The 57671-nt window shown below is 31.4% G+C and carries 69 protein-coding genes and 2 riboswitches (1 of these 71 running past the window's edge); of the genes, 66 read left to right on the forward strand and 3 right to left on the reverse strand.

Translation table 11 applies throughout. The features are described 5' to 3' along the window. The first annotated feature begins 145 nt into the window (after positions 1 to 145). From GC105_RS16780 to GC105_RS16785, 4 genes are all read left to right on the forward strand, one after another. The gene (locus tag GC105_RS16780; RefSeq protein ID WP_207706927.1) at positions 146 to 382 is read left to right on the forward strand and encodes a hypothetical protein; all 237 of its coding nucleotides are present in this window, start codon (positions 146 to 148) and stop codon (positions 380 to 382) included. A gap of 47 nt (positions 383 to 429) precedes the next feature. Further along, positions 430 to 2151 carry a dihydrolipoyl dehydrogenase gene (gene lpdA / locus GC105_RS02925; RefSeq protein ID WP_152801525.1) on the forward strand — a complete coding sequence of 574 codons (1722 nt, stop codon included), beginning with the start codon at positions 430 to 432 and terminating at the stop codon, positions 2149 to 2151. A gap of 236 nt (positions 2152 to 2387) precedes the next feature. Further along, positions 2388 to 3200, forward strand: coding sequence for a Cof-type HAD-IIB family hydrolase (locus tag GC105_RS02930; protein WP_152801527.1), 813 nt, complete (start codon positions 2388 to 2390; stop codon positions 3198 to 3200). 132 nt (positions 3201 to 3332) lie between these two features. Beyond that, on the forward strand, positions 3333 to 3887 hold the full coding sequence (locus GC105_RS16785) for a hypothetical protein (protein WP_193708263.1): 555 nt from the start codon (positions 3333 to 3335) through the stop codon (positions 3885 to 3887). Positions 3888 to 3991: 104 nt separating this feature from the next. On the opposite strand, the gene GC105_RS02940 is transcribed toward GC105_RS16785, so the two are convergent. Further along, a complete protein-coding gene (locus tag GC105_RS02940; RefSeq protein ID WP_152801529.1) occupies positions 3992 to 4327 on the reverse strand; it encodes a YlbF family regulator in 336 nt (111 codons plus the stop codon). 252 nt (positions 4328 to 4579) lie between these two features. On the opposite strand from GC105_RS02940, the gene GC105_RS02945 reads away from it, so the two are divergent. The 8 genes from GC105_RS02945 to GC105_RS02980 all read left to right on the forward strand — a co-directional run bounded on the left by GC105_RS02945 (position 4580) and on the right by GC105_RS02980 (position 11552). Further along, positions 4580 to 4882: a bh protein gene (locus GC105_RS02945; protein WP_152801531.1), complete on the forward strand. Its 303-nt coding sequence runs from the start codon at positions 4580 to 4582 to the stop codon at positions 4880 to 4882. Between the two features lie 42 nt (positions 4883 to 4924). Further along, entirely contained in the window at positions 4925 to 5398 is a 474-nt protein-coding gene (gene ispF / locus GC105_RS02950) for a 2-C-methyl-D-erythritol 2,4-cyclodiphosphate synthase (protein WP_152801533.1), read from the forward strand. A gap of 42 nt (positions 5399 to 5440) precedes the next feature. Continuing rightward, positions 5441 to 6847, forward strand: coding sequence for a cysteine--tRNA ligase (cysS, locus tag GC105_RS02955; protein ID WP_152801535.1), 1407 nt, complete (start codon positions 5441 to 5443; stop codon positions 6845 to 6847). Then, complete coding sequence (locus GC105_RS02960) at positions 6844 to 7269, forward strand: Mini-ribonuclease 3 (RefSeq protein WP_152801537.1); 426 nt, start codon at positions 6844 to 6846, stop codon at positions 7267 to 7269. Before cysS ends, GC105_RS02960 begins: the two co-directional genes overlap by 4 nt. A 353-nt stretch (positions 7270 to 7622) precedes the next feature. Next, positions 7623 to 8336: a spore cortex-lytic enzyme gene (gene sleB / locus GC105_RS02965; RefSeq protein WP_152801539.1), complete on the forward strand. Its 714-nt coding sequence runs from the start codon at positions 7623 to 7625 to the stop codon at positions 8334 to 8336. A gap of 12 nt (positions 8337 to 8348) precedes the next feature. Then, positions 8349 to 9692, forward strand: a complete 1344-nt coding sequence (ypeB, locus tag GC105_RS02970; RefSeq protein WP_152801541.1) for a germination protein YpeB — start codon at positions 8349 to 8351, stop codon at positions 9690 to 9692. 191 nt (positions 9693 to 9883) lie between these two features. Beyond that, positions 9884 to 10975 carry a redox-regulated ATPase YchF gene (gene ychF, locus GC105_RS02975; protein WP_152801543.1) on the forward strand — a complete coding sequence of 364 codons (1092 nt, stop codon included), beginning with the start codon at positions 9884 to 9886 and terminating at the stop codon, positions 10973 to 10975. Positions 10976 to 10982: 7 nt separating this feature from the next. Continuing rightward, on the forward strand, positions 10983 to 11552 hold the full coding sequence (locus GC105_RS02980; RefSeq protein WP_207706928.1) for a glycerol-3-phosphate responsive antiterminator: 570 nt from the start codon (positions 10983 to 10985) through the stop codon (positions 11550 to 11552). Between the two features lie 9 nt (positions 11553 to 11561). Here GC105_RS02980 and GC105_RS02985 read toward each other — a convergent pair whose 3' ends face one another. Then, the gene (locus tag GC105_RS02985; RefSeq protein ID WP_152801547.1) at positions 11562 to 12680 is read right to left on the reverse strand and encodes an HD-GYP domain-containing protein; all 1119 of its coding nucleotides are present in this window, start codon (positions 12678 to 12680) and stop codon (positions 11562 to 11564) included. Between the two features lie 231 nt (positions 12681 to 12911). On the opposite strand from GC105_RS02985, the gene GC105_RS02990 reads away from it, so the two are divergent. The 27 genes from GC105_RS02990 to GC105_RS03120 all read left to right on the forward strand — a co-directional run bounded on the left by GC105_RS02990 (position 12912) and on the right by GC105_RS03120 (position 35299). After that, complete coding sequence (locus tag GC105_RS02990; RefSeq protein ID WP_152801549.1) at positions 12912 to 13358, forward strand: chemotaxis protein CheW; 447 nt, start codon at positions 12912 to 12914, stop codon at positions 13356 to 13358. Between the two features lie 155 nt (positions 13359 to 13513). Further along, positions 13514 to 14002, forward strand: coding sequence for a chemotaxis protein CheD (locus tag GC105_RS02995; RefSeq protein WP_425481515.1), 489 nt, complete (start codon positions 13514 to 13516; stop codon positions 14000 to 14002). 156 nt (positions 14003 to 14158) lie between these two features. Next, positions 14159 to 15175 carry a protein-glutamate methylesterase/protein-glutamine glutaminase gene (locus GC105_RS03000; protein WP_152801553.1) on the forward strand — a complete coding sequence of 339 codons (1017 nt, stop codon included), beginning with the start codon at positions 14159 to 14161 and terminating at the stop codon, positions 15173 to 15175. A gap of 53 nt (positions 15176 to 15228) precedes the next feature. Next, a complete protein-coding gene (locus GC105_RS03005; RefSeq protein WP_152801555.1) occupies positions 15229 to 16002 on the forward strand; it encodes a CheR family methyltransferase in 774 nt (257 codons plus the stop codon). A 29-nt stretch (positions 16003 to 16031) separates the two neighbouring features. After that, positions 16032 to 18068 carry a chemotaxis protein CheA gene (locus GC105_RS03010; protein WP_152801557.1) on the forward strand — a complete coding sequence of 679 codons (2037 nt, stop codon included), beginning with the start codon at positions 16032 to 16034 and terminating at the stop codon, positions 18066 to 18068. Further along, positions 18061 to 18660, forward strand: a complete 600-nt coding sequence (locus GC105_RS03015; protein ID WP_207706929.1) for a chemotaxis protein CheC — start codon at positions 18061 to 18063, stop codon at positions 18658 to 18660. Before GC105_RS03010 ends, GC105_RS03015 begins: the two co-directional genes overlap by 8 nt. Positions 18661 to 18675: 15 nt before the next feature. After that, a complete protein-coding gene (locus tag GC105_RS03020) occupies positions 18676 to 19035 on the forward strand; it encodes a response regulator (RefSeq protein ID WP_152801560.1) in 360 nt (119 codons plus the stop codon). A gap of 12 nt (positions 19036 to 19047) precedes the next feature. Next, positions 19048 to 19440: a chemotaxis protein CheW gene (locus GC105_RS03025; protein ID WP_152801562.1), complete on the forward strand. Its 393-nt coding sequence runs from the start codon at positions 19048 to 19050 to the stop codon at positions 19438 to 19440. Between the two features lie 15 nt (positions 19441 to 19455). Then, positions 19456 to 20454 carry a flagellar motor switch protein FliM gene (gene fliM / locus GC105_RS03030; RefSeq protein WP_152801564.1) on the forward strand — a complete coding sequence of 333 codons (999 nt, stop codon included), beginning with the start codon at positions 19456 to 19458 and terminating at the stop codon, positions 20452 to 20454. Beyond that, complete coding sequence (fliY, locus tag GC105_RS03035; protein WP_152801566.1) at positions 20451 to 21548, forward strand: flagellar motor switch phosphatase FliY; 1098 nt, start codon at positions 20451 to 20453, stop codon at positions 21546 to 21548. Before fliM ends, fliY begins: the two co-directional genes overlap by 4 nt. Before the next feature lie 181 nt (positions 21549 to 21729). After that, positions 21730 to 22029, forward strand: coding sequence for a flagellar biosynthesis anti-sigma factor FlgM (locus GC105_RS03040; protein WP_152801568.1), 300 nt, complete (start codon positions 21730 to 21732; stop codon positions 22027 to 22029). Then, positions 22010 to 22390, forward strand: a complete 381-nt coding sequence (locus GC105_RS03045; RefSeq protein ID WP_193708264.1) for a hypothetical protein — start codon at positions 22010 to 22012, stop codon at positions 22388 to 22390. Before GC105_RS03040 ends, GC105_RS03045 begins: the two co-directional genes overlap by 20 nt. Positions 22391 to 22430: 40 nt before the next feature. Then, positions 22431 to 23972 (forward strand): flagellar hook-associated protein FlgK, encoded by a 1542-nt coding sequence (flgK, locus tag GC105_RS03050; protein WP_193708265.1) that lies wholly within the window; start codon positions 22431 to 22433, stop codon positions 23970 to 23972. Between the two features lie 4 nt (positions 23973 to 23976). After that, positions 23977 to 24891, forward strand: coding sequence for a flagellar hook-associated protein FlgL (gene flgL, locus GC105_RS03055; protein WP_152801574.1), 915 nt, complete (start codon positions 23977 to 23979; stop codon positions 24889 to 24891). Positions 24892 to 24998: 107 nt separating this feature from the next. Continuing rightward, positions 24999 to 25439, forward strand: a complete 441-nt coding sequence (gene fliW / locus GC105_RS03060; protein WP_152801576.1) for a flagellar assembly protein FliW — start codon at positions 24999 to 25001, stop codon at positions 25437 to 25439. A 1-nt stretch (position 25440) separates the two neighbouring features. Further along, a complete protein-coding gene (csrA, locus tag GC105_RS03065; RefSeq protein ID WP_152801578.1) occupies positions 25441 to 25662 on the forward strand; it encodes a carbon storage regulator CsrA in 222 nt (73 codons plus the stop codon). Positions 25663 to 26060: 398 nt separating this feature from the next. Further along, positions 26061 to 26270 (forward strand): spore coat protein, encoded by a 210-nt coding sequence (locus GC105_RS03070; protein WP_152801580.1) that lies wholly within the window; start codon positions 26061 to 26063, stop codon positions 26268 to 26270. A gap of 32 nt (positions 26271 to 26302) precedes the next feature. Beyond that, positions 26303 to 26665, forward strand: a complete 363-nt coding sequence (locus GC105_RS03075) for a spore coat protein (RefSeq protein ID WP_152801582.1) — start codon at positions 26303 to 26305, stop codon at positions 26663 to 26665. A 39-nt stretch (positions 26666 to 26704) separates the two neighbouring features. After that, on the forward strand, positions 26705 to 27841 hold the full coding sequence (locus GC105_RS03080; protein WP_152801584.1) for a zinc-dependent alcohol dehydrogenase: 1137 nt from the start codon (positions 26705 to 26707) through the stop codon (positions 27839 to 27841). Between the two features lie 26 nt (positions 27842 to 27867). Next, on the forward strand, positions 27868 to 28083 hold the full coding sequence (locus GC105_RS03085; protein WP_246169693.1) for a spore coat protein: 216 nt from the start codon (positions 27868 to 27870) through the stop codon (positions 28081 to 28083). Between the two features lie 13 nt (positions 28084 to 28096). Next, complete coding sequence (locus GC105_RS03090) at positions 28097 to 28402, forward strand: spore coat protein (protein WP_152801586.1); 306 nt, start codon at positions 28097 to 28099, stop codon at positions 28400 to 28402. Positions 28403 to 28899: 497 nt separating this feature from the next. Continuing rightward, positions 28900 to 29418 carry an Rpn family recombination-promoting nuclease/putative transposase gene (locus GC105_RS03095; protein WP_152801587.1) on the forward strand — a complete coding sequence of 173 codons (519 nt, stop codon included), beginning with the start codon at positions 28900 to 28902 and terminating at the stop codon, positions 29416 to 29418. A 408-nt stretch (positions 29419 to 29826) separates the two neighbouring features. After that, the gene (locus tag GC105_RS03100; protein ID WP_152801590.1) at positions 29827 to 30450 is read left to right on the forward strand and encodes a hypothetical protein; all 624 of its coding nucleotides are present in this window, start codon (positions 29827 to 29829) and stop codon (positions 30448 to 30450) included. Next, positions 30440 to 32365: a 6-hydroxymethylpterin diphosphokinase MptE-like protein gene (locus GC105_RS03105; RefSeq protein WP_152801592.1), complete on the forward strand. Its 1926-nt coding sequence runs from the start codon at positions 30440 to 30442 to the stop codon at positions 32363 to 32365. Before GC105_RS03100 ends, GC105_RS03105 begins: the two co-directional genes overlap by 11 nt. Continuing rightward, the gene (locus GC105_RS03110) at positions 32362 to 33246 is read left to right on the forward strand and encodes a class I SAM-dependent methyltransferase (protein WP_152801594.1); all 885 of its coding nucleotides are present in this window, start codon (positions 32362 to 32364) and stop codon (positions 33244 to 33246) included. The genes GC105_RS03105 and GC105_RS03110 overlap by 4 nt, the downstream gene beginning before the upstream one ends. Positions 33247 to 33269: 23 nt before the next feature. Next, positions 33270 to 34139 (forward strand): N-acetylneuraminate synthase family protein, encoded by an 870-nt coding sequence (locus GC105_RS03115; RefSeq protein ID WP_152801596.1) that lies wholly within the window; start codon positions 33270 to 33272, stop codon positions 34137 to 34139. A 5-nt stretch (positions 34140 to 34144) separates the two neighbouring features. Beyond that, positions 34145 to 35299, forward strand: coding sequence for a cytidylyltransferase domain-containing protein (locus tag GC105_RS03120; protein ID WP_343029937.1), 1155 nt, complete (start codon positions 34145 to 34147; stop codon positions 35297 to 35299). A 54-nt stretch (positions 35300 to 35353) separates the two neighbouring features. Here the strand turns inward: GC105_RS03120 and GC105_RS03125 are convergent, their stop codons facing one another. Further along, complete coding sequence (locus tag GC105_RS03125) at positions 35354 to 36490, reverse strand: polysaccharide pyruvyl transferase family protein (RefSeq protein WP_152801598.1); 1137 nt, start codon at positions 36488 to 36490, stop codon at positions 35354 to 35356. A 214-nt stretch (positions 36491 to 36704) separates the two neighbouring features. Between GC105_RS03125 and GC105_RS03130 the strand changes: the two genes are divergently transcribed. The 27 genes from GC105_RS03130 to flhA form a co-directional block, all read left to right on the forward strand. Further along, positions 36705 to 37505 carry a flagellin N-terminal helical domain-containing protein gene (locus tag GC105_RS03130; RefSeq protein ID WP_152801600.1) on the forward strand — a complete coding sequence of 267 codons (801 nt, stop codon included), beginning with the start codon at positions 36705 to 36707 and terminating at the stop codon, positions 37503 to 37505. 71 nt (positions 37506 to 37576) lie between these two features. Further along, complete coding sequence (locus tag GC105_RS03135; protein ID WP_193708266.1) at positions 37577 to 37951, forward strand: flagellar protein FlaG; 375 nt, start codon at positions 37577 to 37579, stop codon at positions 37949 to 37951. 4 nt (positions 37952 to 37955) lie between these two features. Further along, positions 37956 to 39347: a flagellar filament capping protein FliD gene (gene fliD / locus GC105_RS03140; protein ID WP_152801604.1), complete on the forward strand. Its 1392-nt coding sequence runs from the start codon at positions 37956 to 37958 to the stop codon at positions 39345 to 39347. 106 nt (positions 39348 to 39453) lie between these two features. Continuing rightward, positions 39454 to 39816, forward strand: a complete 363-nt coding sequence (gene fliS, locus GC105_RS03145; protein ID WP_152801606.1) for a flagellar export chaperone FliS — start codon at positions 39454 to 39456, stop codon at positions 39814 to 39816. Continuing rightward, entirely contained in the window at positions 39801 to 40181 is a 381-nt protein-coding gene (locus tag GC105_RS03150) for a hypothetical protein (protein WP_152801608.1), read from the forward strand. Before fliS ends, GC105_RS03150 begins: the two co-directional genes overlap by 16 nt. A gap of 280 nt (positions 40182 to 40461) precedes the next feature. Next, positions 40462 to 40542, forward strand: a riboswitch (cyclic di-GMP riboswitch). A 112-nt stretch (positions 40543 to 40654) separates the two neighbouring features. Beyond that, positions 40655 to 40736: riboswitch (cyclic di-GMP riboswitch) on the forward strand. 229 nt (positions 40737 to 40965) lie between these two features. Next, positions 40966 to 41352, forward strand: a complete 387-nt coding sequence (flgB, locus tag GC105_RS03155) for a flagellar basal body rod protein FlgB (protein ID WP_207706930.1) — start codon at positions 40966 to 40968, stop codon at positions 41350 to 41352. 264 nt (positions 41353 to 41616) lie between these two features. After that, the gene (flgC, locus tag GC105_RS03160; RefSeq protein ID WP_343029938.1) at positions 41617 to 42051 is read left to right on the forward strand and encodes a flagellar basal body rod protein FlgC; all 435 of its coding nucleotides are present in this window, start codon (positions 41617 to 41619) and stop codon (positions 42049 to 42051) included. Positions 42052 to 42111: 60 nt separating this feature from the next. After that, on the forward strand, positions 42112 to 42459 hold the full coding sequence (fliE, locus tag GC105_RS03165) for a flagellar hook-basal body complex protein FliE (protein ID WP_152801614.1): 348 nt from the start codon (positions 42112 to 42114) through the stop codon (positions 42457 to 42459). A gap of 29 nt (positions 42460 to 42488) precedes the next feature. Then, entirely contained in the window at positions 42489 to 44036 is a 1548-nt protein-coding gene (fliF, locus tag GC105_RS03170; protein ID WP_152801616.1) for a flagellar basal-body MS-ring/collar protein FliF, read from the forward strand. A 7-nt stretch (positions 44037 to 44043) separates the two neighbouring features. Then, positions 44044 to 45051 carry a flagellar motor switch protein FliG gene (gene fliG / locus GC105_RS03175; protein ID WP_152801618.1) on the forward strand — a complete coding sequence of 336 codons (1008 nt, stop codon included), beginning with the start codon at positions 44044 to 44046 and terminating at the stop codon, positions 45049 to 45051. After that, the gene (locus tag GC105_RS03180) at positions 44996 to 45790 is read left to right on the forward strand and encodes a FliH/SctL family protein (protein WP_152801619.1); all 795 of its coding nucleotides are present in this window, start codon (positions 44996 to 44998) and stop codon (positions 45788 to 45790) included. Before fliG ends, GC105_RS03180 begins: the two co-directional genes overlap by 56 nt. A 5-nt stretch (positions 45791 to 45795) precedes the next feature. Further along, positions 45796 to 47106, forward strand: coding sequence for a flagellar protein export ATPase FliI (fliI, locus tag GC105_RS03185; RefSeq protein WP_152801621.1), 1311 nt, complete (start codon positions 45796 to 45798; stop codon positions 47104 to 47106). Between the two features lie 105 nt (positions 47107 to 47211). Beyond that, positions 47212 to 47646, forward strand: a complete 435-nt coding sequence (fliJ, locus tag GC105_RS03190) for a flagellar export protein FliJ (protein WP_152801623.1) — start codon at positions 47212 to 47214, stop codon at positions 47644 to 47646. 40 nt (positions 47647 to 47686) lie between these two features. Next, positions 47687 to 48931 (forward strand): flagellar hook-length control protein FliK, encoded by a 1245-nt coding sequence (locus GC105_RS03195; RefSeq protein WP_152801625.1) that lies wholly within the window; start codon positions 47687 to 47689, stop codon positions 48929 to 48931. Positions 48932 to 48994: 63 nt separating this feature from the next. After that, positions 48995 to 49414 carry a flagellar hook capping FlgD N-terminal domain-containing protein gene (locus tag GC105_RS03200; RefSeq protein ID WP_152801627.1) on the forward strand — a complete coding sequence of 140 codons (420 nt, stop codon included), beginning with the start codon at positions 48995 to 48997 and terminating at the stop codon, positions 49412 to 49414. Beyond that, entirely contained in the window at positions 49411 to 49782 is a 372-nt protein-coding gene (locus GC105_RS03205; RefSeq protein WP_152801629.1) for a TIGR02530 family flagellar biosynthesis protein, read from the forward strand. The genes GC105_RS03200 and GC105_RS03205 overlap by 4 nt, the downstream gene beginning before the upstream one ends. Before the next feature lie 73 nt (positions 49783 to 49855). Continuing rightward, entirely contained in the window at positions 49856 to 50773 is a 918-nt protein-coding gene (locus tag GC105_RS03210) for a flagellar hook-basal body complex protein (protein WP_152801631.1), read from the forward strand. Positions 50774 to 50833: 60 nt separating this feature from the next. After that, positions 50834 to 51037: a flagellar FlbD family protein gene (locus tag GC105_RS03215; protein WP_152801633.1), complete on the forward strand. Its 204-nt coding sequence runs from the start codon at positions 50834 to 50836 to the stop codon at positions 51035 to 51037. Then, entirely contained in the window at positions 51034 to 51840 is an 807-nt protein-coding gene (locus GC105_RS03220; RefSeq protein ID WP_152801635.1) for a motility protein A, read from the forward strand. The genes GC105_RS03215 and GC105_RS03220 overlap by 4 nt, the downstream gene beginning before the upstream one ends. Next, complete coding sequence (locus GC105_RS03225; protein ID WP_193708267.1) at positions 51833 to 52600, forward strand: flagellar motor protein MotB; 768 nt, start codon at positions 51833 to 51835, stop codon at positions 52598 to 52600. The genes GC105_RS03220 and GC105_RS03225 overlap by 8 nt, the downstream gene beginning before the upstream one ends. After that, positions 52581 to 53036, forward strand: a complete 456-nt coding sequence (locus tag GC105_RS03230; RefSeq protein WP_193708268.1) for a flagellar basal body-associated FliL family protein — start codon at positions 52581 to 52583, stop codon at positions 53034 to 53036. Before GC105_RS03225 ends, GC105_RS03230 begins: the two co-directional genes overlap by 20 nt. 12 nt (positions 53037 to 53048) lie before the next feature. Then, a complete protein-coding gene (locus GC105_RS03235) occupies positions 53049 to 53414 on the forward strand; it encodes a flagellar biosynthetic protein FliO (RefSeq protein WP_152801641.1) in 366 nt (121 codons plus the stop codon). Next, entirely contained in the window at positions 53411 to 54166 is a 756-nt protein-coding gene (gene fliP, locus GC105_RS03240) for a flagellar type III secretion system pore protein FliP (RefSeq protein WP_246169694.1), read from the forward strand. Before GC105_RS03235 ends, fliP begins: the two co-directional genes overlap by 4 nt. Positions 54167 to 54176: 10 nt before the next feature. Continuing rightward, the gene (gene fliQ, locus GC105_RS03245) at positions 54177 to 54443 is read left to right on the forward strand and encodes a flagellar biosynthesis protein FliQ (protein ID WP_152801643.1); all 267 of its coding nucleotides are present in this window, start codon (positions 54177 to 54179) and stop codon (positions 54441 to 54443) included. A gap of 8 nt (positions 54444 to 54451) precedes the next feature. Next, a complete protein-coding gene (gene fliR / locus GC105_RS03250) occupies positions 54452 to 55207 on the forward strand; it encodes a flagellar biosynthetic protein FliR (protein ID WP_152801645.1) in 756 nt (251 codons plus the stop codon). A 98-nt stretch (positions 55208 to 55305) separates the two neighbouring features. Next, positions 55306 to 56376, forward strand: a complete 1071-nt coding sequence (flhB, locus tag GC105_RS03255; protein ID WP_152801646.1) for a flagellar biosynthesis protein FlhB — start codon at positions 55306 to 55308, stop codon at positions 56374 to 56376. 82 nt (positions 56377 to 56458) lie between these two features. Continuing rightward, positions 56459 to 57671, forward strand: the 5' portion of a protein-coding gene (gene flhA / locus GC105_RS03260) for a flagellar biosynthesis protein FlhA (protein ID WP_152801649.1). Its footprint extends 854 nt past the window's final position; 1213 of the gene's 2067 nt are visible here — the first part of the coding sequence; the start codon lies at positions 56459 to 56461; the stop codon falls past the right edge of the window.

Below are 57671 nucleotides of genomic sequence, written 5' to 3' on the forward strand. Positions count from 1 at the left end.
CATGCATGGTGTAGGTTAGCGTATTTTTATAACAAACGCAAACACGCTCTCGCAGACTGTGTGATAGAACTCGAAGATAAACTAAATTTTTGAAACTCGCTACGCTCAAACAGTCAAAAATTCTTAACGTTTATCTTCTCCTTCTTTGAATTTAGCGAAGCTACCGTTTGCTCAGTGTTTTAAAAATACTGTATATATTGTTGTGCTTTGTTCTTTGTTATTTAAAGACAAACAAAGATACAAAGATACAAAGATACAAAGATACAAAGATACAAAGATACAAAGATACAAAGATACAAAGATACAAAGATACAAAGATACAAAGATACAAAGACACAAAGACACAAAGACACAAAGACAAAAGATAAAAGATAAAAGATAAAAGACTAACTAAAAACCCTAGCTTGCTGGGGAAGTGGAGGTGTTTGGATGGCAACTGAAATAATTATGCCTAAGGCTGGTATGGATATGGAAGAGGGTACGGTCATAAAATGGTTGAAACAAGAAGGGGATCAAGTATCTGTTGGAGAGCCGATTTTAGAAATTTTAACTGACAAAGTAAATATGGAGGTTGAAGCTGAGGTTCCTGGAACAATCTTGAAAATAACTGCGTCTGAAGGGGACGTGTTACCTGTATTTACTGTAATTGGTTATATAGGAGATCAAGGTGAAGTAATTAATGATAAGTCACAATCTACTGAAAAAGAATCTGATCCACAAGCAGTGGAATCTAATGAAGATGCAGTGAAAAGGAAAGTAGTTGGCGACAGTAATTATGATGTAGTGGTGCTTGGGGGAGGACCTGGAGGTTATGTAGCTGCAATTAGAGCTGCTAGTTTAGGAGCTAAAGTTGCTCTTATTGAGAAACAATCTCTTGGAGGTACTTGTTTAAATGTAGGATGCATTCCAACTAAGACACTTATTAAGAGTGCAGATATTATTCATAGTATTAAACAAGCAGAGTCAATGGGTGTTATGGTGCAAGAACCTGTAATTGATATGGTCAAAGTAGTGAAAAATAAAGACAATGTTGTAAGTAAATTAGTGGGTGGTATTACTGGGATTTTAAAATCTCATGATATTAAGGTATACAAGGGAATGGGACAAGTAAAAACTGATAAAACTGTTCACATAAAAAGTGGACGTGATGAAGGTCAGGTAGTATCGTTTTCTAAATTAATAATTGCAACTGGTGCTACTCCGTTAGTTCCACCTATTCCAGGATTGGATGATTCAGGAATTCTTACTAGTACAGAAATACTAGACTTAAAAGATGTTCCTAAAGAATTGATTATTATCGGTGGAGGTGTAATTGGGTGCGAGTTTGCTACTATATTTAGTTCATTTGGAAGCAAAGTAACTATAGTTGAAATGCTACCAAGGTTACTTCCTAATATGGATGCTGACATTTCTACATCTCTAAAAAACTCTTTAACTAAATCAGGTGTAGATGTTATGACATCTGTGAAAGTTGAGAAAGTTGAGAGAAATGGAGATGAATATATAGTATCTGTTTCTGGAGAAAAGACTGTTGAACTAAAGGCAAATAAGGTACTGGTTTCTATTGGAAGAAAAGCTTGCCTTGAAGGTTTAGAAGAATTAAATCTCAATATGGATAAAGTAGTTGAAGTGAATGAATATTTAGAGACTTCAGTAAAAGATATATACGCTATTGGCGATGTAACTGGTAAAATACAATTAGCTCATGTTGCATCTGCTCAAGGTATTAAAGCAGCGGAGAATGCTATGGGTAAAGCTAAGAAGATGGATTACAATATAGTACCTAGTTGCATATATACTATTCCAGAAATTAGTGCTATTGGTATGACAGAAGATGAAGCTAGAAATAAATATGGCGACATATTTGTAGGTAAATTTCCAATGATTGCAAGTGGTAAAGCATTAGCGATGGGAGAAACAGAAGGTTTTACAAAAGTAATTGCTGAAAAGAAATATGGAGAGATTTTAGGAGTACACATTATCGGACCAAGTGCTACTGAAATTATTGGAGAAGCAGCTATTATAATGAAGTTAGAAGGAACGTTGGAAGAATTAGTTGATACTATACACGCACACCCAACAGTATCTGAAACAATTATGGAAGCTGCACATGATGCATTGGGTGAAGCTATTCATTTGCCGAAAAAGTAGGGAAAAGGCTATCTCTTAAGTGAACTGACCCTTGCCAAGTAGACAAGAGTCAGTTTAAAGGGATAGCCTTTTTACGAATAAGATTTGTAAAGGCTAAAGCTGACAAGCGGGTACTTTATAGGAATTTTAATTTGTAATCGTTATACTAATGTGGATTTTTTGACAATCAGAGATTAGGGTATATTTGATGTTATAATATAGAGAAAGTAATTAATATATGTAACACAGGAGGTTTTATGGATTATCAATTGATATCTACAGATATGGACGGGACTTTACTAAATAGTGAAAAGTTAATTCCTCAAGAAAATATAGAAGCTTTATATAAACTCCAGGATAAAGGTATTAAAATAATGTTTTCTACTGGAAGAACATTTGAATCTGCTATATCATATGCAGCTTCTATTGATTTAGAACCTTGTATTGCGGGAAGCAATGGTGCAATTGTTTCTTATGAAGATACGATAGAATCATTCAATTTAGATAAAAATAAAATATTTGAATATGCCAATAAATGTCAAGAAATTGATTTAATTTATCAGATTACTACACAGAAATGCAGTTATTTTTACCGGACTTTTGATGTTTTTGATTTATTTTACAAGAGTAATAGCATGGTTAACAACGAGTTTGTATTGGAAAAAGAAATGTTTCATGATATAAGTGAAATTAAAAATTTTGAGGATATGAATAATATAATTAAATTTGATATATTTGATAAAAACAATAGGATTAAAGAAATATATAGAGAATTAGATTATGATATTTTTAATATAGTCATACCAGAAGACTATTATGTTGAACTTACTGGAAAAAAAGTAAATAAGGGAAATGCAGTGAAAAAGGTAGCAGAGTACTTTGGGATACCAAGTAAAAATATTATGAGTATCGGTGATAGTGGGAACGACATTAGCATGTTTGAATATTCAGGATGTAGTGTGTCTATGGGCAATGCTCATGGTGATATTAAAAGAAAATCTGATTTTGTGACAGACACTAATGATAATTTTGGGTTTAAAAAAGCACTTGAAATGTTACATATTATTTAGCTAATTAATAAAAATAAAATCTAGCACATGCCTAGATTTTATTTTCTATGTAAATATATCTATTTCTCAATCACATAAAACTCCATCTTACGTATATTATTATTAAAGGTTTCTAAGATGGAGGTGAAAACTTTGGAAAAAAAAGATATTAACAGTGAGATAGATTATGTACCTACCGTTGTAGATATTGAAGGTCTACAAGGGATTAATTCTATGCAAGGAATGCAAAACCTGATGCAAGATATGGGAGATATTGATCCTATGTACAATAATGGCATGGATATGTATAATGCCAATTATATGCAAGATATGTATAATACAGCCCCAATGCAAGGAATGGGACCAATGCAAGGAATGGGACCAATGCAAGGAATGGGACCAATGCAAGGAATGGATCCAATGCAAGGAATGGATCCAATGCAAGGAATGGGGCCAATGCAGGGAATGGGACCAATGCAAGGAATGGGGCCAATGCAGGGAATGGACTATATGAACGGATATAATTATATGCAAGATGGTAACTGTATGGGAGCTATTAATTGTGTTGCAACTGTGTGTTATATGATGAGTATATTTTTTATGCAAATGTTACAGAGTAATTATGGGATGGGGATGTACCCCGCATCAGGCAAAGGTTGTAATTGTATGGATAATAACACATATGATGGATACCCACCAATGTATTAATTATGATTTATTACTAGAAAATATATAATGATATTAAAAATGTTCGAAGAGAAATATTCACCTTCGAGCATTTTTATGTATTAGGAAGTCCTTAAATTAAATATCTATCCATTTATAGTTTTATTTAATTCCCTATGTAGTGTATCAAACATTAAAAAAGTTCGTTTTTGAAATTCTGTAATAGATGCAAGGTATTCTTTCATTTCGTTTGTAGATAGTAGTGTTTTATATTCTACGGTAAGATTTGATAGTAAAGATTGTTTTTTATTGGGTGGAACTTTCATATTCATTATATTCAATTGTTTTGTTTCATATCTCTTTGCGTGTTGACCTAATTTTGAATGAGAGAAAAGCTTTTCTTTCTTATCTTTCATTATTTTATATTCTTTTGTACTTATCAATTCTTTTCCTAAAGATCTAGCAATATTACTAATACTCATATAAAAACCCTCCAATTAATGCATTTCTCTATATTATTAGAATAGTATGTAAAAAGTGAATATAAAGTACTTTCAGAATGCAAAATACAAAATATGTATTTAAAGAAACAAGTGTACTTTTTATAGATTCGTATAAAAATATTGTCATATGTCGATCTAAAACTACTATTAGTAGCTAAATACCAATCCCACTAGGCTAGGCTATAGAAATATGTTATAATTGGAGCAAAGAAATATAAAAGGAGTTTATGTATGCCAAATTCTAATATGGATGCCTATTTGTTTTGTATTCACTGTGATAAAGAAACCAATCATAAAATACACTATAAAAACAATCAAATAAATCAAATTAAATGTACAAATTGTGGTGTAGAAGTTAAAATAGATCAAGATTATGTGCAAAAGCATTTTAAGGAAGAATTTATTCATAGAGTGTTTACTAAACCCGTTCGGATGACAAAAGAAATGGAGAAAGATTTAACTGGATTTTTAAGAAGTTTGCCATATCGAGTAGTTTCAAAACCCTTTAGAGTGTACAAGGAGTTTAAAGATTAATTATCAAACACACTGAAACTAATGATACATTGGAGAGTAAATATGAAAATAGGGATAGGTTATGATGTGCACGAATTAACTAAAGGTCGCAATTTAATTATTGGTGGGGTAAAAATACCATATGAAAAAGGACTTTTAGGACATTCCGATGCAGATGTCTTGATTCATGCTATTATGGATGCTATAATAGGTGCTTTAGGATTAGGTGATATAGGTAAACATTTTCCTGATACGGATAATAAGTACAAGAATATTGATAGTTTACTCTTATTAGATGAGGTTTATAAAATTTTAAAATCTAAAGGGTATAAAATTCAAAATTTAGATGGAGTAATCATTGCACAGAGGCCAAAGATGGCTCCATATATTGAAGGTATGAAAAAAAATATAGCTAATATACTGAGATCGTCGTTAGAAGATATTAACATAAAAGCAACTACAGAAGAAGGTTTAGGATTTACAGGAAGAGAAGAAGGAATTGCTAGCCAAGTAGTAGTATTGCTAGTAAAAGAGTAAGTGTGTAGCTATGTATAGTCAGAAGGATTTAAGGAGAATAAAATGAGATTATATAATACTTTAAAACAAAGAAAAGAAGAATTTATACCAATAAATGAAAAGCATGTAAAAATGTATGTGTGTGGTCCTACTGTCTACAATTTTTTCCACATCGGTAATGCGCGACCCTTTATTGTATTTGATGTCCTAAGGCGTTATTTTGAATATATAGGATATAAGGTAGAGTATATACAAAATTTCACTGATGTTGATGATAAAATTATTAATAAAGCATTTGAAGAAGGGATATCGCCTACAGAAGTTTCAGAAAAATATATAAAAGAATATTTTGTCGATGCAGATGGACTAGGAGTTAATCGTGCTACTGCTCATCCAAAAGTAAGCGAGAATATTGATGCCATTATTAATATGATAGAAAAACTAATAGAAAATGGATTAGCTTACGATGTTGATGGAAATGTGTACTATCGAGTTGCTAAATTCAAGAGTTATGGTAAGCTGTCAAAACAAGCTACTAAAGATTTAGAAAACGGTGCAAGTGGAAGAATACTGATAAATACAGAAAAAGAAGACCCACTGGATTTCGCCCTTTGGAAAAAAGAAAAATCTGGTGAACTCTCATGGGATAGTCCATGGGGTAAAGGAAGGCCTGGTTGGCATATTGAATGCTCAGCTATGAGTAGAAAATTCTTAGGTGATACTATAGACATACATGGTGGAGGACAAGATTTAATTTTTCCCCATCATGAAAATGAGATAGCCCAATCTGAAGGGACTACGAATAAACCTTTTGCAAATTATTGGATTCACAATGGATATATTAATATAAATAATGAAAAAATGTCTAAATCAAAAGGTAATTTCTTCACAATTCGAGATATTTCCCAGGAAATCGATTTGGAAGTGGTAAGGTTCTTTATATTAAGTGCACAATATAGAAATCCCATAAACTTTAGCAAAGACTTACTAAAACAGGCTAATACAGCATTAAGTAGGTTGTATAATACTAGAGATAATTTGTTGTTTTTATTAGAAAACAATCGAAATGTAGATAATGAAGGAAAAATTGAAGATTGGGTTATAAGCCTTTCAAAGTACAAGAAGTCATTTAAAGAATCTATGGATGACGATCTAAATACTGCGGAAGCATTAGCAGTTTTATTTGAATTATCAAAAGAAATTAATTCAAGTATCGATGAAAGTACTAATAGGAAATCTTTAGAGGAGTGTATAAGTATATTTAATGAACTAACTAATGTTCTTGGAGTTGTTAGTAAAAACAAAGAGAAACTGCTAGATGTGGAAATTGAAGAAATGATTGAGAGAAGACAAATAGCGAGAATAAACAAAGATTTTGCCATGTCTGATTTAATAAGAGATGAACTTAAAGAAAAGGGAATTATATTAGAAGATACTAGAGATGGTGTGAAGTGGAAGCGTGTTCAATGAACAATATTAAAAATAGCTTTTCAAAACAAAGTTCGCCTTTAGAAGTTAAAATGATGAATCCTTTAACTTTAGCATATATAGGTGATGCAGTATATGAAATATACATTAGAAAGTACTTAATTATGAATTATACAAGCAAAGTTAATGAGTTAAATAAAAAATGTGTTAAATTTGTTAGAGCAACTGCTCAGTGTGAAGCTGTTATATCTATTATGGATCAACTAGATGAGGAAGAATTGAAGGTTGTTAAACGTGGTAGAAATGCTAGTCCCAAAACTGTTCCTAAGAATACACAATTAATTGATTATAAGATGTCTTCAGGTTTTGAGGCATTACTTGGGTACTTATATCTTACAGGTAATATAGAAAGACTAGAATATATAATCGAAAAAGCCATATTAAAAACCCTAGATGAAAGCTAGGGTTTTTAATATGGCTTTACTATATATAATTACCACTATAATTTGAGCCATACTGATCTACATTTACAAACTAACTATCATGATAAACTTAGTTAATAAAAAATTACACACTATTAAGTATTTGCGATGTACCCTTATTATACTTAGGAGGGCTATTAGGGTAAAAAAAATAAAAAGAACATAGGGTTCCTTATGAAAGTGTCGAAGGCGCTTTTTTAGGTTCTAATATAATTCAGAAAATTTTGTATAATAAAAGCAATAAAACATAAAATAACCTTAGAAAATTCGAACTATCTTTATAATGATTACCAAATTACATCGGTAGTTCGCAAAATTTGCAGGAGGGTTTTATAATGATAATTAAAAATAAAAAGAGATATATTTTATTTTTAACTATAATGTTTGTAATGATTATGTTTTTGACAACTTTTGAAAATGCAGTTTTTGCTCAAGAAAGGGTTATATATTACGGTAGTGACCCTGATGCGGTTGGGAAAGTCCAAAGAAATCTTAAAGATTGGGGTTATTATGACTATAATATAGATGGTCATTTTGGGTGGAGAACAGAAGAAGCAGTAAAGAGTTTTCAGAGAAAACACGGTTTAACTCCAGATGGAGTTTGTGGATCTAAGACTTTAGAAGCTTTAGGTTTAAGTAATTTAATATCAAGCCCGGCTAAAAAGACTACCAATAGGACACAAACCGCTGGTGGGACTAGGAGTGAGGCATATCTACTAGCTCAATGTATTAATGGTGAAGCGAGAGGAGAGCCTTATGAAGGGCAAGTAGCAGTCGCTGCTGTTATTCTAAACAGAGTGAAAAATGCATCTTTTCCAAATAGTATAAGTGGAGTTATTTATCAGCCTGGAGCATTTGATGCAGTTTCAGATGGTCAAATATATTTAGAACCAAGACAGTCATCTATTAAAGCTGCTAATGATGCAATGGCAGGTTGGGATCCTTCAGGGGGAGCAATTTATTATTATAACCCAGTCACTTCTACAAACCAATGGATATTATCGAGACCTATAATTAATAGGATTGGCAAACACGTGTTTTGCAAGTAAAGGAGGTGTAATATGAGTAAAAATGTGATAATTGGAGTTCTAGTAGTAGCCTTAGCTGTGGCAGGGTTTATAGGATTTCAGCAAAACGAGGATAAAACTGTTTATAGAACTCAATTAGAGAATACCTATCAGTATAATTTTCAAGCACTATTAACTACTGTAAAAAACATTGAAACAAATATGTCAAAAGCTATGATTAGTTCCTCAGATTCCATGTCTATTGAGTTACTCTCAGACGTATGGAGACAATCTGATTTAGCCCAGAATTACTTGAGCAGGTTACCATTAGGTCATAGAGTGCTGAAAGATACAGAGACATTTTTAAATAAATTAAGTAATTTTTCATATGCCATGGCGAAGATTAATATGAATGGTAAAAAGTTGAACGACGATCAACAGGCAGACTTAGAAAGGCTAAAGAATAGCAGTACCTATTTATTACAGCAGTTAAATACAATGAATGAGCAGATACAACAAGGAGAAGTAAAGTTTAGTTCAGATGATATAAATCAAGCACGAGAACAATTAGATGAAGCATCAGATAATTTGGTGACTAAAGGTTTTACTGCCGTCGATAAGGAAATGGTAGATTATCCAAAATTGATTTACGATGGACCATTTTCAGATCATATTGAAGATATTAAGCCAAAAGGTTTAAAAGGGGATAAAGTTACTAAAGAAGATGGCGAAGAAAAAGTAAAAGAGTTTATGGGTGATGAAATTGAGAGTATAGAGAGTTCTGAGAAAAGTGAAGGTGTAATTACTACTTTTATGTACAATTTGAATCTTAAAGACAAAGAGGAAAATGGATATATAGAAATTTCAGAAAATGGTGGAAATGTGCTTAAATTTATGAAAAATAGGCTTCCAGACGAACAAAAAATTTCAATGGAGGAAGCACAAAAGAAAGCAGATGACTATCTAAAAGAGATAGGGTATGTAGATATGGTAAATACCTATCATGAAAAGTATTCAAATACAGGAGTATTTAATTATGCATATTCACAGGATGATGTGGTAGTATATGCAGACCTAATTAAAATTCAAATAGCTTTAGATGATGGAGAGGTCTTAGGACTTGAAGCTCAAGGTTTCCACATGGCACATCATAATCGAAAAATCGAAGAAGCTGAAATCACTTTAGAGGATGCAAAAGAAAACTTGAGTACTAGACTTGAAGTAACTAGTGAAAGACTTGCATTAATTCCTACAGAGTTTGAAACTGAAGTGTTATGTTATGAGTTCAAAGGAACTTATAAAAATGAGATGTATATAATTTATGTTAATGCAAAAACAGGGAAAGAACAACAAATACTAAAAATTATCGAAGGTGACGAGTCTGTGCTAACACTGTAAATCTTTGCTACCAAAGTAAATTCAGCTATTTTGGGTTAAGTATAATAGCAAATTACGCACTGATAATTTGCATATGAGAGTAAAACTCCAGTCAATTAGCTAACCAAACTGTAACATCACAAATAGCTGCTATTCTTTAGCAGCTATTTGTTGTATAATATATTCTATCTATACATGAGAGGAAGTAATAAATGAAGATTGGAATAGTTGGATTACCGAATGTAGGAAAAAGTACTTTGTTTAATGCAATAACAAAAGCAGGAGCTCAATCTGCAAATTACCCGTTTTGTACAATTGAACCTAATGTAGGAGTAGTATCTGTTCCAGATGAACGTTTAGATAAATTAGCTTCACTGTATAATTCCCAAAAAGTTATTCCTACAGCAATAGAATTCTTCGATATTGCCGGATTAGTTAAAGGTGCTAGCAAGGGAGAAGGTCTGGGAAATAAGTTTTTAGCGCATATACGTGAAGTGGACGCAATCGCTCATGTTGTACGCTGTTTTGAAGATACAAATATTATACATGTGGAAGGAAAGATAGGGCCATTACGTGATATTGAAACAATTAATCTAGAGTTGGCATTTGCTGATATTGAAGTGATAGAAAGAAGAATACAAAGGACTTCAAAGAATGCTAGGTCTGGGAGCAAAAATGATACAGCAGAACTAACGATACTTGAAAAAGTTAAAAATATACTAGAAGAAGGAAAGTTTGCTTCACGGGTATATTTTACTGATGAAGAATGGGAATTTATTAAAACACTCCAATTACTAACTACCAAGCCAGTACTTTATATTGCAAATGTAGCAGAAGAAGAACTTGGTGAAGAAGATAATGATCTAGTAGAAGAATTAAAAACACATGCTAATAAAGAAGATGCAGAAGTCATTAAGATATGTGCAAAAATTGAAGAAGAAATTTCACAGTTGGATAATGAAGAGAAAGAAGAGTTTTTAAGTGAATTGGGTCTAAGTGAGTCTGGTTTAGATAAAGTAATAAAGTCAGGTTATATCTTGCTAGGTTTAATTACCTATATAACAGCTGGGCCTAAAGAAGTTAGAGCATGGACGATAACGGAAGGAACAAAGGCGCCACAAGCTGCAGGAAAAATTCATACTGATTTCGAACGTGGTTTTATTAGAGCGGAGATAACTCCTTTTGATAGACTATTAGAAGCAGGTTCGGATGTAAAATCTAAGGAACTTGGATGGACTCGTATAGAAGGTAAAGATTATGTGGTAAAAGATGGTGATGTAATCTTATTTAGATTTAATGTGTGATATAGCTATGGAAAGTATTAGTAATTTACTTAGTAAATCGCCTATCATACCAGCCTGTAGAAGTGATAAACAGTTAGAAGATGCATTATGTAGTGAAGTTAATGTGATTTTTCTATTAGAGTCTAATATTAGCAATTTTAAAGAAAAAATTGAGGCAATTAAAGCTGTTAATAAATATGCATTTGTACATTTTGATCTAATAAATGGTTTGTCACAAGATAATAGTGCACTAGAGTATTTGGTGGATCAATGTCATCCACATGGGATAATAACAACCAGAAAAAACTTAATTATGACAGGAAAAAAATTAGGTTTATACACTATACAGAGAATGTTTTTAATTGACACCACATCTATAACATCTGCAATTTCTATGGCTAAAAATACAAAACCTGATGCAATAGAAATACTGCCAGGTATTGCACCTAAAGTTATTAGAGCCATTAAAAATAAAATAGAGACCCCCATTATAACTGGGGGTCTTATCACAAACTCTGTAGAAATTGTCAACGCATTAAAAGCAGGAGCCGTAGGTGTATCTGTTTCAAGACAAAGTTTATGGAGTAGTGTAGAGTAGCTACTCTACCTAAATTTGTATTATATTTTCGAGTTTCAAATCATCTTCCCGGTATATACCTTCAATAACAACTGTAGTATGTGTCAACAAGTCTACTTCTGTGAAAGTGATTTCACTGCAATGGTGATTTATCACTTTTACTATTGGTCTCAATACACAGTGAGGATTTATTTCTTTAATAACTGCAATCCTCTGATTACTTAAATTTACTAGTGTACCTACTGGATAAGGCACAATTCTTTTAATAAAGGCTCGGACAATATCTAAATCAAAATCAATACCACAAGATCCCATAATAAGTTCTAATGCTTCATTTGGGGACATAGCTTTTCGATAGGATCTATCTGATGTTAGTGCATCATATACATCACATACTGCTATTATTTTAGCAAATATCGAAATTCTTCTACTGTTTAGTCTATTAGGATATCCTGTACCATCAACTTTTTCATGATGTTCTGAAATAATGGATAAAGTAATAGGATCTAAAGAAAGGTGTTGATGTAAGTAATCATGCCCTAGAGTTGGATGATTACGTATTAAATCAAATTCCTGATCTGATAATTTTCCAGGTTTCAATAAAACTGTTTTAGGTATAAAAACTTTGCCAAAATCGTGAAGTAGAGCACCTATTGCTATAGATTGCAATTGCTTTTTTTTATAACCTAGTTCTATTCCAAGTACGATTGCTAATACAGCAGTGTTTACACAATGTTGGTAGGTGTAATCATCCATTGTTTTAATATCTACTAAATTAATAACGACATCTTTGTTTGTAAATATATTATCAACAATTTCATTAGCTAATATTGCTATGTTTGCAAGAGGATCTGATGAATTATTTGTAGGATTTACTTTACTAAGTGATTTTCGGTGCATATCTTTGAAAGAGTTTTTTAAGGTTTGTACCGCTTTTTGCCTAAATTCAGGACTTATTATATCTGTAATAATTTCATCACTGTAAGAATCTTGTATATATAATGAAGAAATGCCATTATTTATAGCTTTTACAATTAATTTATCGTTTAGTGGATATCCAGCTCGTAACAAAGGTATGCCAGTTGTATTGTATATGGTTTTTGCTAAAATAGTTCCATCCTTAATAGAATTAATAGGAACGAGCCTCATGGATTCACAACCTTTCTATCGTATATATGAATTTGCTACAAGCTACATGAAGGTTCTAAACTTGAAAACTATCCATGTTTATATATTAAACGCTTTAGCATTTGATTGCAAACGATAAATTCATATTAGCAATAATATTTAATAATATTAAATATTATGTCGAAATGATATTAATAAATAAACGAATCTACACGATATATATATCATTAATGAGTGTGAGGAGGAATTATTATGGAGCAATTTATCGTATTTGAAAATAATCAGCAGAATTTTGCCCTTGATATTTCAAAGATAGAGAGAATAATTGAGTACAAGCAACCAAAAAAAATACCTGAGTCTTCAGAGTATTTGTTAGGAATAATCGAGTATAATGATAAAATTCTACCTATTATTGATTTAACTAATAGATTATATAATATTCAATCATCTCATCAAGAAGACGCGAAAATTGTTGTAATACTTTGGAAAAGCAAGCAAATAGGATTAGTAGTAGATGCTATTTTAGGTATTCATAGTTTTAGTGAGGAACAATATGAACAAAATAACGATTCGCAGATTTCTAAGGAGTATATACGTGGATTTATTAAGAGTGAAGAAGATATTACAATAGTTCTTGATACTGATCAAATATTCAAAGAAAATCAAGAAAGAGAATTGATGTTAGTAGGAAACAATTAGGAAAAAAGTTGAACATAAATGCTGAATTATAAGAATCGCATGATTCCTTATTGCTGGCGTAATAACATTATTAAAATCATGATTAGGTGTTAAGAATTAGGTACTGTAAAATATAGTTATACATATAAAAGATAAGCGAATAGGAATTGATGGTGATTATGTCGATAGAAATAAAAGTAGGTATCTCAGATTATCAAATATCGGAGGCTCCAGATAAATTAATTACACTAGGATTAGGGTCTTGTGTGGGTATTGCAATTTACGATAGGACTAGCAAAATTGGAGGTCTGAGTCATATAATGCTCCCAGATAGCACTTTTTTTAATAGGGATATAAAACCAGAAAAGTTTGCTGATTTGGCGATACCAAAGATGATTGATGAAATTAATGCAAAAATAAAATGTAGTAAATGCCTCGTCGCTAAGATTGCTGGTGGAGCAAGTATGTTTAACTTTCCAGATAAAAAAATGAACAGCAACATTGGGGAGAGAAATGTCATAGCAGTAGAGAAAATTCTTAAACAACTTCGGATACCTATACTAGCAAGCCATACTGGAGGTAAGATAGGTAGGACAATGATAGTGCATCTAGATACTTTTGATATAAATATTAGAACAGCAAACAAGGACATCCAAATTTTATAATAGATTATTAATACAAGCGAATTACTCATAATAAGGACACAAAATATAACTGTAAAAGTTATTTTATCAGACTAATAACTTAAGAATTATAATCCGACTAAAGATATGAACCCAATGGGTAATGACATAAAAGAATGCTAGAAAAGGAGGAATTGTATGCCCATAAGATTATTGATTGTAGACGACTCAGCTTTTATGAGGAAGATTATAACAGATATTGTCGCAGAGTTTGACGGAGTTGAAGTAATAGGTATTGCTAGAAATGGATTAGACGCTCTTGATATAATCCCTACAGTGATGCCGGATATTATTACTTTAGATGTTGAAATGCCTAGGCTAAATGGAATTGAGACATTAAAAAGAATAAAAGCAAAATATGATATACCTGTAATTATGCTTAGCTCACATACAGGAACAGATATAACGATTGAAGCATTGCAAGTTGGGGCTGTAGATTTCATTGAAAAACCTACAGATCTAAGGGCTAATTTATCAGAACTTAAGACAGAATTAGAGATGAAAATTAAGTCTGTACTTAAAAAGAAAAAAACAGATTCACTACCTGTTCAAAGATTCAATATCCCGGATGTTAAGATAACTAAAGAGATTAAAGCAGTTGTGATTGGTGCGTCTACAGGGGGACCCAAGGCATTAGTCCATTTAATAAGTAAGTTGCCAAGAAAAATGAATATACCAATATTTATCGTCCAACATATGCCAAAAGGTTTTACAACCTCTTTTGCGAATAGATTAGACAGTGAATCAAATGCAAAAGTTGTAGAGGCTAAAGATGGTATGATAATACAGAATGGTACAGTATACTTAGCACCTGGAGATTTCCATATGATTATAGACAGAAATACAATTAGATTAAGTACAAATGAAAAGATTCATGGAGTTCGTCCTGCAGTAGATCATTTGTTCAAAACTGCCTCGGAAGTGTATAAAAGTAAACTTCTAGCTATTATAATGACTGGTATGGGAAAAGATGGTTCAGAGGGAATGAAGGTTATTAAAAATAATGGGGGATATAATCTAGCGCAAAATGAAGCGTCCTGTGTAGTCTATGGGATGCCCGGCAGTGCAGTCGCAAAAGGTGTTGTAGACGAAATATTAAGTTTAGAAGGTTTATCAACTAATCTAAACCGTGTAATTGGTGATTCTGCACAATAAAAAGTGTGGTATAAGTAACAACTTATAACTATTAAACATATGAAGGTGAGAAAATGGAACAAGATTTTGATTTTTTTTATAAATGGGCAAAATCAAAACTTAATATAGAACTAGATGCATATAAAGAAAATCAATTACAGAGAAGGATTACAACGGTAATGAAAAGCTCTGGTGCAACAAATTTAAAAGATTATGCGGAGCTGATTAGCAAGGATCAGCAAATAAAAAGAATATTTCTGGATTATATAACTATTAATGTAACGGAATTTTTTAGAAATAAAGAAATATTTGATGAATTTGAGTTAGTTATAAAAAATGTAATAATACCTAAGTTCAAATCTATCAAGATATGGAGTGCTGCGTGTTCTGTAGGAGCAGAGCCATACTCTTTAGCTATTATGTTGGATAGAAACAATTTTTCCATTAAAGAAAAAATTGTTGCTACAGACATAGATGATACAATACTAAAAAAAGCTCAAAATGGAGTGTTTAGGGAACACGAGATTAAAAATCTTAGTAAAAACGACTTAGATAAATATTTTTCAATTAAAGATGATAGTTATTCAATTAAAGACAGTGTAAAAAGTATGGTGGCATTCAAAAAACACGATTTAATTTTAGATAAATATGAACAAGGATTTCATGCAGTAATATGTAGGAACGTAACTATTTACTTTAAGAATGATGCTAAAAATGAAATTTATAGAAAAATACATGACTCATTAGTTCCAGGTGGCATATTTTTCACAGGTGCAACAGAGAGTATATACAATCCAAAAGAACTCGGATTTAAAAAGTTATCAACTTTTATATATGAAAAAGTATAGCAGTTAATAATACAAGGAGGTGTCAGTTCATGGACGATACTAGTAAATACAGAGATTTATTTTTTGAAGAGACTGATGAATATCTACAAACATTAAATGATTGCTTACTACAGCTAGAGAGAAATCCACAAGAAAAGAGTATATTAGACGAAATATTTCGTGCCGCTCATACGCTAAAAGGTATGGCAGCTACTATGGGATATAAGACTATGACAGAATTAACCCACAGTATGGAGAATGTATTAGAACTTTTTAGAAGTGGAGTTTCTAGTATAAATACTGATATTATTAGTTTAATTTTCAGTTGTTTAGATAAGCTATCTGAGATTGTAGAGGATTTAAGAATTGAAAAAGAAGTTGAATACAATATACAGGATCTTTTGAAAAAATTAGATAATGTGGTTAATGGTAATAGTAATTCAGTAGTGGTAGAAAAAGAAATTACTTTTAGTGTCTCAAATGACGAGATTAGCGATACAGATTCTAGAGTTATACGTAGTGCTAATGAAAAAAGTTATAATGCTTTTAATCTGGCAATTCGGTTATCAAAGACTTGCTTATTAAAAGGTGCAAGATCCTACCTAGTAGTCAACAAATTGGAGCAACAAGGAGATATATTGCAGTCAGATCCTTCGGCTGAAAAATTAGAAGAAGGAGATTTTGACGATGTCTTTAAATTGATTTACTTAACCAAATTACAGGAAGAAGATGTTAAAGAAATCATAGAAGATATTGCAGAAATAGAAGCAGTGATTATCGAAAAAGTTGAACAAGACGAAATTGCTATTACTGAGGCACTAGTAGAAGAGGTAGTTCAAGGAAAAGAAGAGGTCAGCTCACCTTCCGAATTATCGCAAAATAAGGCAAATAAAAAAGAAGGTTCTAAGAAAGAAGAAAAAGGAAATGTTCACCAGATTAATCAATCTATACGAGTGGATTTAACAAGATTAGATAGTTTTATGAATCTAGTCTCTGAGCTTGTTATTTATAGGACACGATTAGAGGATTTAAGTAATCAGTACAAAACCACAGAAATAAATGAACCATTAGAACATGTAGCTAGAATAACATCTGAATTACAAGATTTAGTTTTAAAAATCAGAATGCAACCAGTAAATGTAGTTTTTAATAGATTCCCTAGAATGATTAGAGATTTAAGTCAAGAACTTGATAAAGAAATAGAACTTATCATAGAAGGCGAAGAGACTGAGCTAGATAGAACAGTAGTGTCAGAGCTAGGCGAGCCATTAGTCCATTTAATGAGAAACGCTGCAGACCATGGTATCGAGTCTGCAGGTGAAAGACTTGCTTTTGGAAAATCAAAGGTTGGCAAAATAAAGTTATCTGCTTATCAAGAGGGTAATAAAGTAGTAATTAATGTTAGTGACGATGGAAAAGGAATTAACCCTGAAGTTATTAGAGAAAGTGCTAATAGAAAAGGCATAAATACTCGTGGCCTAGGAGAAAGAGATTTAGTACAATTAATATTTAATCAAGGCTTTTCTACAGTGAAAAATGTAACTAATGTTTCAGGTAGAGGCGTTGGAATGGATGTAGTTAAACAAAAGATATCAAGTCTAGGCGGAAGTATTGAAGTAAATAGTGAAGTAGATAAAGGGACAACATTTGTAATAAAGTTACCTCTTACCCTATCAATTATTCAAGCTTTAATGGTAACTGTTGGTCAAGAAACTTTCGCATTACCATTAGGAATTATTGAAAAAGTCGTAAAAGTGCAACAAGAAGAAATCATAAAATCTCATAGTAATGAAGTGTACATGTATAGAGAAAAAGCAATACCTGTAATTCGAGTCAATGAAAAATTATGTGTAGAGTCAACTAGAGATAATATGCATATTATCCTAATATTACTCGGAGAACAACACTATGGTCTTCTCGTAGATGATTTAATCGGACAACAAGAAATAGTGATTAAAAAACTTAGTGGAGTACTTAGCGATATGAGAGAATATTTAGGAGCAACAATACTTGGAAATGGAGATATCACCCTTATCTTAGATGTAGGTAACTTGTGTAATGAAGGGGCGGGCGGTAAACTTGAATAAGGATGACTATACTGTATTACAGTTAGATATCATTAAAGAGTTGGCGAATGTCGGAGGAGGCAATGCTGCTACAAGTATATCTCAATTAATTAGTAAACGTGTTGATATGACTGTGCCGACAATTGATGTGCTTAATTACAATGAAATATACGAAAAAATAATGCCTGATGATGAGATGGTTAATGCTGTTATCATGAGGATGTTTGGAGATGCAGAAGGAATTTTCCTTTTCATTACTACTGATGATGCATCAATTAAATTAATTGATATGATGTTACCTGATGACTTTAAGTTAACTGAAGAGATAGGTGCCTCAGCTATAAAGGAATTAGTCAATATAATAGTTACTTCATATTTAAATGCAATATCGAAGATGATGAGTATAAACCTTATTTCTTCAGTACCATCGTACACTGTTGATATGTTTGGTGCTATACTGAGTAGTGCATATATGGAATCAGAACAATACGACGAAAATGTTATGATAATTAAGAATCAATTTATCTATCAAGGTGATAAAATAGAATCTGCACTGTATTTTGTTCCAAAGCCAGGTGTATTATCAAATTTATTTAAAATTATAGGAGTTTGAGAGGAGAAAATTAACATGAAGAGAGTCTTAATCGTAGATGACGCAATTTTTATGAGAATGAAGTTAAAAGATATATTGGAAAAAAACGGATATGATGTAGTAGGTGAAGCACAAAATGGTGTAGAGGCTATAGAAAAATACAAGACAGAAAAACCTGATTTAGTAACTATGGACATAACTATGCCTGAGATGGATGGTGTAGCTGCTTTAAAAGGAATTAAGGAAATTAATTCTGCTGCGAAAGTAATTATGTGTAGCGCGATGGGTCAACAATCTATGGTTATGGAGGCAATACAGGCTGGTGCAGTAGATTTTATAGTAAAACCTTTTGATAGTGATAGAGTTGTTGAATCGTTAAATAAAGCCAGTAAATAATGGGGTGAAATCATGCAAATTATTATTTTTACATTAAGTGATAAATACTACGCTATAAGAACAGATAAAGTAGAAGAAATAAGTAAAAAAATAACTTCCACTATGGTTCCTAATTCACCAGATTGGGTAGAAGGGCTTATAAACTTAAGAGGTAATGTGGTTACATTAGTGAATTTATGTAAGCTTTTGCATCAAAGTGATGATGGGTGTTATAATAATATTATAATAATACATAATGAAGAGGATAAAGTCGGCCTAATGGTGAAAGATGTCAATGAAGTTATAGACATTGATGAAAAAGAAATCCAAAAGGTTAGCGGTGAGGTTTTTGACGGAATCTTGGGAATTGTACATATGGAGGAAGGAATTGTAAATATCATCGATATAGATGTATTACTTTCTTGAAAATGAGGGATATAATTGAAACAAGTTTTATCACAACAAGAGATAGATTCACTTTTAAATGCTTTAAACACTGGTGAAATTGATCCAGACGCAATAAAAGAGGAAGAAGAGAAAAATAAAGTTAGGTCTTATGATTTTAGAAGGCCTATAAAACTTTCAAAAGAATATATTAATACATTGCATATGATTTTTGAAAATTTCTCAAAAATCTCTGCAAATCTACTTTCAACTCAGATACGTACGAATGTCAATATAGCAGTTGGGGCAGTTGAACAGATTAGTTATGATGAATTTATTCATTCTATACCAAATCCAACTTTAATGGGAATATTTCATTCAAAACCATTAAATGGAAACCAGGTGCTGGAAATTAACCCGCAATTTTGTTTGCAAGTTATTGAGTTGATGTGTGGTGGTTCCGAGAGTAAATCCAATAAAAGTGCTACAAAAAAAGAAAAATTTACTGACATAGAACTAGGGATTTTAGAAGATATTGTTTTGAGTATATTAAAATCATTCGAATCTGCTTGGAGTGAAATTATAGATATTGAGACGGAGATAGATTCACTAGAAACAAATCCTCAGTTAGTACAAAATATGTCTCCAAATGAACCAGTAGTATTGATAAGCTTCAGTGTAGAGGTATTCGAAAGTAATAGTTTTATAAATATATGTATACCCTATGTTTCATTTGAAAATATAACAGATAAATTAAGTATTAGAAGCTGGTTTGATTTTGAAAAGGATACAGGGGAAGAAAACAAAGATTTACTATCACAACGTTTAATGACGTCAATTGTGAACTTAGAAGTATCATTAGGTAAATCATCTATAACTGTTGACGATTTCCTACAACTAGAGGTAGGCGATATTCTTCAACTAGATATGAAAACTACAGATCCATTAAAAATGTATGTAGAGGACAAATTGCATTATGTAGTAAAACCTGGAGAATCTAACGGAAAAATAGCAGTACAAGTATTACAATACATAGAAGAGGATGTTGAACAATGAGTGAAAATTTTTTATCCCAAGAAGAAATAGATGCTCTACTAGGAGGAGGTAACGACTTGCCGGTAGAAGATGAATACGTATTGGGAGAAATAGAAAAAGATATAATAGGTGAAGTTGGAAATATATCCATGTCAACTGCTGCTACAACTCTATCTTCTATACTAAATCGCCAGGTATTAATAACTACACCAAGAGTTTCATGGATACTCTTCGATAAGATAATAGAAGATTGTAATATACCAAAGGTAGTAGCCAATATTGAATTTAAACATGGATTAAAAGGGAATAACCTTTTAATGGTAGATGTAAAAGATGCTGCTATTATTGCCGACTTGATGATGGGTGGAGATGGTAAGGGGGGCAATGATACTTTAACAGAACTAGAATTAAGTGCAGTTTCAGAAGCCATGAATCAAATGATTGGCTCTGCATCAACTTCTATGGCTACAATGATAGGAAGAGAAGTGGATATTTTACCTCCTAATGTTCAATTATGGGATAGTGAAGATAATACTGAATACAAAAGTATTAGTAATGAAAAATATATATGTAAAATAGCCTTTGATTTAACTGTAGAAGGACTAATACAAAGTGAAATCATGCAGTTGTTTTCAAGAGATGCAGTTGAAGACATAATATCCCTTATGATGGGAGATACTAATAGTTCCCAAGCTGAGATACAATCTAATGTTAACAATACTCCACCAGAGATACAATCAAATAACACTGAACAAAAACATGAGCCCCAACAAATTTCTGAAAAAGTCGAAAAGGTATCAGTCCAAAAACCAACTTTTCCACCATTAACAGATACAGTAGAGGAAAGAAAAGCACCTAGAAATCTAGATTTAATTATGGATGTTCCGCTAGAATTTAGTGTAGTACTAGGTAAAACTAAAAAAACAATCAAAGAAGTACTTTCATTTGGAAATGGATCTGTAGTAGAACTAAACAAATTAGCAGATGAAGCTCTAGAAATATACGTAAATGGAAAGCTCATAGCCCAAGGAGAAGTAGTAGTTATTAATGAAAACTTTGGAATAAGGATTACTAATATTATGAGTAAAGAACAAAGAGTGCAAAATTTAAAATAATAGTATAAGGATATAACATTAATGTATACGTACAAAAGGTTTTAGGCATAGCCTAAAACCTTTTGTATATGTGATACTGAAAAACTAACTTTAGGCTTACTTATAATTTTATTGTTTTTACTATTAAATAAAACTGTAAACTTTCCGATATATAAACAAAGGTTACAAAGGGGATGTTATTATGAAAATCAACAAGATTCAAAATCAATATTTAGATACAAATGGATATAAGGCAAAAGAAGATAAACAAAAGAATATTAACATAACAAAGGAGAAAGCTGTAAATATTGAAATCTCCAGCTCAGCTAAGGAACTAGTGAATAAAATAAATCAAATAGACGATAAAAAATACAGTGAAAAGGTTGAAAAGATTAGACTTTCTATTCAACAAGGTACGTATAAAGTATCTAATGAAGATATTGCAGACAAAATATTAAAAACAATAGAGTCTCAGAAAGGTAGTGGAAATAGTGATTTATAGTCATGAGATAGTAAGTCTATTAATTTCATTACGAAAATTACTTCAAGAAGAAAAACAAGCCTTACTTCATAATCACGGTGAGAAGGTTGCCAAATTAGTAGAAGAAAAAAAGGACTATATTGAAAAATTAGCAAAATACAAAGGCATCGGAATTGAAAGTAATAAGAAAGCAATGGCTCTGATAGAGGATATTAACGCAGTACAAGAAACAAATCTGCTTCTAACAGAACAAGCTATGAGTTTTCAAAGTCTTTTGCTAGAGAGTATAGCACAAAATCTTCAAAATATGTCAAATACATATTCTCAAAATGGAAAATATAATTCAGAGAATAATATAAATTTACTAGATCAATCAGTATAGAAAGGGATAGTGGTGAAGGATGGCAGGAATATTTAGTACAATGAATACAGCTACAAAAGGACTTATGGCTCAACAAACAGCTTTACATACTACTAGTCATAATATATCTAATGCTAATACTGAAGGCTATTCAAGGCAAAGGGTTGATTTAAAAGCTGACCTTGCATTTAACTTTGCTGGAATAGGTCAGTTAGGTACAGGAGTAAAGATGGAAGCTATAGTAAGGATCGTAGACGATTATGCTAATAAGCAAATTAGACAAGAAAGCGGGACATTGGCGAAATTTCAAACAAAATCTCAGGTGTTGGGTCAAATAGAAATTATATTTAACGAGCCATCGGATACAGGTTTGAATTTTAATCTTGGAGAAATGTTTGACGCATGGCAAGAGTTGAGTAAAAATCCAGAAAGTCTAACATCGAAGTCAATTATAGTTGAAAAATCAAAGACATTAGCAGAAACTTTAAATCATATGAGTGATCAGGTTAATAACCTTGAAGATGAAACAGTTGGTCAATTAGAGAAAAATGCATACGATTTTAATTCTATAATTAGTCAAATTGACGTATTAAATAAACAAATATTTAATATTTCTGTAAAAGGTCAAGTGCCAAATGATTTATTAGATCAAAGAGACTTAATGCTTAAAAATTTATCAGCTATAACAAATGTTGATATTTCATATGATAAATACGGTAGAGCAAGTATTGCTATAGGGGCAGAGGAAGTACTTGGAGTAGACAATCAGTTGCAAATGAGCATGATAAGTAATATTGAAAAAAATCCTGATGATACATATACAATTAGCATTTCACAAGGTGGAGATAGTCTAGCACCACCAATAACATACGTAACAAGTGATATAAGCGACTTGTCTATAGGTCAGATAGTATTAAATACAAAAGACGCGGTATTTCCTGCTGATACTGTATTCAATCCTACTATTACCTCAGGACAAATTGCTGGGAATACAGAAGCACTGAAGGAAATAGACGATAGAAGAGAAAATCTAAATAGTTTAGCTAAAACTATGGTGGATGCAATTAATACAATACATAGACATATAGGAGAAGACGAAACCGGAATTGATTTTTTTACTTTTAAAGCTGCAGATGTGGGTGATACTAACTACGCTAAAAGAATACAAGTAAATCAAGAAATACGTGATGATAATAACAAGGTAAATGTAGGTTACGATGATCACTCTGCTGAAGGAGATGGATCTAGAGCATTAGCCATAGCAGGACTTAGAAATATAAAGATCTCTGATTCATCCTCGCTTATTTACGACTCGCTAACTATGACAATAAGTAATCAGAGTGGTGGTAATACTATAGAGGGTGCATACAGTGACATAGTTACAAAGGTTGGTATATCAAAACAACATGCAGATAATATGGTAGCAAATCAAGCGGTGTTGTTAGACCAACTAGAATTTCGAAGAGAGTCTATCTCGGGAGTTTCAATAAGTGAAGAAGTATCTAATTTAATTAAGTTTCAAAAGTCATACGATGCAAATGCCAAGGTGATTTCGGTATTAGCGGATATGTTAGACACTTTAATTAATAGAACGGGGGTATAAGATTATGCGTATTACAGATGCAACATTATCGAACAGTTTCTTGAGAAATTTAAATAGAAATCTCAATCAAATGCAAAAATATCAAAATCAGTTATCCTCAGGAAAAGAAGTATCAAAATCATCGGATAACCCTATGCTAGTGTCAAAAATTATGTCATTAGAAAATAATATAATGCAAAATGAACAATACAATACTAATATTAAAGACAGTATAGGATGGGTACAAACTCAAGACTCTGCACTTGCAGGGGTAACAGCAGGTCTACAACGTATTAGGGATTTAATTATCTATGGTGCAAATGAGACACTAGATACTATTGATAGAGAAGCTATTAAAGCTGAAGTAGCCATGGAAGTTGAAGGAATTGCAGATGTTCTAAACACCAATTTTGATGGTAGATACATCTTTGCAGGGCAAACAACTACTACCAAACCTTATAGTATCGTTGGAAATACACTGACGTATAACGAAGCGGCTAATCAAGGAGCAGATAAAAATATATTTAGAGAAATTTCTAAAGGCGTAATTATCGAGATAGATACAGTGGGTAGCTCAATAACGAGTACTGATACTGCCACTACAGAAGATTTAGGAGAATTGATGAATAATATTATCCTAGCACTAGAAAATGGAGATACAAATGCTCTTTCAGGAGATATTTTAAAAGATATGGACAAGCATTTAGAAAATGTGATTGGAGTACGTTCTAAAGTAGGAGCTACAACAAATAGACTAGAAGCCGCTGAGAGTAGGAATGTATCGGAAAACCTAAACTTAGAAACACTATTCTCAGAAAGAGCACATATCGATATAGCGGAAAAATATATGGAATACAGTGTAATGAAAACTGTATATCAGGCATCTTTGTCAGCTGGTGCAATGATATTACAACCAAGCTTACTAGACTATCTTCGATAGTGTAATATATAAAAAGATATAATTATTAATAAAAGCAAATTGAATTCTAGGCCATGACCTAGAATTTTCTTTAAATAAGCATCCTATATTAGACGGAGTGATCGATTATGATTATAAAAACAAAATACTTAGGCGAAATAGAAATAAATCAAGATCAGGTTCATACTTTTCCTTATGGTTTATTAGGTTTCGAGGAGCACAAGGAATTTGTGTTGATAGATGTCCCTGAAAATTATAATTTTAAATTTCTTCAAGATATCAAGAGTAGTTATGTCTCATTCTTATTAATCTGCCCAGGGGTATTTTATAAGAATTACGATATAGAGATTCCTGATAATGAACTAAAAAGCATAGATATTGAGTGTTACGATGATAGCATTAATATATATAATGTGGTGACACTAGGAGAAACTCTTAAAGATAGTACTTGTAATTTACTAGCACCTATAATAATAAATAATGCCAATAAAAAAGGTAGACAATTTATCTTAAACAATACACAATATACTACAAAGCATAAGCTAATAGTAGAAGAGTTAGGTGAATGATATGCTTATACTAAATAGAAAAATAAATGAGAGCATTATCATTGAAGACAATATTGAAATTAAAATATTAGATATAGTAGATGGAAAAATTAAATTAGGTATAGAAGCACCAAAAGATATCCGGATATTAAGAAAAGAAGTGTATGATGAAGTAAAGGCAGAAAATGAAGCTTCTATTCAGTCTATTGAAAATGTTTTGGATATGATTAGAGGGAAAATATAAAGATAGTGTAGAGTACTAATTACACCGTAGGGGCGCACTTTGTGCGCCCTGTCTAATATCCAAGATCCCACACAAAAAAAACGTACCCGTAGAGGCGCACTTTATGTGTCCTTTCAAATATCCAAGATCCCACATAAAAAAAACGCACCCGTAGAGGCGCACTTTATGTGTCCTTTCAAATATCCAAGATCCCACATAAAAAAAACGCACCCGTAGGGGCGCACTTTGTGCGCCCTTTCTTAGTGATACCATTATTCTAGGATTTAAGAGATATTAAGATAAGAATATATTTCAAATATTCTTGTCTTAATATCTTTTTTAGTATCCAGAAACAGTTTTAGCTTGAATAAGTTAAACATGTAGTGGAATAATACATAAAAAATTGAGAAGGTGAGATTTTGAGAGAACAATATTTAGCACCGAATGAAACTATGCAAATCCATGAATTGCTTAATTTAAAGACTATATGTATGACTACATCTAAAATGATGGAAGGTGTGGTATTTGATCAGGATTTAAAAGCTTTACTTGAAAAAGATGTGCAGCAGTCAATCAAATCAATTGAAAATCTGCAAAGATTACTAAACAAAGCGCCAAAATTAAGGTAATAAGCCTAGATTAAGAATGAGGAGATAGATAAATGATTAATGACTACCTAGAAATAAGAAATGCAGAAGGAATGCCTAAGCTAGTAGATGGAACTATGTCATTAGGTTTTCTTCTCAATGCTAAAAGTGGAGTAAGAAATTGTGCTATTGCATTAACAGAAGCCACTACACCTGAAGTTAGAAAAGTTTTACAAAAAGAATTATATGATGCATTTTATATACATGAAGAAATATATAAACTAATGGTAAGAAAAAGGTGGTTTCACCCTATCGACTTAGATAAACAATTTCAGATTGATATGGAGGCATCTAAAACAGCAGTTCAAATCGCTAGTATGGATTTATTTCCAGGAGATACAAGTAGGATTGGAACATTCGCTACACCAGAGAAATAACAGAGTGTAGCTATAATTAAGCAATAGGAGGAAAATATAATGAAAGCTGTAACATTTCAAGGGATAAAAAGAGTGGAAGTTAAAGATGTATCAGAACCTAAAATTCAAAAGAATGACGACATTATTGTAAAGTTAACAAGTACAGCAATTTGTGGTTCTGACCTGCATTTAATTCACGATATGGTACCTAATCTTGAACAAGATTATATTATTGGACATGAGCCTATGGGTATAGTAGAAGAAGTAGGATCAGAAGTAAAGAAGCTTAAAAAAGGAGATCGAGTTATTATACCTTTTAATGTTAGTTGTGGAGAGTGTTATTACTGTCAAAACGAATTAACTTGTATGTGTGATAATTCAAATCCTAATGGTGAAAATGGTGGTTTTTTTGGATATTCAGAAACATTTGGTGGTTATCCAGGAGGCCAAGCTGAATATATGAGAGTACCATATGCAAACTTTACACCTTTCTTAATCCCTGAGAATTGTGAGGTTGAAGATGAAAAACTATTATTAATGTCAGATGCTATGGCTACAGCATACTGGAGCGTAGAAAATGCAGGTGTTACAAAGGGAAACACTGTTATAGTACTTGGTTGTGGACCAATTGGTTTACTAGTTCAAAAGTTTTGTTGGTTAAGTGGAGCTCAAAGAGTAATCGCTGTAGACTATATAGATTATAGATTAGAGCATGCAAAAATAAATAACAATGTTGAAATAGTAAATGTCGAACAACACCAAAATACTGGTGAGTATCTAAGAGAGATTACTCACGGTGGTGCAGATGTTGTTATAGATTGTGTGGGCATGGATGGAAAAATGACCCCCATGGAGTTTGTAGGCTCGGGTTTGAAACTCCAAAGTGGAGCTTTAGGACCTTTTGTAATAGCCACACAAGCAGTTAGAAAAGGAGGCATGATACAAGTAACAGGTGTTTACGGAGGTAGATACAATGCATTCCCTTTTGGAGATATAATAAATCGCAATATTAATATAAGAACAGGTCAGGCACCTGTAATACCATATATGCCAATTCTATATGATTTACTATCAAAAGAAAAAGTTGATCCTAGTGATATAATTACTCATAGGTTGCCACTTGCTGAAGCATCATATGGATACGAGGTTTTTGATACAAAAACTGATGGATGTATTAAAGTAGTTTTAAAACCATAGAAATGTATAATACAAAGGAGTTGCAAATGATGAAATATCAAGAATATGCGCCTAATGAAAGTATGCAACTGAGGGAAATATTAACTATTAAAAATATAGCAATCACAAAAATGATTGCAATGTCTCCGCTAGTTTCTGATTTGGAACTTAAAACAATACTTCAACACGATACTGATGTTTCTCTGCAACATCTAGTAGACTTAAAAGAACTTATAAAAAAATCAGGTTTAAATTATAAATGAAGGAAGTGATAATTTGAATACATTAATTGAAAATATTACTGGTCTAAAAAAATTAAATGATCAAGTCATTGCCACTGATTTTTTAATAGCTGCTAAAAGTGTAGTTATAAACTATTCTATAGCAATAACTGAAGCATATAATCCAGAAGTACGATTAGTTTTAAAAAACCAGTTAAAAGATGTAATAGCAACTCATGAAGTAATCTCAGATTATATGATAAAAAAAGGCTATTACCATGCCTACGATTTAAAAGAACAATATAAGGTAGATATGAAAGTTACAGAAACGACATTAAAATTAGCAGAAAAAGTAATGTGAAAATAATTATTATACAAATAGATCCTGCTTGCTGAGAGTAATACAGTGTAGGTATATTCAATAAAAATTCACTATGAACACTAAAAGTTTATATAAAAATAAGAATAAGTACCTGTAGGGGCGCACTTTGTGCGCCATTTCTAATATCATTGGGAATGTATATCATTTCATTAATCATTGTAAATATATTAATTTCGCATTAACAGGTACTCGGACTCCTGTATTGCGGCGTAGCTACTTTCAGTTGCTACTACCACGCCAACCCTGACAGGGCAATACTATTCAATTTTTCTTACCTTTCAGGTTAGATAAATTCGGTATTGGTCCCACTTCAAGATTTCAAGATGAAATCTTCTAAACATATATTAACATTAGCCAATAGTAGTGACGAGCAACAATATTTGATATATTAATGGAGTATATAGATTAATAATTTTTACAGTTATTACTAAAAATATCTCTAATATTCTATTTTGACAAAGTAACAATTATAAAGATTGTGGTATAATAAAAAATATATACCTAACTTTGAATACATACTATATGATTTATATCGTTATAAAGAAGAAGATATTAAAGGCGAAGTCATTCTGAGAATCTCCTTAGAAGCCTTTAAGATAATATTTGCAGATAACCAAACATTTATGAGAGAAATTGAAAAAATACTAGAAGCATTTGAAACATTAGAGAGACAAAGTAAAGGAATAGAATACTTTGAAACATTCATACGCTATATAATGAATGCGAGAAAAGATATAAAAATAGAAGAATTATATAAAATATCACAAAGAGTATCTCAAGAAAGGAGTGAAAAAATCATGACAATTGCTGAAAAGTTAATAAATGAAGGTATAGAAAAAGGCATAGAAAAAGGTATGGAAAAAGGTATGGAAAAAGGTAATATGGAAACCGCAAAAGCAGCATTAAAAGAAGGAATGGCAATAGAGTTAGTCGCCAAAATTACAGGGCTACATTTAGAAGCAATTGATCAACTAAATAAAGAAATATCCCACTAAATAAAAATGAATACTAATTAGACTAACCGATTCAGCGGTTAGTCTTTAATCACATTCCTATGTACAATATGTTTGTAACATCGTGAACACTTAAAGTTTACATAAAAAAAGAATAAAGTACCGGTAGGGGCGCACTTTGTGCGCTCCTTTTTTTAATATCCTTGGAAAAGCCGAAAAATTCGCCAAATGAAAACAAGCTTTCATTTATGTACTTTAACTCCTCAGTCATTTAGGTACTAGCGAAAACATATTTTCGATTGGCTCATTGTTTTGCAAAATTAATATATATAAAATATCTAAACTATTATTTACTTTAGTCGATATTATAAGAGTAGCAAATATCGACATTTTGTTTAATTTTGATATAATGAACATATATAAAGTTAAATTTGAAAAGGAGGGTATGACATGTATATTCATATCCAGAATGAAGTTATAGAATTTAAAAATGATATACAATTAATCGAAGAAATATTCAGTACTATAAATAATTGCTTAGAAAAAGAATCGCTTGAATTTTCACATTTAATAATTGATAATAATTCAATTTATGATAATTTTTATGATAATTTTGTTCAAAACATTGACAATATTCAAAAAGTTGAGGTTGCTATTAAAACAATTACTGACTTGGTGAATGATACATTATTGTCTACTTTTAAGTATATAGAAAATGCTATGCCATTAATAAGTGAATTAGCAGAAGAGTTTTATCAAAAAACAAATGAAGATACATGGTCACAATTAAGTGATATGTTAGAGGGCTTACAATGGATTATAGAAACTCTTACAAATATTGACGAAATAAAAGATTTGAAAACTATTGTAAATGATTATAGTATTTGGAATGAATATGTACAAGCAGTGTCCAATTTAACGAATATAGTACCAGAACTCGAAACAGCTATGATTGGGAAAGACATTATCTTAATAGCAGATATACTTTTATATGAAATGATTGCTGTGTTTGAAAATATGCATGCAAAATTAAAATTCCTCGTACCTAGGGTGGTGGAAAAAGGTGTTAACTGACAATATTGTATTTTTTAAAAATAAATATCCTGAATTATATGAAGAGATTAAAAAAATTGAAGGATGTGATAAAAATAACATCAATTTAGAAGATACTAAGAAGGATTTTAAGACGTTAAAAATTTTAAAAGAAGGTCATATATTTTACTTACATAGCAAGTACGATCCTGTAAGAGAAGCGGAAACAATTATAAATAAATTTTGTGAAAGAGAAAATATCGATGACAATACTCATGTCATCTTTTATGGAATAGGTTTAGGATATCATATCGATATCTTTACTAAGAAATTTCCAAAAACCACATTTTCACTATATGAGCCTTCTATTGAAATATTCAAGAGCTTTTTAGATCATAAAAATATTAGAGATTATCCATTAAAAAACTTGGAAATATTAAAATGTGAATATAAACAAGAAGTTAAGGATGAGTTCTTTACTGAATTATTAAGAAAATCTGATAGAAAAATCGTTATAATGGATTTACCAATTTATAAAAATGAATTTAAAGATCAATATAATAATTTTTTTGATAAGTTTAAAAAAGAAATAAATAGGAAAAAAGGTACTATACATACAAATTATGCATTACAGAAAAGATGGATATTAAATAGCATTTTAAATTTTAGTGAAGTATTAGATAGTCCAAATTTATTAATGCTTACTGAAAACCCATTTGAAGGGAAAACTGCAGTTTTAGTATCGGCAGGACCTTCTTTAGATGAAGAAATAGATAATTTGAAGTTAATTAAGAAAAATGGTTTAGCATATATCTTTAGTGTTGGTTCTTCTATAAACACATTATTGGATTATAATATTATACCAGATGCAATTTGTACTTATGATCCTAAAGAAAAAAACAGGAGAGTATTTTATAAACTTCACGAGAGTGGAATAACTGATATTCCTATGATTTTTGGAAGTAGTATTGGATATGAAGTACTTCAAGATTATAAAGGACCTAAATATAGTATGATTACTAGCCAGGATACATTGTCAAGACTTCTTTTAAATAGTAATAGTAATTTAAGATTTGTTAATGATGCTCCTTCAATTGCTGTAATAACCTTAGAAATGTTGTATAAGCTGGGATTCTCAGACGTCATATTAGTAGGACAAAACTTGGCTTTAAGAGAAGACAAAGAGTATGCAAATGGAATACATTATCATGATAATAAAAATGTTAAAAAAAGCAATGAGGACTATAGTAAATATATCAAAGTGAAAGACGTATATGGAGGAGAGGTCTACACTAACGATATGTATAATAAAATGAGGCACCAATTAGAAACATATATTGGATTGTATAGCGATATGAAAATTATCAATGGGACTAAAGGTGGAGCTTATATAAAAGGAACAAGTTTTATACCATTAGAAAATATTATAAAAGAAAATTTGAAAAAAAAGATAGTATTAGGGAAAGAATTTATAGAACTAAAGTCGGATAGCTACAATATGGAATACTTAGCAATTAAGTTAGAGCAATTACAGATAGATTACTTAAATATAGGTCAAATTATGACTGATTTGATAAATGCTATTAAAACAATGAATAACTTGAGAAGTAACAATAACTACTATCAATCAGATAAGATGTATAGCGTATTCGATAAATTATTAGATAAATTTTTCGACAATTCCTTTGCAAAAGCAGTTATCATACCTATGAATAGAATTATTTATGAATTATTACTTGATGAAATATCACTTATTAAACTAGAAAAGAACAAAAACAATAAAATTAAAAGAACTGTTAACATAATCACTAACTTTATTAAAGTATGTAATGATGAATTAAAAAATTCAGAAGAACTAATGCAAGAATTTTTTACTCAGTTCCATAAAAATCGAAATGATAATAAAAGACTAATTTCTATTTTTAAATTATTAAAAGAGAAAGGAGTATATAATTGAAATGTATAATATGTGGTGGAAAAGATTATAAATTAGTTAAAAAAGGTGTGAGGGATAATCCACTAATAAATGTAGTTAAGTGCAACTACTGCTCGCATCATCAGTTATTTCCAGTACCCGAAAGCCACAAAATAAATGAAATATATGACAATGATAAACAAGTAAAATCCATATATGAAGTAATTGACGTAGATGCAATTAGAGTGAAGTCAATAACTGATACGGAAAGAAGAGTAGAATTGACGAAAAAATACATAACATCTAAAGAGTCAAGAGTCTTAGATGTTGGTACAGGATATGGTTTTTTTGTAAATATTATGAAACGATATGGTTATGACATAGAGGGTTTAGAAATAGGCAATGAAAGAAGAAAAATTGCAGAGAGAATGTGTAACAAACCTATATATTCCTATAATTTGTTGGAGGATGTACCAGTCGCTGAGTTGCTGAAATATGAGGTAATAACAATGTTTCAAATGTTAGAGCATATCACAGATATTGAATTGTTTTTATGCAATGCAAGAGAACTATTGCAAACTCAAGGTAAAATCATTATTGAAGTTCCAAACTTAAAAGATCATATGCTAAGTATTTCAGAGGAGTACAAAGAATTTTTCTGGCAAGAAGCTCATATATCTTATTTTTCGCCTGAAATGTTAAATCAAGTATTAACAAGATCTGGTTTTAAAGACATCCATATATTCGGTGTTCAACGTTATAGTATAGAAAATATGTTTCATTGGTCACTTAACAAGAAACCTCAAATATATAGTACATCGTATAATACTGCTGACGCGTTCTCATGGATTGACGAGTACTATAAAAATGAATTAGTAAAAGAATTAAAAAGTGATACTATTATTGCCGTAGCATACAAATAATTCACAAAACAGGAGATGAAATTATGAAATATATAAAACCTTTAGTTATAGCAGAAGTCGGTTGTAATCATATGGGAGATATGGAAATTGCAAAAGAGTATATAAAGATTGCTTCAATTTTCTGTAAAGTAGATGTTGTTAAGTTTCAAAAAAGAAATAATAAAGAATATTTAACAGACCAACAATATAATGCTCCTCATATAAATCCTCACCATTCCTATGGTCATACCTATGGACAGCATAGGGAAGCTTTAGAGTTCAATGTGAATCAACATAAAGAACTAAAAAAAACTTGTGAGGAATTGGGCTTAATATATTCAACTTCAGTATGGGATTTAACATCTGCTAAAGAAATTGCAGAATTAGAACCTGATCTAATAAAGATTCCATCTGCATGTAATAACAACTATAAAATGTTAGCTTGGCTTGCTGAAAATTATAATGGTGAAATCCATGTGTCTACCGGAATGACAAGATCTGATGAAATAGAAGAGATTGTTCAACTATTTGAACACAAAAAAAGAAATAATGATTTAATTATATACAGTTGTACCTCGGGATATCCAGTTCCCTTTAAAGATGTATGCTTATTAGAAATAGTAAAGTTACGTGAAAAATATAATACTAGAGTAAAAACTATTGGATTTTCTGGACATCACAATGGTATTGCAGTTGATATTGCAGCCTATACACTAGGCGCCACTCATATAGAAAGACATTTTACATTAAATAGGACTTGGAAAGGTACAGATCATGCTGCATCATTGGAACCAGATGGAATAAGAAGGTTAAAAAGAGATCTTGACTCAACGTATGATGTGTTGTCATATAAAGAAACACAAATTTTAGAAATTGAACAAGTACAAAGAGATAAATTAAAGTATAAGGGGTGACCATTGTGTATGAAAACGTAGCATTTATACCTTTAAGAGGTGGAAGTAAATCAATTCCACTTAAGAATATAAAAAAAATAAATGGCAGACCTCTTGTTTATTGGGTCTTAGATGCTGCAAATCAATGTACATATATTGATAAAATTTTTGTATCAACGGATTCGGATTTAATTAAGAACTGTGTCAATGAATATGGATCTGAAAAAATCATAGTAGTTGATAGGTCTAATGAAACAGCAGAGGACAGTTCTTCTACTGAATCAGCCATGTTGGAGTTTGCAAATCATTATTTATTTAAGAACATTATTCTCATTCAAGCAACTTCCCCTCTTTTAGATGTTCAAGATATTATAAAAGGATTTAATTGTTTTAGTAAAAATTCATATGATAGTGTATTATCAGTTGTGAGGCAGAAAAGATTTATATGGGAAAATAAAGAGAATGTTCCTTATCCTATAAATTATAATCCTGAAAATAGACCAATGAGACAGAATTTTAAAGGCTATCTCGTTGAAAATGGAGCATTCTATATTACGAAGCGAGATATGTTAATGGACTCAAAATGTCGTATTTCTGGAAATATAGGATTGTATGAAATGCAAGAAGATACATATTTTGAACTAGATGAGCCTAGTGATTGGATTATCATGGAAGGGCTGTTAAAACAACGGGACTCTAATTATTCTAATATTTTAAAAAATATAAAAATGGTAGTTACAGATAATGATGGAGTTCTTACAGATGGCGGCATGTATTATTCAGAGACAGGTGATGAATTAAAGAAATTTAACACAAAGGATGGAATGGGTTTTGAACTTTTAAGAAGAAAAGGTATTAAGACTGCTATGATCACTGGTGAAAATTCTAGCTTAGTGGAAAGAAGAGCAGAAAAGTTAAAATTAGATTATGTGTATATAGGCATTAAAGATAAAATTTCAGTATTAAAAGAATTAAAAAAAACCAGTAATATCTCATTAAATGAAATCGCATATTTAGGCGATGATATAAATGATTTAGAGTGTATCAATATAGTTGGGTTTGGTTGTTGTGTCCAAGATGGAATGGATGAAATCAAACAAGTCTCTAAATACGTAACTAAGAAAAAAGGTGGTAATGGAGCACTAAGAGAATTAGCAGAACTAATTATTAAGCATCAATAGAAAATAAAATGAAATCCTATGGAGGGTTTCATTTTATTTTTGTTGTGATTTTTTCTACAGCCATGATTTTATTCTATTATGGAAAGAATCTATTTCATTATTCAAATTAACTAGGATATCCTCATACTGTTTTCTTATATCCAAAGAATTATCCACAGTGTTTTTATAAAGCACATTAATTTTATCTAATAGATTTGCATCTATTGATTGAACAGTTCTTTCAATCATCCCTAGTTCTTCATACAGCATCCCGTGCTTGTGATAACTAGTAAGTCCAATAGTAGGTATAGTGTTACCAATAGCACAAACATTTGAATGAAATCGCATGCCTATTATGAGTTCGCATTTTTTATATGACTCGAAGAGATAATGAGCTCCAAAATTCTTTGTATTAAGAAGAGGAGCTACTACTACGTTATTTCTACGATGGATATCTTTTATTAAAGCAAGTACATCTGAGATAATTTTTATGTCAGAATAAATATGAGGATAAAACACAACACTTTTATCATCATGTTTGATTATACCGTTTATAAATTCAGACATCTGTTGTAAAAACCTATCATAACCGTTCCCGAACCTAATTGAATCCATATCACATGCTAAGCAAATGCCAACATTATTTTTTGTATTAGGTATAGGATGAAAATTTGAATCTGGTTTAAAGAAGAATCCTCCATCAGGTACTTTATGTATTTGTGTAACTATTTTACTCTCATAATACTTTGTAAGTAACTTTTTTGATCCGTCATTTCTCACGGAAAGTAAATATTTGGATGGATGTTCTAATAAATAATTGAGAAAATCTCCAAATTTAGTAACATTATCCTCACAAACCCCTTTTCCATCATCAAAACCTAAAGCGTTAAACAGAATAGGAACATGAATTTTCTCCAATATTTTAGTTGTAATATCAATAGTTGTGGCATTTGAAGAATAATCCCAACAAATTTCGAAAAAATTACCTCCTCCAAAAATGATAAGATCATATTTATTCGCTTCTATAGCAAAATTATCATCAAAATGTTCTAGTCCCCAAGATTGATAAAAATGTCTGATTTCTATTTCATGAAACTCAACATCATCACAAATATTTTCTTTAAATTTTTTTCTAAAACCCAGATGATTTGCTTCATCACCAATGTTGCCACTAAAACTTGCAATATGTAATATTTTCATTATACTTTTCATAATTGTGCCACCTTTATAGTAAATTATGATTCTTTTATTATGATAACATAGTCTGAAACTACACACTCATGTAAAAATAAAAATATATTAAAAAAAAGTATAATTAGTATTAATTAAATATGTTCTTATCCGATAAATATACCAAGAAGCAAATATCGCATGTTTCTTAGAAAATGGCAAGGAAGCCAAAAACAAATTCAAGGAGGAATTATCAATGAGAATTAACAGTAATATTTCAGCAATGAACACTTATTCAAAATTAAACAGTGCAAATGGTGCAAAATCAAAATCACTAGAAAAATTATCTTCTGGACTTAGAATAAATAGAGCAGGAGATGATGCAGCAGGTTTAGCAATATCAGAAAAAATGAGAGGTCAAATCGGTGGATTAAATCAAGCTATTAGAAATGCACAAGATGGTATATCTCTAGTACAAACAGCTGAAGGTGCTTTAACTGAAACTCACTCTATGCTAAATAGAATGAGAGAACTTAATATTCAAGCTAGCAATGGAACAAACTCTGTTGATGATATTAAAAAAATACAAGCTGAATTTGATGAATTAGTAAATGCTATTGATGATATTGCAGCTAACACTAAATTTAATGGAATTTCCGTATTAGCATCTGGTTCGGTTACTTTACAAGTTGGTGCTAATACTGGTGAAACATTATCTGTCACTACTAGTGATATGGATGCTACTACTGGTCTAGCAATTCCTAGTGGCACTGCTGTAGAAGCATCTGGTACTCTTGCATTAATAGATGCTGCCATTGAAACAGTATCTGAACAAAGATCATCTTTTGGTGCTACTCAAAACAGACTTGAGCACACTATCAACAACTTAACTGTTACAGCTGAAAACTTAACTGCTGCTGAATCTAGAATTAGGGACGTAGATATGGCTCAAGAAATGATGGAGTTCACTAAAAATAATATCTTAAGTCAAGCTGCTACAAGCATGTTAGCTCAAGCTAATCAAATGCCTCAATCAGTATTACAATTATTACAATAATTACTTAAATACATTAAAGCCGACTGATTTATCGGTCGGCTTTTTTACTAATATTTGATAGGGTGATGTTTATGATTTATATTACTAGACCGGCAGCAGAAACCCACAAAACAGTACCACGGACAGCAGAAAAATCCTTAGATAATAACTTAAAGGATAGAAGACCTACTCAACAGATTACAGAATATTCAAAGCCACATAGAGATACACAGGAATTCGAACGTGAGAATTTGGAAAGAGCTGTAAAGGATACTAACAGGGTATTGTTTAGTGATGAAAATGAACACTTCGAATTTAAAGTTCATGAGAGAACTGGACGAATGATGGTTAAATTAATTAATAGAGATACAAAAGAAGTAATAAAAGAAATACCTCCAGAAAAGATACTAGACTTAGTTGCGAGTATATGGGACTTAGTGGGGATATTAGTAGATGAAAGGGGATGAGTAGATGGCAGGTATAAGTTTTATAGGTTCGTATTCTGGAATAGATAAAGGTACTATTGATAAACTTATGGAAGCAGAACGAATGCCTTTAGTAAATTTAACAAATAAAAAAACTGGTATCACTGCAAAACAGAACGCATGGAAGGATATCAATACTAGGTTAAACACCCTTTTTGAAAAGTTAAAGGTTTTACAAAATAGCGATACTTTTACTGCAAAGAAAGCGACGTCAAGTAATGAAAATATTGTTTCTATGACTACTTCAAAAGATGCAGTGCCAGGTATTTATAATATACATGTAGAACAACTAGCCAGTAGTGCAAGTGTCATTTCTGGAGAGATTTCTTTGGCTGAAGGCAATATAAATAAAGAATTAGGTATTGAAGGTGCTTTTACTATTGGAAATGCAGATGGAATAAGTTTTGATATTGCAATTGAAGAGGGAGACACTCTAAAAACCATTGCAGCTAAGGTGAATGACGCTTCAAATGACACGGGAATAAGTGCAACTATAATTAATAGTAGGCTAGTACTTACTGATAGCACAACTGGAAAAAGGGATATAACTTTAACTGATGGTGTTGGTGGCAATGGTACATTAGCTCAACTTGGTTTAAGTGATACAGCTAGTGTAAAAGAAGGTACTAATGCACTTTTTACTGTAAATGGTGTAGAAGTAGAGAGAAACACAAATACTGTTGATGATGCTATAGAACATGTTACTATAAATTTAAGCAATGTACATTCAGCGGGGCAGTATGAAACAGTGAATGTTGAATTAGATACTGAAAAATTGACTAAGGCAGTACAAGAATTTGTGGACCAATATAATTCTACTATGACTTTTATTGAGGGGAAATTAGCAGCTGGAGATCCGGAAGTACCAGGAAGTGCTGGTGCCTTATCAGGAGATAGTAGTTTAATGAGATTGCATTCATCTCTGAGAAGTTTGGTTACTTCAACTCTCAATAATGAAAATAGCAGTATTAGTGATATATCTCAAATAGGTGTAAGTACAGTAGATAGATATGGTAAATTGGAATTTGATGCTACAAAACTAACCGAAGCTTTATCAAAAGATCCGCAAAATGTAATGGACTTTTTTACAAGTAATAACGTCGATGGAAAAGACATAGGCTTTGCATCTAGATTAAATAGTTATGTTGACTCATTTGTTTCTAATAGCAATGGTATTATAAAAATTAAAACCGAAGGACTAGATAGAACGCTAAAAGATTTGGCAAAACAAATTGAAACTTTTAATGCTCGCATGGTAAAAAAAGAAGCTTATTATATAAAAATGTTTTCGGCGTTAGATGTTGCAATGATGAAAGCTGAAAGTCAGATGGACTGGTTAGCGGGTCAAATTAATGCAATGAATACAAAAGCTAAATAGGTGTTTCTAATGAGCCTTTAAATAAAACTTAACAATAGTTAGAAAACAGTAATATATTACTTAAAAGGAAATGTATTGGCGGATTACATGTAAAGGAGATTAAATAATGAATCATACGTATGCAAATAATGTATATAAGAATAATCAAGTAATGACTGCTCCTAAGAAAAAACTTTTGCTTATGTTGTATGATGGAGCTATTAAAAATTTAAAGCAAGCTGAGTTATCCATAACAAACAAAGAAATTGAGAAGGTCAATACTAATTTAACAAAAGCACAAGATATTATCGCAGAGTTAATGAGTACCCTAAATTTCGAAGTAGGCGGAGATATAGCAAAAAATTTGCATCAACTTTACGACTATATGTATGTTAAATTAATACGTGCCAATATAGATAAGGACATTGACGCTGTTGTAGAAGTTAAAAAATTCATGGAAGAGTTGAGGGATACATGGGCGCAACTTTAGAATTACAAGAACTATTAAAGTCTAGGACGGGAGTCTTAAATAATATTTTACATAATATCAGAGCTTGGGATGGAACTCCTGAATCGGGCGTAAGCATTATTGAACAAAATCAACTGGAAATAGAAAGAATAGAAAAAATAAATAATACAATTCAAAGCTTCTCAGATAAAAATAATGACGATGTATCATATGTGAAACAATTAGAGTTGATTATATCAGAGCAAAAACAATTTACAGTCTCTATGAAAACTGAACAAAATATAATACTAAGTAATATAAGACAGTTAAACAAAAAGAATGAAGTAGTTAATAATTATATTACAACTAATAGAGAATCAGTCTTTGTAGACAAAGACTTCAAATAGAAAAAATAGTGATATAAAAAATGGTTTTAGGTTATAGCTAAAGCCATTTTATTATGTTTTAATATGATAAAGTGACATTTTATTCAGTAGGGCCTTAGTGACTGTTAAAGCGGGATAAAGTGCAAAGATCAATGTATTTAAGAAATATATAGTAAGGTCGAATTAGATATGTAGAAAAATGTATAATTATTATTTTTTTTGTTGTAAATTGTGGAAAAATGTGTTAATATTTATTTAGATTTATATAGATTGTAGATAATCTATGTTTTATATGTGCTTTTCAGCGAAACGGCAAACTTATTGAAAGATAAGGACGCAAAACTATAGGGCCTTACCAAGAGGATGGCAGCCAGTTACCGAAAGGGGAGTTTTTTAATTTGTTGTTTATTGTAGAAACATGTGATAATATAAAATGGAAGATATAATATATTTGCAATACGAAAACAGATTTAAACTAATAAATTAATAGCTTTCAAGCGAAACGGCAAACTTATCGAAAGATAAGGACGCAAAACTATAGGGCCTTACCGATGAGGATGGCAGCCAGTTACCGAAAGGAGAGTTTTTTAATACAAAAAATAATTATGGAAATATATGGTACAATTTGAAGCTTGCTTTATGTTGTATATTGTAGAAATATATGCTAATATGATATTTATTAAAGGAGAATTGTGTCAATTAATTCTTCGGGTTACAATTGTAATGTATTATAACGTTAAATTTCATCTAGTCACTCTCAAAATGCAATAAAAAAATAATGAATCTACAAAAGAGGAGATTACTTATGAGCAATGTTAGTTATGATTTAATTAAAAAAGGACTTGACGTAGCTTCTATTAGACAAAAATCTATATCTAGCAATATAGCAAATATCAATACTCCTAATTATAAGGTGAATAAAGTAGAATTTGAAAAGATTCTAGCTGATGCAGTTGGAAATGGAAAAGTCACTATGAAAAAAACTAATGACATGCATTATGGAGTAGAAAGAATTGAAGATATTGAACCTATTGTAGAAAAAAGAAAGACAACATATGTAAACGACAACGGTAATAACGTAGATATTGACTTAGAAATGACTGAATTAGCTGCAAACGAAATATACTATAGCACTTTAGTACAACAACTGAATGCGAGGCTTGGAAATTTATCTTATGTTATTAACAAATAAATAGTTGGCTAAGCGAAGTGCTAATAATGATAAGCAAACTATTAGAATAAAAATATGTACATAAAATTATTTCAAGTAATTTAATAATACATAAATATACATGATATCAAGGTATTATTCAATAAAATAGGTAAATTAAAAATGTGGATAACTCATTATAAGTGTTAATATATAAGGTGCATACGATTCTGTCAAATATTTAGTTTATAAAAACATAAAACTTATAATTATACTATATTTATGAAAAAATATCGGGGGTGTACTGTGTCAATATTTAATTCTATGCAGATAAATGCTAGTGGACTTACACTTGAAAGATTAAAAATGGATACTATTTCAACTAATATCGCCAATGTTAATACCTCAAGAACAGAAGAGGGAGGACCTTATAGGCGAAAAGAAGTTGTTTTTCAAGAAACTTTCACAAATGAGAGAAATAGACTTACAGGAAAAAATGAAAAGACAAGTGCAGGCGTTAGAGTTACTAATATTGTTGAAGACGCCGAAAATTTTAAAAATGTCTATGATCCTACTCATCCAGATGCTGATGAAGAGGGATATGTATTAATGCCTAATGTTAATATGGTTGATGAAATGATTGCTCTCATTAATACCCAAAGAACATACGAGGCCAATGTGACTGCACTCAATACAAGTAAGAGTATTTTAAAAAAAGCCCTTGAGATATCCAAAGGTTAAACTAATCGCTGATATCAATCGACTAATATTTAACATAAAAATTGAAATGAGGGTAACCAAATGAATATTACTGCTCTTTACAATAGTATTTTTACCAACTCTAATAAGATCACTAATGAAAACTTGTCCAGCTTATACTCTCCCAATGAAACAAATCGATATAACGGTGCATCATCTGAAATAGAAGAAGGCGCTTTTAAAGATCTTATAAGTAGTGAAATAGAAAAATTAAATAACCAACAAGTTAAAGCAGATAACTTAACCCAAGGTTTTATTAGTGGGGAAGTTGAAGATCTGCATACTGTTTTAATTGCTACTGAAGAAGCTAGGATATCCTTAGAACTAGCTGTTCAAGTCCGCAATAAATGTATTGAAGCCTACAAAGAAATTAACAGTATGCAAATATAGTAAGATTGATAAAGGAGCTACCCCAAATCATGGATAGAGTTACTGTCATAATAGATGGAGTAAAGAACGGATGGAATAAAATGGATAAGAAAAAAAGGATTACTATGATAGTGTTAATTTGTAGTATCCTATTATTTGTATCTATTTTTACATATTCTACTCAAAATAAAAATTATGTTACATTGTTTAATAATTTAGAGCCTGAAGACGCAGGTAATATTGTAAGTGATTTAGAAGCAAAAAAGATTTCGTATAAATTGGAAAATGACGGTAGAGCTATTCTAATTGATGAAGCACTTATAGATAAATATAGACTGGAACTAGCCATGGGTGGAATGATGCCTCAAAACTCGTTAGGTTTTGAGATATTTGATGATATGGGTTTAATGGTTACAGATGATGATCGGAAAATAATGTATCAAAGAGCTTTAACAGGTGAATTACAAAGGTCTATTATGTCTTTAGACGCAATAAATTCAGCTAAAGTACATTTAGTAATGTCAGAAAAAAGTATTTTTGAAACAGAGCAAAAACAAGCATCTGCTTCTGTTGTTCTAGATATAAAACCATCTAATAAAGTAACAGATGACATGATTAGAGGAGTAGCAGCGTTAGTGTCGGGAGCAGTTGAAAATTTGCCAGAAAAAAATATTCAAGTAATTGACTCAAAAGGTAATCTGTTAAGTCGTGATTTACAGAAAAATGATGGGTTTAGCGCCACAGATGTAATGAACGAGTACAATAAGGTTATAGATGAATTCGAAAGTAAAATTGAATCGAACCTAAACGAACTATTAGGTACTGCATATGGAAGAGATAAAATAAAAGTTTCAGTATTTGCTGATTTAGATTTTGATTCTGAGGAAAGTACTATCATAACTTATGAAAATCCTGTAATTAGAAGTGAACAAGTAACTGCAACAGGTGGAGATATTAATGTAGAACAAGTCACTGGTGGTAATATAGACGATAATGTGGGGAATGTAATAGATAATAACAATGGTGGAGGATCTACCTTTGATAGAACTGTAAACAATGAGCTTACTACAGAAACTACAACAACAATAAAAGCTCCTGGAAAAGTAAATAGATTAACCACTTCTGTAGTATATGATGGAAATATAAATGATGAAAATGCCGCCACAATTCGAAATATAGTAGCTACTGCCACAGGTTATGATATTAATAGAGGTGATCTTATTAGTGTAGAAGGTGTAGTGTTCGATACGACATATGAAGAAGAACTACAGGCACAACTAGATGCTATAAGATTGGAAGAAGAACGAAACCGTAGTCTATTAGATAAATATGGTGAATATATGGTTTTTGGTTTATTACTTATTTTAGTTATAGTAATACTAGTAGCACTCGTTAGAATACTACTAGGTAAGAAAAAAACTCAAGATGATAAAGCGCAAGGTGAGTTAGCAATAGATCTTGTCACACCAGAAGTAGCTGTTGAAGAAGATTTAAATATTGAAGTTAAAACTGATAATAATAAGGCGAAGGCACAAAATTACGCCAAGGAGCATCCAGATTTAGCAGCAGATTTAATAAAAGCTTGGGTAAAGGAGTAGTAGGCGAATGCAAACGAAGCTAAAGGGTGTGTCGAAGGCGGCTATATTATTAATAGCCTTAGGTCCTGAAACATCTTCACAAGTATTAAAATTATTACCTGATAACTTAATACAAAAGATTACATACGAAATTGCAAATATAGATTATGTGGAACCTTATGATAGAGATCGAGTCATCGAGGACTTTATAGATATGGCCTCAGCTAGGGAATTTCTTATGGATGGTGGTTTAGACTATGCCAAAAATCTATTAAACAAAGCTTTAGGAACACATAGAGCAAAAGAAGTAATAGACGTGCTTACACAAATCCAGCAAAGAGAGAGACCGTTTGCTATTGCCCGTAAAGCAGATCCACTGCAGCTTACTAATTTACTATTAAGTGAACATCCCCAAACAATAGCCCTAATAATGTGCTATATGCAACCAGACAAAGCTGCTTTAGTACTCTCACAATTTCCTGTAGAATTGCAAGCAGAAATTGCTGAGAGAATAGGTACAATAAATAGAACTTCACCTGCTGTAATAAAAAGAATTGAGAGTATTATGGATAATAAATTTTCTAATCTTATTGAAAATGATACTGAAACAGTGGGAGGAGTTAAAGCACTAGTTGAAATTCTTAACTCCGTTGATAGAAGTACTGAGAGAAATATTCTTAGCGACTTAGAGGAAACACAACCAGAATTAGCAGAAATAATTAAAGCTAATCTGTTCATATTTGAAGATGTTGTTAATCTTGATAAGAATTCAATACAAAGGATACTTCGTGAAGTTAGTAATGAAGACTTGGTACTTGCATTAAAAGGTGCATCAGAAGAAGTTGGAAGTGTTGTATATGGCAATATGTCTAAACGTGCTGCAGAAATGTTGAAAGAGGATATTCAATTTATGGGACCTGTTCGACTCTCTACCGTGGAAGAAGCACAACACAGAATTGTGGGTATTATTCGCAGATTAGATGAAGCTGGCGAAATCGTTATCGGAAGGGGTGATCAAGATTCCGTTATCGTATAAAATCATTAAGAATTGCAATATATCTTGTGTTGAAGAAGATACATCATTAATAGATACTAAATTAGATTATTTTCAACAAGAAGTCACAATGCCGACTAATGCATTACCACAGGAAGATGATGGCTGTGAAATAAATATTAATGATATTCAAAATGAAATAAGAAAAGAGATATATGCAGAAATAGAAGAGATAAAAGAAAATATAATTAATCAAGCAATAGAAGAGGCACAAGAATTACAAGGGAAATCAGAAGAAAAGGGATATCAAATAGGATTTAAATTAGGGTATGAACAAGCAGTAAAAGAGGCTCAAGAAGAAGCATTAACTATAAAAAATAATGCGCTATCAATGATCGAACAAGCAAATAGATATGTGGCAAACTATTATACAGATAATAGAGTCAAAATAATTCAACTAGCTGCAGATATGGCAGAAAGTATTGTTCATAACACTATCAATACCTCATCAGAGAATATTGTAATGCTTATAAAACCAATCTTACAGCAATATGGAAAGAAAGAAAATATTATTATAACCTGTCATCCAGATAATATTGACTATATAAGAGCTAATTTACATCCTATGGAAAGTATATGTCCAGATTCAAAATTTGTACTAATTGAAGACTTTAATCTAGAAAAGAATGGATGCATTATAGAAAATGAACATCAAATCATAGATTTACAAGTTAAAAAGCAGATAGAAGATATTTTAGAAGAAATTAAAAACTTGGAGTGAATCATTTGTTAAATATACCATTTGAAGATTATGGGAAATTGATAAAGAGAACAAGTCACTACACGAAAATGGGCAAAGTTACTGAGGTTATAGGACTGATCATAAAAGTGGAAGGTTTACAGGTTTTTATTGGAGAAGTTTGTGAAGTTTTAATTAAGGCATTAGATAAGAAGGTGCTTTCAGAAGTAGTCGGATTTAAAAACAACGGTGTACTCCTCATGCCATTAGACGAACTACAAGGGATTGGACCTGGATGTTTAGTTAAACCTACAGGAAAATCATTAAAGATAAAGATAAGTGACAAGCTACTTGGACATACTGTTGATGGACTTGGTAGACCAATAGATAATGAAATATTGACAGACGGACATTTGTATAATGTGACTAGAACCCCGCCAAATCCTTTTGATAGAAAGAAAATCGATAAAATCATGAATACTGGTGTTAAAGCTATTGATGGAATACTTACCTGTGGAGAGGGACAAAGAATTGGAATATTTGCTGGTAGTGGAGTAGGTAAAAGTACTTTACTAGGTATGATTGCAAGGTACTGCGAAGCAGATGTCAATGTAATAGCTCTCATCGGTGAAAGAGGTAGAGAGGTTTTAGAATTCATTGAAAAGGATTTAGGACCAGAAGGTTATAAAAAATCAATAGTTATATGTGCTACATCTGACCAGCCTCCATTAGTAAGATTGAAAGGCGCTTTTGTTGCCACAGCTATTGCAGAGTATTTTAGGGATAAGGGTAAGAAAGTTATGCTGATGATGGACTCTGTAACTAGATTTGCCATGGCACAGAGAGAAATAGGACTTGCTATCGGCGAACCTCCTACTACAAAAGGATATACACCATCAGTATTTGCAATGCTACCAAAACTATTAGAAAGAAGTGGTATGTCTAAAGATGGCTCAATTACTGCTTTTTATACTGTATTAGTAGAGGGTGATGATATGAATGAACCTATAGCCGATTCAGTAAGAGGTATACTTGACGGTCATATTATATTGTCTAGAAAGATAGCAGCTAAAAATCATTTTCCAGCAATTGATATACAAAATAGCATAAGCAGAATTATGAAAGAAATTGTCCATGAAGATCATGATATTTTAGCAGGGAAACTAAAAGAAAACCTAGCAGTATATTCAGAATCAGAAGATTTAATAAATGTAGGCGCATACGTAAAATCGAGTAATCCTATCATAGATAAAGCGATTGAATTAAATAATCCTATTAATGATTTTCTTAAACAAAATGTGTGTGATCACTTTACATATGAAGAAACATTAGATTTACTCAAAGAGACGCTAGTATAGAGCTAAATAGATACTACATAATGATTGTGAAAAACAAGCTCAGCTTTTAAATATAGTTGTTGAGTTATAAATAATAAATTAAGACCTAGTAGAGGGGAGTGCAATATGAAAGCCTACAGTTTCCCAATGGAAAAGGTGTTGGAGTGGAGAACACATAGTGAAAAGAGTACTATGGAAAAGTTTGCAGTACTCCAAAATGAACTACAACATCATAAATTAGTACTTTTAGAATTAACGAACAGATATGAAAGTACAAAAGAGAGATCATTAAAATATAAGACCATACAAGAGTTATTACAACAACAATTGTATAAACAAAAGTTAGAAGAGAAAATTTCTTTACAAAATAAAGCGATAAATAGTACAAGTGCTAATCTAGAGAAAGTACGAGTTGAATTAATAGCAGCACAAAAAGATAGAAAGATCATGGAAAAGCTAAAAGAAAAAGATTTTTCAACTTATAATGACGAAGTGAAAGATGAAGAACAAAGAGAATTAGACGAGATTGCAGTATTAAAATTCAAAAAAAAAACATTTTGAGTTTTTAATATAATCAGAAATACTGAGGGGAGGTGAGAAAATGAAGGTCGAAAATGCACAGGTCTCTACAAAAATGGGGAAAATGAATAATAAAAGCTCAAAGTCAAATGAGCATCAAGATGTCTTCTCTGTAGTTTTAGCAAATAAATTAAATAACAGAGGTAAAGAAAATCATAAGACGGATAACTCGATTATAAGATTATCTATCAAAGGAGATATGACGACTGAAGCAGTTCCAGAAGAAATTATTCTCAAAGAAGCTATTTTAGAAGAGAAATCCGATGATAAGATAGTAATACCTGAGTTAATAAGTGATATCAATTCTGAGGACAAAAAAATCAATATTATGTCAGCGATTCTACATATTCCAATTTATCATGATAAAACAATTAATAATACTAATGTAGAAATTAATGATGGTCTATTAGATGAGAGTATACTTAATTATCAACGGAGTGATGTTCTATCACAGTTTACTACTGAGGCAATGTCAGAGTTAGAAGAGGAAAATTCCCTTTTCATCAATAAAAACATAGTAGAAAATGAAAAAGATTTAGTAATAAATAAAAGTATTGTCGAGACTACATCAATCCATGAAAAAAAGATATTAGAGTTCAAACCTAACAGTAATCTTGGCGAAAAGAAACTCAATATACCTATTTTGCAAAATGATAATATCAAAGAAGATGAAACAGTACTGCAGACAGTAAAGAGTATGGGTGAAAAATTAAATTATTATAAGAATGAAGTAATAAAAACTAGTGATCGTGCAACTGTTATAGAAAAAGCAGATATGAATCTCAATGTAAAAGAATTTCAAAGCATTAAATCAAGTTCAGAGATAATTATCAAAGAGGAAGTTTTATCCCACGACAATTTACATAAGGTAAATGACTCTATCATTAAGCTAATGGAGACAAGTGCTCAGGGCGATGCTAATGTTATGAAAGTGAAACTACATCCAGAAGAGTTAGGAAGTGTTAATGTAGTTTTAAAGATTGAAGAGGGTAAGTTAATTGCTAGAATTTTAGTTGACAATGACCAAATAAAGCAGATGTTTGGCAATAAAATCAATGAATTAATAGACAACTTAGCAAAACAAAATATAAACATTGAAAAAATTGATATAGATTTCAATGGAAGTCAAAATAGAGACTCAAGTGGACAATCAGGTCAAGATAATAAAGACTTGTTTAGAGAATTTATTTTAGACGATGAATTATTAGAAACATCAATAGCAAAAGATAATGGAACTGACATTAGTGAAATTAGTATTCTAGCTTAAAAAAAAGCAAGTAAAACTATATAAATTATCTGAGAAATAAAAATATCTTAGGAGGTAAAGTGAGTGCAAGTAAATAATACTTTAGCAGCAGGACAAAACACTCAAAGTGCTAGTACGAAGAGTAGTTTATCGGTAGATGATTTTCTTCAAATTATGGCAGCTGAGATTAGAAACCAAAACCCTATGGGAAGTGAGGGCGGTGGTAGCAACACTGATTATGTTTCCCAATTAGCACAGTTTACTACATTAGAACAAATAAGTGATATATCAGACAGTTTAACTCTATTAACATTAATGAATCAACAACAGTACGCTTTTACTTTAATAGGAAAAGAAGTGACCCTTACAGATGGGGATAGTATTGTAACAGGTGTCGTCGAAAAGATTAAATTTCAAGATGGATACGCGATGTTACATGTAAATAACAAAAATTACAACTTAGGTGCAGTGATTGAAGTGGCCAATTCACAGGTGGAAGAATGAGTTTTAGGATTGAAAATGGTCAGATAATATCACCTAACATAAGTAGAACAAGTAAAAGTATAGAATCTAGTAATCAAGATTTTAATAAAATTCTAAAAGATAGTATAAGTAAAAAAGATACTGTTAGAATATCTAATCATGCTCAACAAAGAATGTCAGAGAGAGATATTAAATTACATGAAACAGATATGGATTTAATTAAAGAAGCTATGGATAGTTTAGAGAAAAAAGGTGCGAAAGAGAGTTTAATGATTTACAAAGACGTAACTTTTATTGCAAATGTAAGAAATAGAACTATTATCACTGCACTACGAGAAAAAGATATGGACGTGGTAACTAATATCGATAGTGCGATTATTGTAAAATAAAATGGCTGGACCTTAGGGAAGCCATACACCCACGGACTGACTGAAGTGGGATATATTCTTAGGAGGAATTTAAATGATAAGATCGTTATATGCTGGAGTAAGTGGAATGAGAAACTTTCAAACAAAAATGGATGCTATAGGAAATAATATTGCCAATGTAAATACTACTGCTTTTAAATCTGGAAGGGTACGATTTCAAGACATGCTTAGCCAAACAGTTGCTACGGCTCAAGCTCCAACTGCTAATGGTTTAGGTGGAGTTAATGCTCAACAAATAGGTCTAGGAGTAAAAGTTGGTGCTATTGATACGATTATGACAGGAGGAGCCCTTCAACCTACTAATAGAGGTTTAGATTTTGCAATAGAAGGAGAAGGATTCTTTGCAGTGTCACAAGATTCAGCAGGAGTACTTAAATCTTATACAAGAGATGGTGCTTTTTATACTGATTATGAGGGCAATCTAGTTAATGCAGGAGGTTTAAGAGTTTTAGGATATATAAAGCCTGTGGGAGATGATTATTTAACTACAGATGTAATACCATCTAATTTGGAAGTGCCTACAGGTGCAGCTACAGATTTAGACCTACTACAGCCGTTAACAATACCTGACCCAATAACTGTTGGAGGTTTAGATCTAGATTTAGAAAGTTATACTATCGACGGAACTGGCAAAATTATAGGAGTTTATAGTGATGGTAATGCATACCTTTTAGGGCAAGTTGGTATGGTATCGTTTAGTAACCCAGAAGGACTCCAAAAAACAGGAAGCAACAATTATGCTAATACTAACAATTCAGGGCAACCACAGGCAGGAACAGCTGGTAATTCAGGTTATGGAGTAGTTCGACAAGGATTTTTAGAAATGTCAAATGTTGATTTAGCAAATGAATTTACTGAAATGATAGTTACAAGTAGAGCCTATCAAGCAAATTCTAGGACTATAAGTACTTCTGATGAAATGTTACAAGAATTAATTAATTTAAAAAGATAAATTAAGCAGTAGGCGGTAGGCTATCACGCTTACCGTTACTTTATCAGAAAGAGGTATAAGATGATATTACTTACTTCTATAAATGGAAAAGAGTTTTGCTTAAATAGTGAATTAATCTATAAAATTGAAGAAGCAGCAGATACCATCATCACATTAACAGATGGTAAAATTTTAAGGGTAGAAGATACCATAGAAGATATTGTGCCCAAAATTATTAAATTTAAAAGACAAATTCATAATGATCTGCCGGAGGGAATTAAATGAAGAAGAACTGGGTGCCAATAGTAGGTTTAGTTGCAGGTGCTGCACTAGTTATATGGTCTATTACTATAAGTGGTGATATTATTAATTTTATTAGTGCATCATCTGCTTTGATAACAATAGGAGGATCCTTTTGTGCATTACTTATTAGTTTTCCTATGAAAACTCTTATCAAAATACCAAGTATGTTGAAATTACTGGTAGCTTCTCCTCAGGATGACAGGCAGAAATTGGTGCTTTTATTTACTGATTTAGCGAAAAAAGCAAGAAAAGATGGACTGTTAGCACTTGAAGATGATATCACTATTATTGAAGACGAATTTTTAATATCTGGATTACAGATGATAGTAGATGGTGTAGAGCCTGATACAATACGTGAGATATTAGAACTAAAACAAGAGACTGCAGAGAGAAGACATTCGACAGGACAAGCTATATTCTCTAAATGGGGAGAATATGCGCCTGCCTTTGGTATGGTTGGTACTTTAATAGGATTGATTATAATGCTTGCAAAACTAGATGATCCTAGTGCAATTGGGATTGGGATGGCAACTGCGCTTCTTACAACATTATATGGTTCATTACTGGCTAATTTAATTTTATTGCCTATAGCGTCTAATCTAAAAGTTCAAACTGATGAAGAAATGTACACAGGGCAGATGATTGTTGAAGGAATACTAGAGATACAAGCAGGCAGCAATCCTAGATTATTAGAAGATAAGCTTACTACTTACCTATCACCAGAAGAACAAAAATTATTAAAAGCTGAAAAAGAAAATGTTAAAGAGGCTGAAAATTATGAGTAGAAGAAAGCTGGTAAAAAAAGAAAGCAATAGTAGTGGTTCAGGATGGATAACGACCTACTCTGATTTAATGTCACTGCTACTTACTTTTTTTATTTTACTTTATTCTATGTCTACTATAGATACTGTAAAATTTAAGAATATTAGCGAATCGATTCAAGCAGTGTTAATGGGTGTAGGGCAACCAGCTGTTATGGAAGGCCAACAAAATGATCAACCTATTCCTATAGATGATGAGAAAACTATTAGTGATATTATCGATAGTACTACCATCAAGGAAGAAATTTTAGTTATGTACGAAAAGGTTAAGGAATACATAATGAATGAAGGCTTAGAAGCAAATATATCAGTAACTGTAAATAGAAGAGGTGTTTATGTAGACATAAAGGACACTATTCTATTTGAATCAGGTAGCGCTGAAATCAAAGTAAGTGGATTGGCTGTATTAAAAAGACTAGAAGGTTTAGTAAACGATTTTGACAATGATATTGTCATAGAAGGTCACACAGACGATGTGCCAATAAACAGAATCTTATATCCCAGTAATTGGGAACTATCTACTGCTAGAGCAGTTTCAGTAGTGAGGTATTTAAGTGAAGTCGAGCAAGTTGACCCCAAAAGACTTTCTGCCGTTGGTTACAGTGAGTACAGACCCATAGCTCCAAATGATAGTGTGGGAAATAGAGCTATTAATAGAAGAGTAAATATTTTAATCATATTTGATGAAGAAAGTGAGGTGTCAAATGGCACAAGAGGAAATTGAAAAAAAGAGTAAGAAGAAGTTAATTATTATTATATTAGTAGCGGTGATTATATTATTAATTTCAGTTATTGGATATTTTGCAGTAACTGGTAATCAAGTATCAGATATAGTGAAATTATTTGAGAAAGATGAGGAATACACTACTCTATTAGATGAGTTTGTAGTAAATTTAAATTCTATAAGCGGATCTAAAAATTATTTAAAAGTTCAGGTTGCATTAATGTATAAAAAAGGAAAACAAGGAGCTATTATCGAGTACAATGTAAATAAAATTAGAGATATTATTATTGATGATCTAAGAGTTAAGACTGCTGAGCAAATAATGGATGTAGATAATATTAGCAAAATTAAAAATGAAATTATCGAAGATATAAATAATGCTCTAGATGATGAAATAGTGAAAGATGTGTATTTTACTAATATGATAATTCAATAAAGGAGTGTATAAATGAGTGGTCAAATGTTCTTATCTGTGATAAAAACAATTGTTGTACTTTTAATGATAATTGCACTTGCTAATATATCCTTAAAGCTGGGTAATAAGTACATAACAAAACATAATAAGATTATAAAAATAGTAGAAAGAGTATCAGTGAGTAATAATTCATCACTATGTATTGTAGATATATGTGGTTCTTATTATCTAATGAGCTTTTCAGGAAATGATAATAAAATATTAAAAGATCTCGATGAAGAAAAAGTACAAGAAATATTAGCAGAGATACAGAAAGAACAAAGTATTCCTAACTACATGAATTTATCTGAGATAAAGGCAAAAACACATAATTTCTTTGAAATGAGGAAAAAAAGTTGACTAGAAAGTTCATAATAGTGATGGTATTTTTAGTCTTATTTTTGATGATGATGCCAGCAACAGCCCTTGCAGTAGAAGATGGGAATATAGGAATAAACTTTAATCTAGATAACGAAGACCCTCAAGCTACAGTAGACACAGTGAAAATTTTTATACTTATGACTGTACTAATGTTAGCACCATCATTTTTAATTTTGACAACGAGTTTTACACGAATAATAATAGTGCTGTCGTTTTTACGAAATGCTATGGGTACTCAACAAACACCACCAAATCAACTACTAATCGGCTTGGCGTTATTTTTGACATTTTTCATAATGCAACCTGTTTATTCCCAGGTAATGGACGAAGCTGTAACTCCGTTTTTGAATGATGATATTAGTCAAGAGGAAGCTATAGATAGAGCAGTAGTACCTATGAAGGAGTTTATGCTTAAAGAAACGAGAGAAAAGGATTTAGCACTCTTCTTAAGAGCTTCTGGAAGTGAAAATGTAGAAGATCCTATGGATATTGCTATTACCACAATAGTTCCTGCATTTGCGATAAGTGAATTGAAAACTGCTTTTAGTATAGGTTTTATCTTATTTATTCCATTTTTAGTAATAGACATGATTGTTGCCAGTATTTTAATGTCTATGGGAATGTTTATGTTGCCACCAGTAATGATATCTTTGCCATTTAAGATTTTATTGTTTATATTGGTAGATGGTTGGTACTTAGTAATAGAGTCTTTATTACAAACTTTTAGTTAGAGGTGATTTTATGACACAGGTAATTATGTTAGATATAATGAGAAATGCACTAATGACTATCATGAAAGTATCAGGTCCTATTCTTATAGTAGCTTTAGTAGTAGGTTTGACTATTAGTATATTGCAAGCTACTACACAAGTGCAGGAACAAACCTTAAGTTTTGTACCAAAGGTTGCAGCAGTAATGTTTGCACTTATTATATTTGGGAGTTTTATGATAAACTCATTAATCACATTTACTAACCAGTTATATCAATTGATACCTACACTAAGATAGGAGAAGTTATGATTATTGACTTGCAAAAATTTATTCTCATTCTTGTTAGGATCACTGCTTTCTTTGTAAGTTGCCCTGGTTTTTCATTTAAGGGTATACCAAATACGTTTAAGATTGCATTATCTGTTAGCGTAGCTATGATGATATACCTTGTTACACCAGAAATAGAAGTGATTGATCAAATACTATATTTTGCTATTTTAGTAATAAAAGAAGCACTTTTTGGTCTGGCAATAGGGTATGTTACGAAATTATTATTTGCTACTATGGAAATTGCAGGTCAATTTGTAGATTTTCAAGTCGGGTTTTCTATGGCTTCTGTTTTTGACCCTAGTATGGGAACTAATGCATCAAATTATGGAAGGTTATATTACTGGCTATCTATTAGCATATTTTTCATATTAAATATACATCAGAGGTTGATTATTACATTAATAGAATCTTTTACATACATTCCTATAACAACTGTTCAATTTAACGGAATAGGAATAGAAAGCGTAATAATACTGTTCGGGCGAGTATTCGAATTAGCATTCAATGTTGCTGCTCCCATGATTATAGTCGTATTAGTAACAGATATTGTACTAGGGATAATATCTAGAACAGTGCCTCAAATAAACGTTTTAATGCTAGGAATGCCGTTAAAAGCAATGGTAGGTTTTTTTGCTACAATGATTATTTTATCTTGGTTAATTAATTCTTTCGGAACCATTCTTGAGATGACTCCAGGATACATGGAAAGAATTATGTCACTTTTTAGTTAAATAAGAAGAAGCTCCTAATAAAGCAAATGGCAATTCATAAACCGCAATATATTAATAACTAGTAATTAGTAATTCAACACCAAAAAAGGGGGATAGTTATGGCTGATAAGGCAAGCAGAACAGAAGAACCAACCCCCAAAAAACTCAGAGATGCAAAGAAAAAAGGACAGGTAGCAAAAAGTGCAGATTTAAATGCATCAGCATCATTTTTTTTATTTGTACTGCTTACAGGTGTACTTAGCCCCTTTATACTAAATAATGGAATAATATTTTTAAGAAATTCTCTTTCTATAGACTACTCCACAAATATAAGTGGAGAAAATGTTGGCGCCATGTTACTTAACGGAATACTTACCTTTGGATACATAATATTACCATTTGCCATTATTGCAGTGATAATGGGTATAGCTATTAATTTAGTGCAAGTTGGTTTTCTATTTACAGTTCACCCTCTTAAGCCAGATATTAAAAAGTTAAATCCTATTGAAGGTTTTAAAAATATATTTTCTGGGAAATCATTGTTTACTTTAGTGAAAAATGTATTGAAATTAACTTTAGTATTTTATATGACCTACCGCAATCTAACTGATTCTATTGTACGAATTATAAATGCGGGGGATATAGGTACACCAAAGCTGTTTCAATTTATTATGGATTTAGTGAAAGACCTGAGTATAAACATTGCTATAGTAATGCTGGCGCTAGCAGTAGTAGATTACGTGTTTCAAAGAAGAGATCATAAAAAAAAGTTAAAAATGTCAAAACAAGATATTAAAGATGAGTTTAAGGAGATGGAAGGGAACCCCGAGATGAAAGCCGCTAGACAACAAAGACAGAGGCAAATAGCTATGGGTAGAATGATGGCTAGTATTCCAACTTCCACAGTAGTAATAACGAACCCGACTCACATTGCAGTAGTTTTACAATATAATAGTGAAAGTGACAAAGCCCCTCTATTAACAGCAAAAGGTGCAGACTATATAGCTGAAAAAATTAAAGATATTGCTAAAGAAAATAATATACCTATAATGGAAAGTAAGGCTCTAGCAAGAAATATGTATAGCAAAGTAGAAGTAGGAGATTATGTTCCAGTAGAACTATATAAAGCTATAGCCGAAATCTTAGCAATCGTATATCAAATTAAGGAAAAAAATAAACACAAAATTTAATTTAATCTTAGCTATCGACACTTAATATTATCATGAATTTACAACCTAAGAACTTACAACTAAAATGCTGAGGAGATACTGTATGCCGGTAATTAAAAAAGCAATTGACACTCTAACAAGATATGTAGAAGTAATCATGGCCTTTTGCGTCATTGGTATTATAACTATTATTATCATTCCAATTCCTAGTGGGTTATTGGATTTTCTACTGATTATAAATATCACATTAGGGGTAGTTATTTTACTATTAACGCTTTCTACGAAAAATGTGTTGGAGTTTTCTACTTTTCCTACGTTATTATTAATAGCTACTATGTTTCGATTAGGCTTAAACATATCTTCTACAAGGTTAATTCTTAGCAGGGGTAATGCTGGGGATGTAATTGACGCTTTTGCTAATTTTGTAACAGGTAATAATTATATTGTAGGTGCAGTAATATTCATTATTATTGTCATTGTGCAAATGGTGGTAGTAACAAGTGGAGCAAGTAGGGTGTCAGAGGTTTCTGCAAGGTTTACATTAGATGCCATGCCTGGAAAACAAATGGCAATAGATGCTGATCTAAATTCCGGAATGATAGATGAACAAGTAGCAAAAAAACGAAGGGTAGATCTACAGAGAGAAGCAAGTTTTTATGGTGCAATGGATGGTGCAAGCAAATTTGTTAAGGGAGATGCTATTGCAGGGATTATTATCACAATTATAAATTTACTAGGTGGAATATTAATATTTTCTATGCAAAACGATATGGGTGCATTGGAAGCACTTGATGTATTTGGAAAATTAACTATTGGAGATGGTCTAGTTAGCCAGATACCTGCATTATTGATTTCCATAGCCTCTGGTATCCTTGTCACAAGATCTGATGATGGGCAAACTTTTGGAAAGTCTGTTACAAAAGAATTGCTTGGAGTGTCAAAAGTTATTATGGTTACTGCAGTAGTATTACTTATCATGGCACTAGTACCTGCATTTCCAACTACACCATTTTTAATAGTATCTTTAATTTTGGGATGTAGTGCTTATCTACTCATGGAAAACGAAAAAGCAGAGACTCAATTAGCAGGTAATATATCAGAAGTTATTGAAGATAATAAGGATAAAGAAGAAAATATTGTTACCACTTTTCAAGTGGAACCTATTTCTTTAGAAATTGGTTATGCACTTATTCCTCTAGTTGATGAAGGTAATGACGAGAATCTGATAAACCATATTACGGCTATACGTAGACAATGTGCTATGGAACTTGGCATTGTTGTAAATCCTATTCGAATACGCGACAATTTACAACTTG

Origin of the sequence: Alkalibaculum sporogenes (genome assembly GCF_009362815.1) — a bacterium.
GTDB classification, from domain to species: domain Bacteria; phylum Bacillota; class Clostridia; order Eubacteriales; family Alkalibacteraceae; genus Alkalibaculum_A; species Alkalibaculum_A sporogenes.

Bases quoted from the DNA above. Each gene is read 5' to 3' on its own strand.
- lpdA (WP_152801525.1), top strand. From the start codon at position 430: ATGGCAACTGAAATAATTATGCCTAAGGCTGGTATGGATATGGAAGAG.
- GC105_RS02930 (WP_152801527.1), top strand. From the start codon at position 2,388: ATGGATTATCAATTGATATCTACAGATATGGACGGGACTTTACTAAAT.
- GC105_RS02940 (WP_152801529.1), bottom strand. From the start codon at position 4,327: ATGAGTATTAGTAATATTGCTAGATCTTTAGGAAAAGAATTGATAAGT.
- GC105_RS02945 (WP_152801531.1), top strand. From the start codon at position 4,580: ATGCCAAATTCTAATATGGATGCCTATTTGTTTTGTATTCACTGTGAT.
- ispF (WP_152801533.1), top strand. From the start codon at position 4,925: ATGAAAATAGGGATAGGTTATGATGTGCACGAATTAACTAAAGGTCGC.
- cysS (WP_152801535.1), top strand. From the start codon at position 5,441: ATGAGATTATATAATACTTTAAAACAAAGAAAAGAAGAATTTATACCA.
- GC105_RS02960 (WP_152801537.1), top strand. From the start codon at position 6,844: ATGAACAATATTAAAAATAGCTTTTCAAAACAAAGTTCGCCTTTAGAA.
- sleB (WP_152801539.1), top strand. From the start codon at position 7,623: ATGATAATTAAAAATAAAAAGAGATATATTTTATTTTTAACTATAATG.
- ypeB (WP_152801541.1), top strand. From the start codon at position 8,349: ATGAGTAAAAATGTGATAATTGGAGTTCTAGTAGTAGCCTTAGCTGTG.
- ychF (WP_152801543.1), top strand. From the start codon at position 9,884: ATGAAGATTGGAATAGTTGGATTACCGAATGTAGGAAAAAGTACTTTG.
- GC105_RS02980 (WP_207706928.1), top strand. From the start codon at position 10,983: ATGGAAAGTATTAGTAATTTACTTAGTAAATCGCCTATCATACCAGCC.
- GC105_RS02985 (WP_152801547.1), bottom strand. From the start codon at position 12,680: ATGAGGCTCGTTCCTATTAATTCTATTAAGGATGGAACTATTTTAGCA.
- GC105_RS02990 (WP_152801549.1), top strand. From the start codon at position 12,912: ATGGAGCAATTTATCGTATTTGAAAATAATCAGCAGAATTTTGCCCTT.
- GC105_RS03000 (WP_152801553.1), top strand. From the start codon at position 14,159: ATGCCCATAAGATTATTGATTGTAGACGACTCAGCTTTTATGAGGAAG.
- GC105_RS03005 (WP_152801555.1), top strand. From the start codon at position 15,229: ATGGAACAAGATTTTGATTTTTTTTATAAATGGGCAAAATCAAAACTT.
- GC105_RS03010 (WP_152801557.1), top strand. From the start codon at position 16,032: ATGGACGATACTAGTAAATACAGAGATTTATTTTTTGAAGAGACTGAT.
- GC105_RS03020 (WP_152801560.1), top strand. From the start codon at position 18,676: ATGAAGAGAGTCTTAATCGTAGATGACGCAATTTTTATGAGAATGAAG.
- GC105_RS03025 (WP_152801562.1), top strand. From the start codon at position 19,048: ATGCAAATTATTATTTTTACATTAAGTGATAAATACTACGCTATAAGA.
- fliY (WP_152801566.1), top strand. From the start codon at position 20,451: ATGAGTGAAAATTTTTTATCCCAAGAAGAAATAGATGCTCTACTAGGA.
- GC105_RS03040 (WP_152801568.1), top strand. From the start codon at position 21,730: ATGAAAATCAACAAGATTCAAAATCAATATTTAGATACAAATGGATAT.
- flgK (WP_193708265.1), top strand. From the start codon at position 22,431: ATGAATACAGCTACAAAAGGACTTATGGCTCAACAAACAGCTTTACAT.
- flgL (WP_152801574.1), top strand. From the start codon at position 23,977: ATGCGTATTACAGATGCAACATTATCGAACAGTTTCTTGAGAAATTTA.
- fliW (WP_152801576.1), top strand. From the start codon at position 24,999: ATGATTATAAAAACAAAATACTTAGGCGAAATAGAAATAAATCAAGAT.
- csrA (WP_152801578.1), top strand. From the start codon at position 25,441: ATGCTTATACTAAATAGAAAAATAAATGAGAGCATTATCATTGAAGAC.
- GC105_RS03075 (WP_152801582.1), top strand. From the start codon at position 26,303: ATGATTAATGACTACCTAGAAATAAGAAATGCAGAAGGAATGCCTAAG.
- GC105_RS03080 (WP_152801584.1), top strand. From the start codon at position 26,705: ATGAAAGCTGTAACATTTCAAGGGATAAAAAGAGTGGAAGTTAAAGAT.
- GC105_RS03085 (WP_246169693.1), top strand. From the start codon at position 27,868: ATGATGAAATATCAAGAATATGCGCCTAATGAAAGTATGCAACTGAGG.
- GC105_RS03100 (WP_152801590.1), top strand. From the start codon at position 29,827: ATGTATATTCATATCCAGAATGAAGTTATAGAATTTAAAAATGATATA.
- GC105_RS03115 (WP_152801596.1), top strand. From the start codon at position 33,270: ATGAAATATATAAAACCTTTAGTTATAGCAGAAGTCGGTTGTAATCAT.
- GC105_RS03125 (WP_152801598.1), bottom strand. From the start codon at position 36,490: ATGAAAAGTATAATGAAAATATTACATATTGCAAGTTTTAGTGGCAAC.
- GC105_RS03130 (WP_152801600.1), top strand. From the start codon at position 36,705: ATGAGAATTAACAGTAATATTTCAGCAATGAACACTTATTCAAAATTA.
- GC105_RS03135 (WP_193708266.1), top strand. From the start codon at position 37,577: ATGATTTATATTACTAGACCGGCAGCAGAAACCCACAAAACAGTACCA.
- fliD (WP_152801604.1), top strand. From the start codon at position 37,956: ATGGCAGGTATAAGTTTTATAGGTTCGTATTCTGGAATAGATAAAGGT.
- fliS (WP_152801606.1), top strand. From the start codon at position 39,454: ATGAATCATACGTATGCAAATAATGTATATAAGAATAATCAAGTAATG.
- GC105_RS03150 (WP_152801608.1), top strand. From the start codon at position 39,801: ATGGGCGCAACTTTAGAATTACAAGAACTATTAAAGTCTAGGACGGGA.
- flgB (WP_207706930.1), top strand. From the start codon at position 40,966: ATGAGCAATGTTAGTTATGATTTAATTAAAAAAGGACTTGACGTAGCT.
- fliE (WP_152801614.1), top strand. From the start codon at position 42,112: ATGAATATTACTGCTCTTTACAATAGTATTTTTACCAACTCTAATAAG.
- fliF (WP_152801616.1), top strand. From the start codon at position 42,489: ATGGATAGAGTTACTGTCATAATAGATGGAGTAAAGAACGGATGGAAT.
- fliG (WP_152801618.1), top strand. From the start codon at position 44,044: ATGCAAACGAAGCTAAAGGGTGTGTCGAAGGCGGCTATATTATTAATA.
- GC105_RS03180 (WP_152801619.1), top strand. From the start codon at position 44,996: ATGAAGCTGGCGAAATCGTTATCGGAAGGGGTGATCAAGATTCCGTTA.
- fliJ (WP_152801623.1), top strand. From the start codon at position 47,212: ATGAAAGCCTACAGTTTCCCAATGGAAAAGGTGTTGGAGTGGAGAACA.
- GC105_RS03195 (WP_152801625.1), top strand. From the start codon at position 47,687: ATGAAGGTCGAAAATGCACAGGTCTCTACAAAAATGGGGAAAATGAAT.
- GC105_RS03205 (WP_152801629.1), top strand. From the start codon at position 49,411: ATGAGTTTTAGGATTGAAAATGGTCAGATAATATCACCTAACATAAGT.
- GC105_RS03210 (WP_152801631.1), top strand. From the start codon at position 49,856: ATGATAAGATCGTTATATGCTGGAGTAAGTGGAATGAGAAACTTTCAA.
- GC105_RS03215 (WP_152801633.1), top strand. From the start codon at position 50,834: ATGATATTACTTACTTCTATAAATGGAAAAGAGTTTTGCTTAAATAGT.
- GC105_RS03220 (WP_152801635.1), top strand. From the start codon at position 51,034: ATGAAGAAGAACTGGGTGCCAATAGTAGGTTTAGTTGCAGGTGCTGCA.
- GC105_RS03225 (WP_193708267.1), top strand. From the start codon at position 51,833: ATGAGTAGAAGAAAGCTGGTAAAAAAAGAAAGCAATAGTAGTGGTTCA.
- GC105_RS03230 (WP_193708268.1), top strand. From the start codon at position 52,581: ATGGCACAAGAGGAAATTGAAAAAAAGAGTAAGAAGAAGTTAATTATT.
- GC105_RS03235 (WP_152801641.1), top strand. From the start codon at position 53,049: ATGAGTGGTCAAATGTTCTTATCTGTGATAAAAACAATTGTTGTACTT.
- fliQ (WP_152801643.1), top strand. From the start codon at position 54,177: ATGACACAGGTAATTATGTTAGATATAATGAGAAATGCACTAATGACT.
- fliR (WP_152801645.1), top strand. From the start codon at position 54,452: ATGATTATTGACTTGCAAAAATTTATTCTCATTCTTGTTAGGATCACT.
- flhB (WP_152801646.1), top strand. From the start codon at position 55,306: ATGGCTGATAAGGCAAGCAGAACAGAAGAACCAACCCCCAAAAAACTC.